This is a genomic window from Ectobacillus funiculus, assembly GCF_004138295.1.
Classification (GTDB): Bacteria; Bacillota; Bacilli; order Bacillales; family Bacillaceae_G; genus Ectobacillus; species Ectobacillus funiculus.
In genome coordinates, this window is the sequence record NZ_SCFM01000027.1 from 1 (window position 1) to 56,485 (window position 56,485).

General features: G+C 42.5%; 64 protein-coding genes, 1 tRNA gene, 2 riboswitches and 1 other annotated feature. Of the genes, 15 read left to right on the forward strand and 50 right to left on the reverse strand.

Annotation, left to right across the window (positions count from 1 at the left end):
• Window positions 1-82 precede the first annotated feature (82 nt).
• Window positions 83-289: a hypothetical protein gene (locus EP737_RS16690; protein WP_129729105.1), complete on the forward strand. Its 207-nt coding sequence runs from the start codon at window positions 83-85 to the stop codon at window positions 287-289.
• Between the two features lie 259 nt (window positions 290-548).
• Here the strand turns inward: EP737_RS16690 and EP737_RS16695 are convergent, their stop codons facing one another.
• The 7 genes from EP737_RS16695 to EP737_RS16725 form a co-directional block, all read right to left on the reverse strand.
• Window positions 549-758, reverse strand: a complete 210-nt coding sequence (locus tag EP737_RS16695) for a hypothetical protein (protein WP_129729106.1) — start codon at window positions 756-758, stop codon at window positions 549-551.
• A gap of 297 nt (window positions 759-1,055) precedes the next feature.
• A complete protein-coding gene (locus tag EP737_RS16700; protein WP_129729107.1) occupies window positions 1,056-1,532 on the reverse strand; it encodes a hypothetical protein in 477 nt (158 codons plus the stop codon).
• A 115-nt stretch (window positions 1,533-1,647) separates the two neighbouring features.
• On the reverse strand, window positions 1,648-2,280 hold the full coding sequence (locus tag EP737_RS16705; protein WP_129729108.1) for a LuxR C-terminal-related transcriptional regulator: 633 nt from the start codon (window positions 2,278-2,280) through the stop codon (window positions 1,648-1,650).
• A 3-nt stretch (window positions 2,281-2,283) separates the two neighbouring features.
• Window positions 2,284-3,333: a sensor histidine kinase gene (locus tag EP737_RS16710; protein WP_425455923.1), complete on the reverse strand. Its 1,050-nt coding sequence runs from the start codon at window positions 3,331-3,333 to the stop codon at window positions 2,284-2,286.
• Window positions 3,333-4,067, reverse strand: a complete 735-nt coding sequence (liaF, locus tag EP737_RS16715) for a cell wall-active antibiotics response protein LiaF (protein ID WP_129729110.1) — start codon at window positions 4,065-4,067, stop codon at window positions 3,333-3,335. The genes EP737_RS16710 and liaF overlap by 1 nt, the downstream gene beginning before the upstream one ends.
• 220 nt (window positions 4,068-4,287) lie before the next feature.
• A complete protein-coding gene (locus EP737_RS16720; RefSeq protein ID WP_129729111.1) occupies window positions 4,288-4,926 on the reverse strand; it encodes a PspA/IM30 family protein in 639 nt (212 codons plus the stop codon).
• Window positions 4,927-4,945: 19 nt separating this feature from the next.
• Window positions 4,946-5,299, reverse strand: coding sequence for a lmo0954 family membrane protein (locus EP737_RS16725; protein ID WP_129729112.1), 354 nt, complete (start codon window positions 5,297-5,299; stop codon window positions 4,946-4,948).
• Window positions 5,300-5,778: 479 nt separating this feature from the next.
• On the opposite strand from EP737_RS16725, the gene EP737_RS16730 reads away from it, so the two are divergent.
• A complete protein-coding gene (locus tag EP737_RS16730; protein ID WP_129729113.1) occupies window positions 5,779-7,077 on the forward strand; it encodes a murein hydrolase activator EnvC family protein in 1,299 nt (432 codons plus the stop codon).
• Window positions 7,078-7,537: 460 nt separating this feature from the next.
• Here EP737_RS16730 and EP737_RS16735 read toward each other — a convergent pair whose 3' ends face one another.
• The 9 genes from EP737_RS16735 to EP737_RS16775 all read right to left on the reverse strand — a co-directional run bounded on the left by EP737_RS16735 (window position 7,538) and on the right by EP737_RS16775 (window position 16,199).
• Window positions 7,538-8,134: an NAD(P)-binding protein gene (locus EP737_RS16735; RefSeq protein WP_129729114.1), complete on the reverse strand. Its 597-nt coding sequence runs from the start codon at window positions 8,132-8,134 to the stop codon at window positions 7,538-7,540.
• Window positions 8,103-8,861, reverse strand: a complete 759-nt coding sequence (locus tag EP737_RS16740) for a sirohydrochlorin chelatase (RefSeq protein WP_129729115.1) — start codon at window positions 8,859-8,861, stop codon at window positions 8,103-8,105. The genes EP737_RS16735 and EP737_RS16740 overlap by 32 nt, the downstream gene beginning before the upstream one ends.
• Entirely contained in the window at window positions 8,862-9,638 is a 777-nt protein-coding gene (cobA, locus tag EP737_RS16745) for a uroporphyrinogen-III C-methyltransferase (RefSeq protein ID WP_129729116.1), read from the reverse strand.
• Window positions 9,639-9,677: 39 nt separating this feature from the next.
• Entirely contained in the window at window positions 9,678-10,271 is a 594-nt protein-coding gene (cysC, locus tag EP737_RS16750; RefSeq protein WP_129729117.1) for an adenylyl-sulfate kinase, read from the reverse strand.
• A gap of 12 nt (window positions 10,272-10,283) precedes the next feature.
• The gene (gene sat, locus EP737_RS16755; protein ID WP_129729118.1) at window positions 10,284-11,432 is read right to left on the reverse strand and encodes a sulfate adenylyltransferase; all 1,149 of its coding nucleotides are present in this window, start codon (window positions 11,430-11,432) and stop codon (window positions 10,284-10,286) included.
• A complete protein-coding gene (locus EP737_RS16760; protein WP_246040287.1) occupies window positions 11,429-12,487 on the reverse strand; it encodes a sulfate permease in 1,059 nt (352 codons plus the stop codon). Before EP737_RS16760 ends, sat begins: the two co-directional genes overlap by 4 nt.
• Window positions 12,488-12,509: 22 nt before the next feature.
• On the reverse strand, window positions 12,510-13,211 hold the full coding sequence (locus EP737_RS16765) for a phosphoadenylyl-sulfate reductase (protein ID WP_129729119.1): 702 nt from the start codon (window positions 13,209-13,211) through the stop codon (window positions 12,510-12,512).
• A gap of 153 nt (window positions 13,212-13,364) precedes the next feature.
• Window positions 13,365-13,470: riboswitch (SAM riboswitch) on the reverse strand.
• 474 nt (window positions 13,471-13,944) lie between these two features.
• The gene (gene lysA / locus EP737_RS16770) at window positions 13,945-15,261 is read right to left on the reverse strand and encodes a diaminopimelate decarboxylase (RefSeq protein WP_129729120.1); all 1,317 of its coding nucleotides are present in this window, start codon (window positions 15,259-15,261) and stop codon (window positions 13,945-13,947) included.
• A 204-nt stretch (window positions 15,262-15,465) separates the two neighbouring features.
• Window positions 15,466-15,646: riboswitch (Lysine riboswitch) on the reverse strand.
• Between the two features lie 157 nt (window positions 15,647-15,803).
• Complete coding sequence (locus EP737_RS16775; protein ID WP_129729121.1) at window positions 15,804-16,199, reverse strand: DUF3888 domain-containing protein; 396 nt, start codon at window positions 16,197-16,199, stop codon at window positions 15,804-15,806.
• A 221-nt stretch (window positions 16,200-16,420) separates the two neighbouring features.
• Between EP737_RS16775 and EP737_RS16780 the strand changes: the two genes are divergently transcribed.
• Both EP737_RS16780 and pssA read left to right on the forward strand, forming a co-directional pair.
• Window positions 16,421-18,307: an LTA synthase family protein gene (locus tag EP737_RS16780; protein ID WP_129729176.1), complete on the forward strand. Its 1,887-nt coding sequence runs from the start codon at window positions 16,421-16,423 to the stop codon at window positions 18,305-18,307.
• 227 nt (window positions 18,308-18,534) lie between these two features.
• A complete protein-coding gene (pssA, locus tag EP737_RS16785) occupies window positions 18,535-19,236 on the forward strand; it encodes a CDP-diacylglycerol--serine O-phosphatidyltransferase (protein ID WP_129729122.1) in 702 nt (233 codons plus the stop codon).
• A 5-nt stretch (window positions 19,237-19,241) separates the two neighbouring features.
• Here pssA and EP737_RS26595 read toward each other — a convergent pair whose 3' ends face one another.
• From EP737_RS26595 to ilvE, 18 genes are all read right to left on the reverse strand, one after another.
• Window positions 19,242-19,376: a hypothetical protein gene (locus tag EP737_RS26595; protein ID WP_281278903.1), complete on the reverse strand. Its 135-nt coding sequence runs from the start codon at window positions 19,374-19,376 to the stop codon at window positions 19,242-19,244.
• Window positions 19,377-19,631: 255 nt separating this feature from the next.
• On the reverse strand, window positions 19,632-19,955 hold the full coding sequence (locus EP737_RS26305; RefSeq protein ID WP_246040288.1) for a phosphoribosyl-ATP diphosphatase: 324 nt from the start codon (window positions 19,953-19,955) through the stop codon (window positions 19,632-19,634).
• 12 nt (window positions 19,956-19,967) lie between these two features.
• Window positions 19,968-20,273, reverse strand: coding sequence for a phosphoribosyl-AMP cyclohydrolase (hisI, locus tag EP737_RS26310; RefSeq protein WP_246040289.1), 306 nt, complete (start codon window positions 20,271-20,273; stop codon window positions 19,968-19,970).
• A complete protein-coding gene (hisF, locus tag EP737_RS16795; RefSeq protein WP_129729123.1) occupies window positions 20,270-21,028 on the reverse strand; it encodes an imidazole glycerol phosphate synthase subunit HisF in 759 nt (252 codons plus the stop codon). Before hisF ends, hisI begins: the two co-directional genes overlap by 4 nt.
• Window positions 21,022-21,741, reverse strand: coding sequence for a 1-(5-phosphoribosyl)-5-[(5-phosphoribosylamino)methylideneamino]imidazole-4-carboxamide isomerase (gene hisA / locus EP737_RS16800; RefSeq protein ID WP_129729124.1), 720 nt, complete (start codon window positions 21,739-21,741; stop codon window positions 21,022-21,024). The genes hisF and hisA overlap by 7 nt, the downstream gene beginning before the upstream one ends.
• Window positions 21,714-22,343: an imidazole glycerol phosphate synthase subunit HisH gene (hisH, locus tag EP737_RS16805; protein ID WP_129729125.1), complete on the reverse strand. Its 630-nt coding sequence runs from the start codon at window positions 22,341-22,343 to the stop codon at window positions 21,714-21,716. Before hisH ends, hisA begins: the two co-directional genes overlap by 28 nt.
• A gap of 1 nt (window position 22,344) precedes the next feature.
• Window positions 22,345-22,932 (reverse strand): imidazoleglycerol-phosphate dehydratase HisB, encoded by a 588-nt coding sequence (gene hisB, locus EP737_RS16810; protein WP_129729126.1) that lies wholly within the window; start codon window positions 22,930-22,932, stop codon window positions 22,345-22,347.
• Window positions 22,929-24,230, reverse strand: coding sequence for a histidinol dehydrogenase (hisD, locus tag EP737_RS16815; RefSeq protein ID WP_129729127.1), 1,302 nt, complete (start codon window positions 24,228-24,230; stop codon window positions 22,929-22,931). Before hisD ends, hisB begins: the two co-directional genes overlap by 4 nt.
• A gap of 12 nt (window positions 24,231-24,242) precedes the next feature.
• Complete coding sequence (gene hisG, locus EP737_RS16820; RefSeq protein ID WP_129729128.1) at window positions 24,243-24,878, reverse strand: ATP phosphoribosyltransferase; 636 nt, start codon at window positions 24,876-24,878, stop codon at window positions 24,243-24,245.
• Window positions 24,854-26,116 (reverse strand): ATP phosphoribosyltransferase regulatory subunit, encoded by a 1,263-nt coding sequence (locus EP737_RS16825; RefSeq protein WP_129729129.1) that lies wholly within the window; start codon window positions 26,114-26,116, stop codon window positions 24,854-24,856. Before EP737_RS16825 ends, hisG begins: the two co-directional genes overlap by 25 nt.
• A gap of 687 nt (window positions 26,117-26,803) precedes the next feature.
• Window positions 26,804-27,370 (reverse strand): 3-isopropylmalate dehydratase small subunit, encoded by a 567-nt coding sequence (gene leuD / locus EP737_RS16830; RefSeq protein ID WP_129729130.1) that lies wholly within the window; start codon window positions 27,368-27,370, stop codon window positions 26,804-26,806.
• Window positions 27,348-28,742 (reverse strand): 3-isopropylmalate dehydratase large subunit, encoded by a 1,395-nt coding sequence (leuC, locus tag EP737_RS16835; protein WP_129729131.1) that lies wholly within the window; start codon window positions 28,740-28,742, stop codon window positions 27,348-27,350. Before leuC ends, leuD begins: the two co-directional genes overlap by 23 nt.
• On the reverse strand, window positions 28,742-29,812 hold the full coding sequence (leuB, locus tag EP737_RS16840; RefSeq protein WP_129729132.1) for a 3-isopropylmalate dehydrogenase: 1,071 nt from the start codon (window positions 29,810-29,812) through the stop codon (window positions 28,742-28,744). The genes leuC and leuB overlap by 1 nt, the downstream gene beginning before the upstream one ends.
• A 317-nt stretch (window positions 29,813-30,129) precedes the next feature.
• A complete protein-coding gene (gene ilvC / locus EP737_RS16845; RefSeq protein WP_129729133.1) occupies window positions 30,130-31,137 on the reverse strand; it encodes a ketol-acid reductoisomerase in 1,008 nt (335 codons plus the stop codon).
• A 20-nt stretch (window positions 31,138-31,157) separates the two neighbouring features.
• On the reverse strand, window positions 31,158-31,673 hold the full coding sequence (gene ilvN / locus EP737_RS16850; protein ID WP_129729134.1) for an acetolactate synthase small subunit: 516 nt from the start codon (window positions 31,671-31,673) through the stop codon (window positions 31,158-31,160).
• Window positions 31,670-33,367 carry an acetolactate synthase large subunit gene (ilvB, locus tag EP737_RS16855; RefSeq protein ID WP_129729135.1) on the reverse strand — a complete coding sequence of 566 codons (1,698 nt, stop codon included), beginning with the start codon at window positions 33,365-33,367 and terminating at the stop codon, window positions 31,670-31,672. Before ilvB ends, ilvN begins: the two co-directional genes overlap by 4 nt.
• A gap of 67 nt (window positions 33,368-33,434) precedes the next feature.
• Window positions 33,435-33,662, reverse strand: a binding site (T-box leader).
• Window positions 33,658-35,325 (reverse strand): dihydroxy-acid dehydratase, encoded by a 1,668-nt coding sequence (gene ilvD, locus EP737_RS16860; RefSeq protein ID WP_129729136.1) that lies wholly within the window; start codon window positions 35,323-35,325, stop codon window positions 33,658-33,660. Its footprint overlaps the feature before it by 5 nt.
• Before the next feature lie 14 nt (window positions 35,326-35,339).
• Complete coding sequence (gene ilvE, locus EP737_RS16865; protein ID WP_129729137.1) at window positions 35,340-36,236, reverse strand: branched-chain-amino-acid transaminase; 897 nt, start codon at window positions 36,234-36,236, stop codon at window positions 35,340-35,342.
• A 415-nt stretch (window positions 36,237-36,651) separates the two neighbouring features.
• On the opposite strand from ilvE, the gene EP737_RS16870 reads away from it, so the two are divergent.
• On the forward strand, window positions 36,652-36,897 hold the full coding sequence (locus EP737_RS16870; RefSeq protein ID WP_129729138.1) for a DUF3911 family protein: 246 nt from the start codon (window positions 36,652-36,654) through the stop codon (window positions 36,895-36,897).
• A gap of 102 nt (window positions 36,898-36,999) precedes the next feature.
• Window positions 37,000-37,242 (forward strand): YkuS family protein, encoded by a 243-nt coding sequence (locus EP737_RS16875; RefSeq protein ID WP_129729139.1) that lies wholly within the window; start codon window positions 37,000-37,002, stop codon window positions 37,240-37,242.
• Window positions 37,243-37,749: 507 nt separating this feature from the next.
• Here EP737_RS16875 and EP737_RS16880 read toward each other — a convergent pair.
• Together EP737_RS16880 and ytfJ are read right to left on the reverse strand one after the other, a co-directional pair.
• Entirely contained in the window at window positions 37,750-37,863 is a 114-nt protein-coding gene (locus tag EP737_RS16880; RefSeq protein ID WP_129729140.1) for a phosphoribosyl-ATP pyrophosphatase, read from the reverse strand.
• 155 nt (window positions 37,864-38,018) lie between these two features.
• Window positions 38,019-38,447, reverse strand: coding sequence for a GerW family sporulation protein (gene ytfJ / locus EP737_RS16885; protein ID WP_129729141.1), 429 nt, complete (start codon window positions 38,445-38,447; stop codon window positions 38,019-38,021).
• Between the two features lie 165 nt (window positions 38,448-38,612).
• Between ytfJ and EP737_RS16890 the strand changes: the two genes are divergently transcribed.
• Window positions 38,613-38,960, forward strand: coding sequence for an imidazole glycerol phosphate synthase (locus EP737_RS16890; protein WP_129729142.1), 348 nt, complete (start codon window positions 38,613-38,615; stop codon window positions 38,958-38,960).
• Window positions 38,961-39,156: 196 nt separating this feature from the next.
• Here EP737_RS16890 and fabL read toward each other — a convergent pair whose 3' ends face one another.
• The 4 genes from fabL to EP737_RS26600 form a co-directional block, all read right to left on the reverse strand.
• Window positions 39,157-39,909, reverse strand: coding sequence for an enoyl-[acyl-carrier-protein] reductase FabL (gene fabL, locus EP737_RS16895; RefSeq protein WP_129729143.1), 753 nt, complete (start codon window positions 39,907-39,909; stop codon window positions 39,157-39,159).
• 140 nt (window positions 39,910-40,049) lie between these two features.
• Window positions 40,050-40,220 carry an imidazoleglycerol-phosphate dehydratase gene (locus EP737_RS16900; RefSeq protein ID WP_129729144.1) on the reverse strand — a complete coding sequence of 57 codons (171 nt, stop codon included), beginning with the start codon at window positions 40,218-40,220 and terminating at the stop codon, window positions 40,050-40,052.
• A gap of 142 nt (window positions 40,221-40,362) precedes the next feature.
• Entirely contained in the window at window positions 40,363-40,758 is a 396-nt protein-coding gene (locus tag EP737_RS16905; protein WP_129729177.1) for a MarR family winged helix-turn-helix transcriptional regulator, read from the reverse strand.
• A 381-nt stretch (window positions 40,759-41,139) separates the two neighbouring features.
• Complete coding sequence (locus EP737_RS26600; protein WP_281278904.1) at window positions 41,140-41,787, reverse strand: L,D-transpeptidase; 648 nt, start codon at window positions 41,785-41,787, stop codon at window positions 41,140-41,142.
• A gap of 380 nt (window positions 41,788-42,167) precedes the next feature.
• Here EP737_RS26600 and EP737_RS16915 point away from each other — a divergent pair, with 380 nt between their 5' ends.
• Complete coding sequence (locus EP737_RS16915) at window positions 42,168-43,529, forward strand: MATE family efflux transporter (RefSeq protein WP_129729145.1); 1,362 nt, start codon at window positions 42,168-42,170, stop codon at window positions 43,527-43,529.
• A gap of 82 nt (window positions 43,530-43,611) precedes the next feature.
• Window positions 43,612-44,445, forward strand: a complete 834-nt coding sequence (gene ku, locus EP737_RS16920) for a non-homologous end joining protein Ku (RefSeq protein WP_129729179.1) — start codon at window positions 43,612-43,614, stop codon at window positions 44,443-44,445.
• 117 nt (window positions 44,446-44,562) lie between these two features.
• Here ku and EP737_RS16925 read toward each other — a convergent pair whose 3' ends face one another.
• Window positions 44,563-44,841: a hypothetical protein gene (locus tag EP737_RS16925; protein WP_205650961.1), complete on the reverse strand. Its 279-nt coding sequence runs from the start codon at window positions 44,839-44,841 to the stop codon at window positions 44,563-44,565.
• Window positions 44,842-45,272: 431 nt separating this feature from the next.
• On the opposite strand from EP737_RS16925, the gene EP737_RS16930 reads away from it, so the two are divergent.
• Window positions 45,273-45,343, forward strand: a tRNA-Ala gene (locus EP737_RS16930).
• A gap of 336 nt (window positions 45,344-45,679) precedes the next feature.
• Here EP737_RS16930 and EP737_RS16935 read toward each other — a convergent pair.
• The 3 genes from EP737_RS16935 to EP737_RS16945 form a co-directional block, all read right to left on the reverse strand.
• On the reverse strand, window positions 45,680-46,648 hold the full coding sequence (locus EP737_RS16935) for a sugar phosphate isomerase/epimerase family protein (protein ID WP_129729147.1): 969 nt from the start codon (window positions 46,646-46,648) through the stop codon (window positions 45,680-45,682).
• Window positions 46,645-47,691 (reverse strand): Gfo/Idh/MocA family protein, encoded by a 1,047-nt coding sequence (locus tag EP737_RS16940; protein WP_129729148.1) that lies wholly within the window; start codon window positions 47,689-47,691, stop codon window positions 46,645-46,647. The genes EP737_RS16935 and EP737_RS16940 overlap by 4 nt, the downstream gene beginning before the upstream one ends.
• Window positions 47,692-47,773: 82 nt before the next feature.
• Window positions 47,774-48,544, reverse strand: coding sequence for a sugar phosphate isomerase/epimerase family protein (locus tag EP737_RS16945; protein WP_129729149.1), 771 nt, complete (start codon window positions 48,542-48,544; stop codon window positions 47,774-47,776).
• Between the two features lie 352 nt (window positions 48,545-48,896).
• Here EP737_RS16945 and EP737_RS16950 point away from each other — a divergent pair, with 352 nt between their 5' ends.
• Together EP737_RS16950 and EP737_RS16955 are read left to right on the forward strand one after the other, a co-directional pair.
• Complete coding sequence (locus EP737_RS16950) at window positions 48,897-49,676, forward strand: AraC family transcriptional regulator (protein ID WP_129729150.1); 780 nt, start codon at window positions 48,897-48,899, stop codon at window positions 49,674-49,676.
• A 209-nt stretch (window positions 49,677-49,885) separates the two neighbouring features.
• Window positions 49,886-50,488: a YczE/YyaS/YitT family protein gene (locus EP737_RS16955; protein WP_129729151.1), complete on the forward strand. Its 603-nt coding sequence runs from the start codon at window positions 49,886-49,888 to the stop codon at window positions 50,486-50,488.
• Window positions 50,489-50,896: 408 nt separating this feature from the next.
• Here EP737_RS16955 and EP737_RS16960 read toward each other — a convergent pair whose 3' ends face one another.
• Window positions 50,897-51,931 (reverse strand): phosphotransferase, encoded by a 1,035-nt coding sequence (locus EP737_RS16960; protein ID WP_165350838.1) that lies wholly within the window; start codon window positions 51,929-51,931, stop codon window positions 50,897-50,899.
• Between the two features lie 174 nt (window positions 51,932-52,105).
• Here EP737_RS16960 and EP737_RS16965 point away from each other — a divergent pair, with 174 nt between their 5' ends.
• On the forward strand, window positions 52,106-53,284 hold the full coding sequence (locus tag EP737_RS16965; protein ID WP_129729153.1) for a GNAT family N-acetyltransferase: 1,179 nt from the start codon (window positions 52,106-52,108) through the stop codon (window positions 53,282-53,284).
• Between the two features lie 155 nt (window positions 53,285-53,439).
• Here the strand turns inward: EP737_RS16965 and EP737_RS25695 are convergent, their stop codons facing one another.
• From EP737_RS25695 to EP737_RS16980, 5 genes are all read right to left on the reverse strand, one after another.
• Entirely contained in the window at window positions 53,440-53,589 is a 150-nt protein-coding gene (locus EP737_RS25695) for a hypothetical protein (protein WP_165350839.1), read from the reverse strand.
• Between the two features lie 101 nt (window positions 53,590-53,690).
• Entirely contained in the window at window positions 53,691-53,945 is a 255-nt protein-coding gene (locus EP737_RS16970) for a DUF1292 domain-containing protein (RefSeq protein ID WP_342772915.1), read from the reverse strand.
• A 121-nt stretch (window positions 53,946-54,066) separates the two neighbouring features.
• Complete coding sequence (locus EP737_RS25700; protein WP_205650962.1) at window positions 54,067-54,330, reverse strand: hypothetical protein; 264 nt, start codon at window positions 54,328-54,330, stop codon at window positions 54,067-54,069.
• Window positions 54,308-54,556, reverse strand: coding sequence for a phospholipase D-like domain-containing protein (locus EP737_RS26045; protein ID WP_205650963.1), 249 nt, complete (start codon window positions 54,554-54,556; stop codon window positions 54,308-54,310). The genes EP737_RS25700 and EP737_RS26045 overlap by 23 nt, the downstream gene beginning before the upstream one ends.
• The gene (locus EP737_RS16980) at window positions 54,549-54,875 is read right to left on the reverse strand and encodes a nucleoside triphosphate pyrophosphohydrolase (RefSeq protein WP_129729154.1); all 327 of its coding nucleotides are present in this window, start codon (window positions 54,873-54,875) and stop codon (window positions 54,549-54,551) included. The genes EP737_RS26045 and EP737_RS16980 overlap by 8 nt, the downstream gene beginning before the upstream one ends.
• A 302-nt stretch (window positions 54,876-55,177) precedes the next feature.
• Here EP737_RS16980 and EP737_RS16985 point away from each other — a divergent pair, with 302 nt between their 5' ends.
• The gene (locus EP737_RS16985) at window positions 55,178-55,948 is read left to right on the forward strand and encodes a hypothetical protein (RefSeq protein ID WP_129729155.1); all 771 of its coding nucleotides are present in this window, start codon (window positions 55,178-55,180) and stop codon (window positions 55,946-55,948) included.
• Between the two features lie 260 nt (window positions 55,949-56,208).
• Window positions 56,209-56,400: a hypothetical protein gene (locus tag EP737_RS26315; protein ID WP_246040290.1), complete on the forward strand. Its 192-nt coding sequence runs from the start codon at window positions 56,209-56,211 to the stop codon at window positions 56,398-56,400.
• Window positions 56,401-56,485 lie beyond the last annotated feature (85 nt).

Sequence of the window (56,485 nt, forward strand, 5' to 3'; positions counted from 1 at the left end):
ACGTTTCCGAAAGGAGATGCAAAGCTTGTAAGTTCAATGTTGAATTGTAACTTTTAGTAAGTTTTGTGAACCAGGGATTAGCTTGAGGTTGCATTTAATTGTCATCGGACTTCTTTCATTTTTCGCTTCCATTCTCATTTTCTATGTATTCGGAAGCTTTTTATCGATTGAATGGCTGCAGTACGACATGACTCATCCGCTGCTCTCAGCCGGATTCTGGACGCCGCTTCTATTTGCACTCATCATTGGATTTTTAATAGCTCGAAAGTACAGATCTAGACTACAATAATAAAGAAAACTCGCCGATTGGCGAAGACAGAGGTGCAGTTGCACTTACACTGTATTCTAAAATTCCCGACTATGTCGAACAATTCACAGTTGGAAATTTTAATTCATACAAATTTTTCTGATTTTCTTCTCATCAAATTTTTGCCTATACACTGGGAAAGATTATTTTGCGGAAGAAAGCAGAGCAGCACCCTAAATGTTAAATATTATGTTTTTCGTTCCAAAAAGAAACCTTACCTGTGAGGTAAGGTTTCTTTTTTCTATAATCTGGTTCGGCAACATTCCTGATAGCCGCCATTGGCCATCTGTGCCCTTCCGCATTTGACACAAACTACAAAACGAGAGTGCTTTCCAAATATATTTCCTTTGTTGAACAGCAATGCTTCTGATTGCTTTAAAGAACGTGCGTATGTAGCATATAAAAATAACGTGACTGTACTCGCGACAAGCAACAAAACTGGCACTAGCATTTCCGTCACCTCTTTAGATTTGGTCTAATCCCCTTTTTGGATTACATACTATATTCTGTAAAGCCACTATATATTCCTTCTATTTATTTTTTAGATATTATTACATGATTAGCCAAAAACATTAAAAATTTGGATATGTACAGTTAGAGCTCTTGCCCGTAGCCAGGTCTAATTTAACGCTGCCTCCACAGAACATAAAAAGAAGCAAATTCTCTGCACATCGCAGGGAATCGGCTTCTTTTTCTCTTCAAATGAAATTTCTCAGTGCCTTCATTTAAGCGGGAGCCCCTTACTTATCTACCCACACTGATAATAATCAATGTTATTTAAATCAATTCCTGTATAGAGCCATCTATATTGATTTCGGCTCCATCGATAACCAGCGACAGAGGTACGTCCAACAAATACCGGATAAAACCAAAAGCCTTTGCCATTTTGCAGCCAAATATACGTATAGCGATACAAGCAACCTCTTATGCCGCCCGGATCAACAGCATATGCCATATGTTGCGGCTTTTGTGGTGTATACGAAGGAGGAGCACTTTGTGGAGGTCCTTGGTGGGTTCCTTGTCCCTGCCCCGGCGGATATGATGGGTAGCCTCCGCCTCCCTGTCCTGGCGGATATGGCGGATAACCTCCCCCCCCATGCCCTGGCGGATACATTCCTGGAGAAAATGGCGGATAGGAACCAGAAGGAGTCAATGGTGTCATCTGCGACTGTGGTTGCGGCTGCATTGGTCTGTCTCCGTAAGGAAAATACGGATTATCATACATACGTCTTCACCTCGTTTAGAATCGGCAATCTCTACCTTTTGTAAATGTATGTAAGCGGAACTTGCCTGTTTCTAGTTTCCCATATAAAAGGGCTTAATCCATTGTTTCCGCTTCTCTACTTTGTAAGCTGGTGACGAAATGCATAAATTACCGCTTGCGTACGGTCACTGACGTTCAATTTATTTAGAATGTTACTCACATGCGTTTTCACTGTTTTTAACGCAATAAACAGCTCATCAGCAATTTCTTGATTTGATTTTCCCTCGGCAATGAGCAGCAAAATTTCTCGCTCACGCTCCGTAAGCTCCTCATGTGGCTTGTACTCCTGCTTTTGACGCATTTTGGACATCATTTTTCCCGTTACCTTCGGTTCGAGCACAGTTTCTCCTCTGTGCGTTGCCCGCAGTGCATCAGCAATATCGCTCGCTCGCGATGTTTTCAGCATATAGCTTGCTGCCCCTGCCTCAATAACAGGATACAGCTTTTCATCGTCTAAAAAGCTCGTCACGACAACAATTTTAGCATCAGACCACTCTTGTATAATACATTCTGTTGCCTCTACACCATCCATTTCGTCCATCACTAAGTCCATTAAGATAATATCAGGACGAAGCGCTAGCGCCAGCTCAACTCCTCGCTTGCCGTTTTCTGCCTCCCCTACAACCTCAATATCGGGCTGCGTAGACAAATAAGCAGCGACTCCCATCCGAACCATCTCATGATCATCAACAAGTAATACCCGAATCATCGTCTATCCCTCCTCCCGAGCAATGATAGGAATTTTCACTTCTAATTGTGTTCCTTTGTTTGGAAAGCTAAGAATTTTAAACGTACCTCCGATTTCCTGCGAACGCTCCTGCATGGACTCTAAGCCGTATGAACCAGCTTTACGCTGCGAAACATCGAATCCGATGCCATCATCCATCATCTTTAAAATCGCATACTTCCCGAAGCGCCGGAAGCGAAGCTCCATTTTATTCGCTTTGCTATGGCGAAGCATATTCGATAGCGCCTCCTGTACAATCCGAAATAAATGGTCCTCGACCCCTTTTTCTAAATCAATTTGTTCAATATGCCAGGATAGATGAATATGCTGCTTACGCGAAAGCTCTGTTAACAACTCTTCTATTCCATCCTTTAGCTTTTTTCCCTCAAGCTGTATTGGCCGTAAATGTAACAAAAGGGCGCGCATTTCCGTCTGTGCATTTATGACCATATGCTCTACCAGTTGCAATTGCTTGCTCACCGTTTCCGAATTTCTATCGTTTTGCGCTATCACCGCAGACATCATCATAGACATAGCAAACAGTTGCTGACTGACAGAATCATGCAGATCGCGCGCCAATCGCTGCCTCTCCTCAGAAATCGTCGCCTGCCTCATTTCCTCGCTCCATTCAGCCCTTTCATTTGTTAGCTTCTGAAATAATCCAGCCTGCTCTTCTAAACGGTAAGAGAGAGCTACAATCCGCTTACCAATAGAGCTTAACTCATCTTCTGCAGTAAAGAGATCCTCCTTCGGATAACTTCCGCGCTCAACTTCCAATAGAACGGAAGAAATTTCGTTTAGACGGCGCTTTGTATATTGTCCGATCGAGTAACCGATCACAGCACCGAACAAGCCGCTGCCGCCAATTACAAATAAAACCATTGGAACAGATGCAATCTCCCTCCCCACTAAAAATTCGTATACTGGCTGCTTACTTTTCCAAGCATATACAATCGTTGCAAAAAGCGAGACGCCGAGACAAGACAAAATCGAATAGTTAAAATATGTCCATGGAAAACTGGATTGTTTCCCTATCATACATATCTCACCTCCGTATCACCAACAAGAAGCGAGGAGATGATTTTTACTCGTCTCGAAGCCTCCCTGTACTGCTCTGTTTGAAAAATGAGATTTCGATTCCACCCCTTCTCCTCATGTCCGCACGCAGAAACGCGTCCAAGCAGCATAGAATGATTCAAAGATAGCTCAATATCGTATGGTACATACAAACGGATATTACCGACAAGACCATGAATCACAATGACAGTTTCTCCCTCAGCGATCATTGCTGTCGTTAAATCAATGTGAACATCACCCACTCCATACCGAATATTAATGTCCTGCAGCTCATAGACACAATCCATCACCCGGTAATTTCCGACAAACATATTTTTTAAAAACGGTTCAGAACGCAGCACTGCAGAGCCTGAGTCCGCTGCTTCCTTTGTTTCAATCTGCAGCATAATTGGGCGCCTTCTGCTTTGAAGCAATTCATATCCTATATACATAATTGCGCTTGCAAGCAACAGCTGAAATGCAGCAGAAGAGAACACATGTACAATAAAGATAAGAGCACCGATAGATAGAAGAACGGTTCCTCTTTTTTTCTTTCCTTTACTGCGGTAATGCTGACCGACCACAATCATCACAATTGAAAAAACAAGGGCAACCGGTTCAAAGTTATGCGTAATAATATCAATGAGGAGTCCAATCCCAAACAAAATGGCGGCAATCGCGACAATTTCCGTTTTTAGCAGCTGCCGTTTCATACCTCTCTCCTCCTTTCCCAGTTGTAATAAAGAAAACTCGCCGATTGGCGAAGACAAAGGTGTAATTGCCCTTACACTATATTCCTAAAATTTCCAGATACATCAAATGACTTGCCAGCTAGGAAATTTATGCTTTCTTAAAGTATGAAACAGAAGAAAAGGAATTGTTATGCAATTCCTTTTCTTCTCTACTATATCATAAGCTGCTAGACAATGGATGTTATGAATGTGCAGATTCTTTCAATTCTTTTTCAAGTTTAGCAATTCTGTAATCAAACGTGTCACGCTCATATGCCTCGTGTACTCGAATCTCCAGATCACGCATGTGCTCTTCAATCTCTTCAAAACGTATAAATGGATTATCTTTAGACATTTTTCCAAGTGTGTCATGAATACGGCGGTTGGCGTGCGCCATATTTTCTCGTGCCATGAGCTCCATCCGCTTTGTCTGCATTTCCTTGAGCTTGTTTTTCATCTCAGTCAGCTGGCGTTGTAATTCTTCGACCTGCTCCGCTGTTTTTGCATGAGCATCCGCTAAACGTGATGCTTGCCCTTCATAATATTCCGCTTCCTTCCATGCTCTCGCCTCTAAATCAGCAGCACCTGCTTGACGCGCAATATCAGCCTGCTGCTTCCGTTTTTCTGCCATATATGCTGCCTGCTCTTTCTCACGAAGAAAGTTCGTCTTCAGCATGCCGTGACGCTCAATGAGCTGTTCAATTTTTTTTGTCTCTTGTTCACCATCACGTAAGTATTGATTCAGGAGGGCAATCGGATTTTGACGCTCCTTCTCATCAAGTGCATTATGGAGATCCGCCATTACAATATTACGAATTCGTTGGAATAAGGATTGTCTCATACATATCTCTTCCCTTCTCTTAATAATGTTTCATTACATGGTCCCATTCATCTTCAAAACTACGAAACGATTTGTATGCATCTTCCTGTTTTCTGCCGCCGCATTTAGTCTTGTAATTGCGATACCCGTAATACAGTAGTGCAATTGCCCCGACTCCAATAATAGCTGGGAAATTCCCCAAAACAATGGACAGGCCAATCAAACCGATAATACCCCAGAAAAACTTTCCTAGCAGCGCATCGGCTTTCAGAAATGACCTGAAACTCCAATACGCAATCGCTGCTCCAATCAATAAGCCCACAATATGACCAAGCGTGGCGAGCGCAATGATAACGAGTACTCCCGCTGCTAAAAAGGTGAGAAACTTTTTCATACCTTTTTGCCTCCCTTCATTTTGATACTCTTATCTTATCTGAAACGAAGCACCCTCATAACGAACCAGGGAACGGTTTTCACTAGGACTTTAGACCGACTTCACCCTCGGACTCGCAAAGTTTTCTATTGCACCGCTCCCCAAACAACTTCCTCTTTCAGGCTTTCACTTCCCAATTATTTTTCTATTTCAGCAGCCACTTTAAAAAATCGTTTTTTTAATATTATTAAATATCGTTCAATAACGATATTTAATCAGAGCCAACTTCTCATTCATTCCTTAAGGTTATAAGCCCTAAAACAACCTAATCACACTATATGCAAATAAATATGTAAAAAACGAACTATATTTCAGATAACTTCAGTACATTTGCATAAAAATCTAACATTCTATTAAATTTCTTTACATTATGGTAAAAATAATAGATTCTTCTTTCATTCTATGGTATAAAAATACGGTAGAGAAAGGGGAACGCAACAATGAAGAAACATACTGTTTTGAGTATGCTAGCGACAGGAGCCTTTTTACTTGCTCCAACAGCTTCCATATATGCAGAAACAAACCAGGATAAATTAAACAGCATTGAATCGCAATTGAATGGAACATCTCAACAACTAGATAACCATAAGCAGGAGAAACTGCAAATCGAACAGGATATTGCACTTCTTCAGCAGAAACTAGATGAACTGAATACAGCAATTGCTAACACAGAACAGGAACTAGCAACAATTGAACAACAAATTAAAGAAACAGAAGCTGTAATTGAAGAAAAAAATCGTCGTATCGGGTACTTACAAGTACAAATTGAAAAACGACAGGTTCTCATCGATCAGCGTCTGCGTACACTGCAGGAGCAGCCTCGCAGCACCTTAGTCACAGAGTTGATTATCAACTCTAAAAACATAACCGATTTATTGGAAAAAATGTATTCTGTGTCGCTTATCTTAAATTCTGATAATGATATTTTACAAGAGCAGGCACGAGACAAAGATGCTGTCGAAACTGAACAGAAAGCAGTAAAAGAACAGGAAGCGGCATTGCAGCAACAAAAAGAAATGCAGGTACAAAAGCAGCAGCAGCAAGCGGCAGACAAGCAGCAGCAGGAAGTTCTTATGAATGACATGCATGCAAAGCTATCGCAAACGATGGAGGAAATCGAAAGCACTGAAGAAACAAAAGCGCTTTTAGAAGCACAAAGACAAGCGACTCAGCAACTTGTGGAAGCGGATAAACGTGCAGCAGCTCAAGCAGCGGCTCAGGCAGCTCAAGCAGCGGCTCAGGCAGCTCAAGCAGCAGCGGCTCAAGCACAGGCTGCGGAGGATGCAAAAAAGGCAGCTGCGCCTTCCGCTGGAGCATCCAGTCAACCTAGCGTAGCAGCTGTCAATCAAGGCGGATTCATCAAACCTGCAGCTGGCGCTTTCACATCAGGCTTCGGAGGAAGATGGGGGAAACTGCATGCAGGTGTAGATATTGCGGCATCAGGAACAGTGCCGGTTGTAGCGGCGGCAGATGGTGTTGTCATACGCGCCTATGCTTCAAGCAGCTACGGAAATGTTGTATTTATTTCGCATCGCATCAACGGACAAACCTACACAACTGTATATGCACACTTAAGCAGCTATTCTGTTGGAACAGGACAAACTGTAAAGCAAGGTCAGCAAATTGGAATCATGGGTAATACAGGGGATTCACAAGGGCAGCATCTTCACTTTGAATTGCATGTAGGAGAATGGAATCTAGCAAAGAGTAACGCAGTAAACCCAATGCCATACTTATAAAAGCAAAATCGTTATTTTGCTGCTGTTTCTTCCAAACATAAAATGTTATTCACCTTGTTGGTTTAGGGTTACCTTACAGCCAGCAGATGAATAAACCGGAAAATACCGAAAAAGGATCTCAGTTAAATATTCAGCTAGGATCCTTTTTTCCATTCATATCCCTTACTTGGACCTTTGTTTGCTTATTAGGCGGGATTTTTCTTAATGTTAAGTACGCAAAGCGAACATGCGGTTTAGGCGGAGAATATTTATGAAAACCTCCTACCTGCCCTTGGGTGAAAACAGAGGCGTAGTTGCCCTTATACTGTATTTCTAAAATTTCCGACTACGTCGAATTGGCTCTTAGATGGAAATTTATACATTCTGAAAATGCAAAGAAAGCACTACCGTAACGATAGTGCCTTTTCTGTAAAAGTCCCTTTTTACACTGAGGATGTGGCAACCACGCCATATCAGTGTCTTATAAGTTCTCTAAAAACTGCTGTTGTTTTTCCAGCGAGCCTATATACTCCGATTTAAGTACCTCCTGCAGCAATACATTCCGCACTGCTTTGTTGTGAGCAGAAGCTTTCACTCTAATCCGACATTCATATAAAAAATCCAAATACTGCTCATACTCTTCGCCATATGTATCCGACAGATCATCCCGAATTTTCTTTGCAAGCTTCGGACTAGCACCGCCAGTGGAAACAGCAATCATTAATCGGCCGCGCTCAAATGCTGCTGGAAGATGAACATTTCCTGCAGTCGGATCTGTAATGACATTCACGAGCTGGTTCTCGCCCGCCTCTGCTGCAATTCGGGTGTTAAGCTCCGCGTCATCTGTCGCGGCAATAATGAGGAGCGCTCCGACAAGGTCTGATTCTTCATATGTCTTCGCAAGCCACGTAATGTGCCCCTCTTCAGCAAGTTTTTGTACCTTTCCATCAGCTTCAGGACTAATAACAGTCACATCGGCTCCTTCTCTGACAAGCGGCCCAATTTTAAAAAGAGCCACCTTGCCGCCGCCAACAACAACAACGCGCTTATTTTGTATGTGTAGCGTAAGTGGGTACATACTCTTCTCCTTCCATTGCTTCCTGTACGCGCGTGGCAAGAACCTTGCGCAAATTTGGATGGTAGCCTAAGTAATCACAGAGTATAAGCTCTTCCCGTCCTAACTTCTTAATCGTTCGTTCCATCTTTTTCATTAGAATACCGGTAAACAATAAGTACGGCACAACAAACACCTGTTTATGACCCGATGCAAGCGCCATCTCTAACCCTTGCTCAAAGCTTGGTTCCGCTGCTGCCAAAAAGCAAATATCAACCTTCTGGAACGGGTATGTATGTTGTAATCGCGAAGCGATATTCCCCATATCACGTTTTACGTCCGGATCACTGCTGCCGCGTCCAACAAGCAATACCATCGCATCTTCAGCAATACGCTCCTTACCGATTCTCTCCAGCAAAATCGACACAATTTCATCATGCACACCAAACGGCTCACCATACGTTAAAGTTACGTCTGGATAATTCTGCTTTACTTCTGCTAATTCATTCGGAATATCTTCTTTAGCATGTGCAGCAGTGAGCAATAAAATTGGCACGGCCGCAACACGCGTTGCTCCTCTTTCCACACACACTCGTAAGCCTGCTTCAATGGATGGTTCTGCTAATTCCAAAAAACATACCTCTTGAATTGGTACATCTATGTCAGCCATTGCTTGAGAGACAAAGAAGCGCGCTTGTTCGCACGCTTCTTTCACTCTGCTGCCGTGGCAAATGTATAATACTGCTTGCATTTACAACGCCCCGCTTGCATAGTAATTTTTGGATGTTTGTTGTTCAAACCATTGGATCTTGTCCCGGTAGCGAACAACTTCGCCAACCACAATCATACTTGGGTTTTGTACTTCTTCCTTTTGTGCGATAGTGACAATTGTTCCTAATGTGCCCGTTACTGTACGCTGTGATACAGTTGTGCCCCATTCAACAAGCGCAACCGGTGTTTGCTCGCTTTTTCCATGCTGCAATAACTTGCCGCAAATGTACGGAAGATTCCCTACACCCATGTAAATCGCCAGCGTATCAATTCCCTTTGCCAGGCTCTCCCATTTCGTATCCTCTTCCTGACCCTCGCGGCGGTGACCTGTAATGATGGCAAAGCTGGCACCAGCATCACGATGTGTCACCGGAATGCCAGCGTAAGCAGGAGCAGCAATGCCAGATGTAATGCCAGGAACGATTTCAAACGGAATATTGTTGTCAGCTAGCGTTTCCGCTTCCTCAGCGCCGCGTCCAAATACAAAAGGATCTCCGCCCTTAAGTCTTGTTACCGTTTTTCCTTCCTTCGCAAGCTTTACAAGATGAGCATTTATCGTTTCCTGCTGCATAAAGTGGCAATCAGGGAGCTTTCCGCAAAAAATCAAATCTGCATCCTGCTTCGCATGGGACAGTAATTCCTCATTCACCAGCCTATCATACAAAATGACATCCGCCTGCTGAATACACTTAAGTCCCTTCACAGAAATCAAATCAGGATCACCTGGTCCTGCTCCCACAAGGTAGACCTTTCCCATTTTGCCACCTCCCATCACAGTGCATTCTTCTGTCTATACTTAAATGAATTGCTTCTCTTTTAAATATTGGATAACTTGGTCCGCACATTCCTCAATAGAATGTAAGTGTGTAGAAACAACGATTTCAGGATTTTCTGGCTCTTCATAAGGAGAGTCAATACCTGTAAATTGTTTAATCTCACCGTTGCGCGCTTTTTTATACAAGCCTTTTGGATCGCGCTTCTCACATTCTTCAATCGGGCAGCTCACAAATACTTCAACGAACTCGTCCGCTTCTAAAATATCGCGTACTTGTGTACGATCTGCACGGAATGGAGAAATAAACGCAGTTAATACAATTGTACCACTGTCCACAAATAGCTTTGCCACTTCACCGATGCGGCGAATATTTTCTGTGCGTGCTTCCTCAGAAAATCCTAAGTCTTTGTTTAAACCATGACGGATATTATCCCCATCTAATACATAGTTACCAACTTTTTCTTGGAATAGCTTACGAGCTACCGCATTGGCAAGCGTAGACTTGCCAGATGCGGATAAACCTGTGAACCAAAGAACAAAGCTATGATTTCCTTTTTGTTCGCGACGCTCTTGCTTGGAAACTGATGCCTCATGCCATACAATGTTCGTGCTCATTGTTTCTCCCCCTTAAGCGTTCACTGGCTGCTCTTGCATGCCGCGAATTAATACTTCTACTACTTCTTTACGGCTGAATGTGCTTGGCGGAAGCTGACCGCTGCGAAGCAATTCACGCACCTTTGTTCCAGATAAAATCACACGGTCTTCAGCACCATGCGGACATGTTTTCGAAGAAGCCATACCTTCGCATTTTGTGCAGTAGAAGCTATGCTCGAAGAATAACGGCTGAATGCCAAGCTCTTCTGCTGTAAAGTTGGAGAAGATGTGCTGTGCATCATATGTGCCGTAATAGTTACCAACACCTGCGTGGTCGCGGCCAACGATAAAGTGTGTGCAACCAAAGTTTTTGCGAACCATTGCATGGAAAATCGCTTCACGCGGTCCTGCATAGCGCATTGCTGCAGGGAACACAGCCAAAAATACACGATCCTGTGGATAATAGTTCTTTAAAAGTACTTGATAGCTTTCCATACGTACGTCAGCTGGAATGTCATCAGATTTTGTTTCACCTACAAGCGGATTTAAGAATAAGCCGTCTACGATTTCAAGCGCAGCTTTTTGAATATATTCATGCGCGCGGTGAACTGGATTACGCGTTTGGAACCCAACTACCGTTTTCCAGCCAAGGTCTTGGAACTTTTGACGTGTTTCAGCCGGATCTAAGCGGAATTCAGCAAATTGATCCTTCTCTGTACGTTTTACTAACGTAATCGCTCCACCTACATATACAGACGGGCGCTCTAGCATTTTCTTTACGCCTGGATGCGCAAGGTCTGTTGTGCGGTATACATTTTCCGCTTCCTTTTGTTTGTCTGGCACATAGATGTCACCAACTGTAAGTACACCGTATGTTACGCCGCCTTGTACTAAGCGTACCTCTTCACCTGCTGTAAGCTCGTTTGCTTTTTCTTCTGTTACAGGAAGTGCAATTGGAATACTCCAAACTGTTCCGTCAGCAAGACGCATACGTTCTACAACAGAATTGTAGTCTTCTTGGTTTAAAAAACCTGTTAATGGGCTGTATGCACCGACTGCAATTAACTCTAGGTCGCTAAGTGCAGTATTGTCTAACTCAATTTCCTTTTGGATATGCGCTGTGCTGTACGTTTCGTCTACGCGATTAATAAGAACACCGCCATGTGCTGTAATACTTGTCATCTTGAAATTCCTCCTACTTCCTGTTTCGTATGTTTTAATAAGCTAATGACTCCAAGTGTTGCGATAATTCCCGCCCCAACAATAAAGATAGAATACAAATCACTTTCTAGCAATAGTTTAACGCATGTATAAGATACTAAAAGCGATAAAAACGGGGCAACAAACCACACCTTGAGCATTTGCGAAACAACGCGTTTTTGAAAGACCTTCTTGCCTTGCTGCGCGGAGCCCATGCCGATAATAGAAGATGATGTAATTTGTGCAATCGGCAATGGAATCCCAAATAAAGCTGCTGTAATCACGAGAAATGAGCTGGTAGCAGAAACAGAAATTCCTTCAATCAAAGAAACAGATGTAATTTTCTTCCCATTTGTTTCAAGAACTCGACTTCCTAAGAGAAAAGCTCCCAAGGCAACAAAAATACCACCTAAAAGCAACCCTGTTTCCACTGAAAGCAAATGAGCCCCAACTAACGGAGCAACTGCATTTGCTACGTTTTTCATTCCAGCTGAGTAGGCCTCGAAGAAACCTGTCACAATAACAAGAATTGTAAAAATTGGCTTCCATTTTCCTTTTTCTAAATCAGGATACTTGGAATTAAGCCTATGAATAAGCTTTCCAGCAACATAAGTAATACTGAAAGCTACTACAGGGGTGATAATCCAAAAAGCAACGATAAACAAAAGTTTCTCCACATACAATACTTGATATGCAATCCCCACCCCTGCAACAGCACCTATCGTAATCTCACTAGTAGAAAGCGGAATACCGAGAATATTTGCCGTAAATAAGGCAATTGTTGCTGCAAGTAATGTAATAATAACAATTTTTACTGTAAAGATATCCTCAGGAATAATGCCTGAGCTAATCGTTTTTGTAACCTTTTGGCCCCCAAATACAGAACCAGCAATGATAGCAGCGCCACATATGAGCAGCGCTACCCATTTCTTCTTAATGGCTCCTGAAGCATATGCGACCCCCATTGAGGCAGCTGCTCCACTCGCCCCTATATTCATCGCAAACAATAACGCTGCACAAAATGCGAGAGCTACCATATTTTCTTTTCCCCTTTACTTCTTACTGATGAAGCCCGCATTCTGTTTTACCTGTACCTGACCAACGTCCAGAGCGATCACTGCTGCCACCCTCTGAAGGACGTGTGCATACCTCACAGCCAATGCTCGGATAGCCGATATCATGAAGCGGATTGTACGGAAGGTCATGCTTGTATACATAACGCCATACTTCCTTCCATGTCCAATGAATCAGCGGACATACTTTGATAGAATGGAAACGGTGATCATGATTTAAAAACTGTACATTTTGGCGCGTCGGCGACTGCTCGCGGCGCAATCCAGAAATCCACGCCTTCCCTTGTGCAAGAGCCTTTTCAAGCGGAACAATCTTCCGAATATTGCAGCATGCGTTCGGGTTAGACTTCCATAATTCCGCACCATGCTCTGCCGCCTGCTCTTCTAGCGTAAGCTCTGGCTTTTGTAACACAATTTGAAGTCTTGGGAACCGTTCTTTCACTCTTTCAATTAATTCATACGTTTCTTTAAAATGAAGATCTGTATCTAAAAATACAACCTTTGCATCAGGCTTCACTTGATCAATTAAGTGCAGAAGAATCATCCCCTCTACACCAAAGCTGCATGCATAGACAACATCGTCTCCATAATGATCATACGCCCATCGTAAAACCGAAAGCGCACCTTTTGTTTCATCGTCCTCATTAAAATCAATGGCTGGTGCATCCCATGTTTCATATGTTAACATGTCATTTCCCCCTCTTTTGGTAACATCTATATTCTACTGCTATGTAGGAAGGAGCTGTCTTGTTCCGACGCTGCAGTAACCTTCCTAAAATACTCCCTATCCGTTTGCACTAAAAAAATCTTTCCATTTCGAAAAGACTTTCGAGGCGTCTTAACCTTATCTCTCAAAATGAGATTCCATTTTGACGGATTAGCACCTTGCATACATGCAGGTTGCCGGGTTTCATCGGGCCGTGTCCCTTCACCTCTCTGGATAAGTAATTAATTTGTATTGTATCACAATTACAGCTAATTGCAATCCTAGTTTTCTGATATGAATTATATTTTAAAAGAATTTTTGAAAATATGAAAATATATTGCAGTACACTTCTGATAAAGTTTATATATTACTATTGCTCTGAAAACGCAGTAAGCCACCGTTTCTTCTCTATTGTAGGCGCCTTCTGCTATTACTTTTCCCTGTTTTTCCAAAACTACACTTTCTCTTTCAATAAACATACAATTCCGAGTAAGTGAATAGGGAATTCATGTATTTCTGCCCGAAGCAACGGTTGCTCTGTAGGTTTGCACAGCTTGCTTTACCTCGGGAACAAAGCAAATGATAAGCACTTTTTCCGCGAAGGTCCCCTTGTGCGCAAGACTTGCGGCGATACAATTATGTTAATTTCTTACAAAAATAGGCGAACAACGTACTGTTGTCCGCCTATTTTTTAATTTTTTTCATCCTCTTGCTTTCATACGAGCTCACTTGCTCGAATACGATCCTTTTGTACAAGGTCTTCTAATGTTTCCCGCTCCACAACAACTTGCGCTTTTCCGTCCTTTGCAAATACAACTGCAGGGCGCGCGATACGGTTATAGTTATTTGCCATTGAATATCCGTATGCCCCTGTGCAAGAAATCGCAAGTAAATCCCGTGACGCCGCTTCTGGAAGCTCTATATCCCAAAGCAGCATATCGCCGCTTTCGCAGCACTTGCCGGCAATCGATACAACTTCCTTCGACTCTTCATTTGCTCGATTCGCCAAAATTGCCTCATACTTTGCACCGTACAACGCAGGGCGGATATTATCTGTCATTCCGCCATCCACGGCCACGTATTTACGAATACCTGGGATGTCTTTAATAGAACCGATTGTATACAACGTTGTGCCAGCATCACCGACGATGCTGCGGCCTGGCTCAATCCAAATTTCCGGCAGAGGATAATTACGCTGTGTAAACTGCTCGCGCACCGCATCAGTCATCTCTTTAATATATTGTACGGCTGGGAGCGGCGTATCGCCTTCTGTATAGCGAATGCCAAAACCGCCTCCGAGATTTAAAATCGGCATTGTATGTCCTGTTTCGGAGCGAACAGTATCTACAAATGTTGCTAATACTTCGACTGCACGAACAAATCCATCCGTTTCAAAAATTTGGGAACCGATATGAGAATGGATGCCAAGCACATTGTAGTACGGCTTCGTTACAGCATGCTTCACCGCCTGCAACGCCTGTCCGCTAGAAACGCCAAAACCAAACTTTGAATCATCCTGGCCTGTTGTAATATACTCGTGTGTATGCGCCTCAACACCCGGTGTTACACGCAGCAAAATATTCACCTTTTGCTCACGCTCTTGCGCTAAATCATGAAGAACCTCTAACTCAAAGAAGTTATCCACAACAAAGCAGCCAATATTTGCTTCAAGTGCCATTACTAATTCTTCTTCTGTTTTATTATTGCCGTGAAAATGAATGCGCCCTGCTGGGAAACCGGCTTGCAGCGCCGTATACAATTCTCCACCAGACACAACATCTAAAGACATGTTTTCCTCTGCAGCTAAACGGCTCATTTCCATGCACAAAAATGCCTTACTTGCGTATGCGACTTGGTAGGAGAATCCGCTCTCCTGAAACGCACGGTTATACGCACGGCATTTTTCTCGAATTAAAGCTTCATCATATACATAAAGCGGTGTACCATATGTTTTTGCTAATTCCGTCGTGTCACAGCCCCCGATTTCTAAATGTCCCTTTTCATTAATTCTGCTTGTACCGTGCAAATACACCTAAATTTCCCCCTTATTTATACGTTCTGCACACCTACATCCATTTCTCAAAAGAAAAGGAAACAGTGAAGCTAAGAACACAATCCATTTTATTTGTATAAACAAAAAACGCGCCGAACTGCTATGTTCACACGCGTTTCTTACAGAAAATGACTACTTCAAACTATGCGCCCTACATATTTTCATATAAGAAACCGCATCAGCATCTCTAATAGCTCCTCACAAGACGTACTTGTGACAGTTCCACACTTATTCAGTGCAGACCCAGCAACAAAACATGGCAGCTGTTTTGCCGCTTCGGCAGTTACCCCTTTCGCGCTGCGCTCTTTAATCCTACCCGACTTCACACAGCCTACTCTTGACTCCTGCAGCCTCTATTCGCGAGAACAGATGAGGCCGTTGTATTTATTTTTGCTGATATTAAAGATAGCAGAGAAAAATGTACATTGTCAAATACTTTTTCAGCAACTCATTCACATTTATGTAGAAAAGTGAAATATTATGCAGTCCTTCAAGAAGCAGGCACAAAGGTCCTCTCATTCCTACACTGGCTTTCGGCATGCCAAATTTGTGCTATCAGGCAATCGCGTTAGCTTCGTGCTTTTCACCTCCCATTCCCCCTGTTCATTATCAAACGTAATCCTTACCTTCTCAAAGGGAGGCTCCGGCTTTCCCTGCGGCTTCTGATGATATGTAATCACCTCAATGGAGGATTGAAACAGATACGTACCACTGTAAAGCTTCTTCATCTCTACAATTTTCGGACAATCATACTTCTTTTGCTCTCCATAAGACTTTCGAATTGCCTCATTGATTTGCGGAAATAACACAGAAAAAAAAGCATCCTCCAGCATAGGAAATGATGGCGCACTCGCCAATGCGGCCGAACTGCTGTATAGGAAAAAGCATGTGACTGCAGCACACATTCGTTTGTTCATCTTCTCCCTCCAAACTGTCGTATCCGTAAATATTGTACCCAATCTATATTTTTTCATAGAAGTGTCCAAAATCATCCACAACACCTGTTTGTTTTTATATAATAATTAACGTAATAAAGACAATATAAAGCAAGGCATTATGAATAGAGCATGTCCCTGCTTACATATATATGTATACAAATAAAGAATATATTTGCTAGCCTTCATCGGAGAGGAGCTTGATCATGAATACATTATTTAGGAAGGTGCGCTTTACCCTTTTGGCAGCCACTCTTCTTTGGCTAAAGACGTATGTAGTATATAAGCTTGCGTTTGATATAAACATTGAGAACGCATTTGAGGAAGCCATTCTCTTTCTTAATTCGATTAGTACACTTCTACTGTTTTTGGGGATTGCTCTATTAACTGATACATACCGAAACGTCTATGTTATACTCATTAGCTTTCTTTTATCTGTATTATTGTTTTCAAATGCAATATTTTATGGCTTCTTTAATGATTTTGTAACATTACCTGTTGTATTTCAAACAAATAATATGGCTGACCTTGGCACAAGTATCCGTGAGTTGATGACATACAAAACATTATTTATGTTTGTTGACCTCTTCATTTTGCTATTTGTTTCTCGAAGGTTCCCACGCTTTGCCGATGTCTCTCCTCTTACAAAAAAAGAAAAATCTATTTATTTTCTGGGGGCGGCTTCGTTGTTTTTATTCCATGTAACGGTGGCTGAAGTCTATAGGCCTCAGTTATTTGCGCGTTCATTTGATAGAAAAATGATTGTCAAAAATCTCGGTCTTTACACATATCATCTCTATGATATTGTTCTGCAATCCAGATCATCCGCACAGCGAGTGTTTGCAAGCAGCAATACGTTTGCAGAAATTGAAAACTACGTAAAAGTAAAGGACAAGGGAAGCAATCCAGCTATGTTTGGTGTTGCCAAAGGGAAAAATGTGATTTTAATTTCCATGGAATCCACGCAAAGCTTTGTCATTAATCGAAAAATAAACGGTGAGGAAATTACGCCATTTCTAAATAGCTTTATAGAAGAAAGCTACTATTTTGATCAGTTTTATCATCAAACAGGACAAGGTAAAACATCGGATGCTGAGTTTACTATCGAAAACTCGCTTTATCCACTTGATCGTGGCTCCGTATTTTTTACACATTTTAACAATGAATATACAGCAACACCTGAAATACTAAAAGATTACGGTTACTTTTCAGCTGTGTTCCACTCTAATGATAAAACATTTTGGAATCGCGATCTCATGTATCCATCACTTGGATACGACCGCTATTACCATCAACAGGATTTCGTTGGTACGCAGCAAAATTCCGTCGGCTGGGGACTGAAAGACAAAGACTTCTTTACACAATCCATCTCGTATTTAAAGGAGCTGCCACAGCCATTTTATACAAAGTTTATTACGCTAACCAATCATTTTCCATTTACCATTGACCCGAAGGACCGTCTCATTGAGGAGTATAATTCAGAGAGTGAGATTGTCAATCGATATTTCCCGACCGTACGGTATACAGATGAAGCAATAAAATATTTTGTCCAGCGTCTGAAAGAGGAAGGACTGTATGACAATACAATCATTGTCATTTATGGAGATCATTACGGTATTTCTGAAAACCATAATGCAGCTATGGCACAGTTTCTTGGCAAAAACGAAATCACACCTGTTGATTCGATGCAGCTGCAGCGTGTTCCGCTGATCATCCATATTCCAAAGCAGTCCGGGCAAACTATTTCCAAGGTATCTGGACAAATCGATGTAAAGCCGACTCTCCTTCATCTGCTTGGAGTTTCAACAACGAACAGCACGGAATTTGGAACAGACCTGTTTATTAAAGAGAAAGATCCGCTTGTTGTTATGCGCGATGGCAGTTTCATCACAAATGATTACGTATATACAAAAAATATTTGCTACGCGAAACAGACAGGTGTGCCGATTGAAGAACAACTATGCGAACCATATAAACAAAAAACCAAAATTGAGCTGAGGAATTCAGATAAGCTTATTTACGGAGATTTACTTCGTTTCGATCCTAGCAACAAACGAAATACAGGAACGATGACAACAATATTAGAGTAATTATGACGATCTGCTTGCTGTGGGGCAAAAAAGAAGGGACGTAACATCCCTTCTTTTTTGTCCTATATACAACCTTTATCTTCATATTTTACTATAAACAATAAATTGAATCCTTTTTTCCATTAAGGGAATTTTATGGTATGAGATTCTAAAAGTGTGTTATGATAAGTTGAACAAACTGTTGTACACCAAAGAAAAAAATTAAAAAGAAAGCAAGGGATCACACATTGTACAGAGCAGCCATTCCGAATTTATTTACACTCGGAAATTTATACAGCGGTTTTCTATCTATCGGCTACGCATCTATTGGGCATTACAGGTCAGCTGCCATTCTCGTCTTAATTGGCATGATGCTCGATAGTCTCGACGGACGGATTGCCCGCTTGCTGCGAGTTGATTCCCCTCTTGGAAAAGAATTGGATTCTCTCGCAGATGTAGTGACATTTGGAGCAGCACCTGCCCTCTTAATGTACTATACCTCTTTTTCACAATACGGTGTTGCCGGATTGTACATAGCCGGACTGTTTCCGTTATTTGGTGCGTACCGCTTAGCTCGTTTTAATGTAACAGCAACTGCAACATCCTTAAAGTATTTCACAGGTGTTCCAATTACAGCGGCAGGGGGAATTGTAGCATTTCTCACATTATTTTCTCGCGTGATTCCAAACATTGTACTCATTCTCATTTTTATCATCTTTGCTATCTTGATGGTAAGCCGCATTCAAATTCCAAGCTTAAAGGATATACCAATTCCAAAATATAGCATCATTGTCACACTATTTTTGATTGCAATTATTTTCACCTTGTATAAACGAGAGATAAACCGCATGCCAGAATTTTTGTTCATTGCTATTCCTCTCTACATTCTTTACATGCTATCGCAGTTTTTACGACGCAGACATTTTGAAAAGAGTAGCAATAAAAAATAATCCCCTCACGCGAGGGGATTATTTTTATTGCTATCTTGCGTATTGCTTTTATTGTTCTTTTTCGTAGTTGTATCTTTTTCTGTACCGTAATGATAGTTAGTCAATTTACCCGTATCTCTGTACTGCTCATTTTCGCTCATACATAATTGCCTCCTTCGTGATACTGCGCTCTTAGTTTAAACCAAAACCGCTAGTTCACGAATGGCATTATTTCCCTATCGCTGCAATACAGATTGCTCAGGCGGCTTCATAATCCGTTTGCGTTTTTCAAACGTTGCAATCTCCGTAAAGCCATGACGAAGCAATGTTTCCACATTTTGTGCCACATAGCTGCCGGTATCATCTGGGTAGTGTGAATCAGAGGAAACTGTAATCGGAACCTGGTGCTTCGCCGCCTACAGGCTCTCGATTTCTTTTCGATCTGCTGTCTTAGACAGCTTTCCTTGCCTGCGCTCTAGCTCCTTCTTTACGTCCTCAAGCGCAATCCCCTTCTCAGCAAGGAGAACAAGGCAATGAAAAGTTAAATCGGCAATTTCATACACGAGCTCTTCCTTATCATTATTTTTTGCTGCAATTAGAACCTCGGTAGCTTCTTCGCCTACTTTTTTTAAGATTTTATCTTCGCCTTTTGTAAACAAGTAATTTGTGTACGACTCCGCTACTGGATTGTTTTTCCGGTCTACAATAGTTTCGTACAATGCACGCAGTATATCTGTCATTTTCTTTTCCTCCTATAGCACCTTCGTAAAGAAACAAGTGCGGCTTCCCGTATGGCATGCCGGTCCAATTTGATTTACACGCACAAGCAGTGTATCTTGGTCACAATCCAAGTACATTTCTTTTACATGCTGAAAATGCCCAGACGTTTCTCCTTTATTCCACAATTTATTGCGGGAACGGGAAAAAAACCATGTTGTTTTTGTTTCTAATGTTTTAGCATAGGATTCTTCATTCATATAGCCGAGCATGAGCACATCATTCGTTGTATCATCAATAATAACAGCAGGCAATAGTCCTTTAGAGAAATCCGGCTTCATCGTCTCACCTCAATGCGCGCCTTGGCAAGTTCTTCCTTTGTTTCTGCAATCGTCGTTTCTCCATAATGATAAATCGACGCTGCTAATGCTGCATCCACTGATGTTTCCTGGAATACTTCTACAATATGACCATTATTGCCGCAGCCGCCCGATGCAATGACTGGGATTGTAACCGCCTGGCAAACAGCCTCCGTTAATTCTAAATCATAGCCTTGCTTTGTACCATCTGCATCCATGCTTGTCAGCAAGATCTCACCCGCACCAAGCTCTTCCGCCTTTTTTGCCCACTCTAGTACGTCAAGGCCCGTATCGATACGACCGCCGCTTACAAACACATTCCACTTACCGTCAGAAACGCGCTTTGCATCAATCGCTACGACGATACATTGTGCTCCAAAATGCTCAGCACCCTCTGCAATCAGCTGTGGATTACGAACCGCTGCAGAGTTTAGGGAAATTTTGTCCGCACCGGCGCGCAAGAGATTATACATCTCTTCAACTGAGCCAATGCCGCCGCCAACTGTTAATGGAATAAATACTTCAGCTGCAGTGCGCTCTACAACGTCAATCATCGTTTTGCGTCCTTCATGCGTTGCTGTAATATCTAAAAATACAAGTTCGTCCGCTCCAGCCCGGTTGTAAATTTCCGCAATCTCCACTGGATCCCCAACGTCTGCTAGCCCGACGAAATTTACACCCTTTACCACGCGTCCATTTTTCACATCTAAACAAGGGATAATGCGCTTCGTTAACATACTGCCACCGCCTGCAGTGCTTCTTCTAGCGCGAATTTCCCTTCGTATAAAGCTTTACCAGTAATCACACCATACAGGTTCATTTCATGTAAGTTTTTAATATCCTCTAGGGAGCTTACACCGCCAGATGCAACGATATCAACATTCACTGCATCCTGCAAAGCCTTAAGCTGCTCAAGATTTGGGCCTGTAAGTGTTCCATCTCGGGAAATATCAGTAAAAATAATTGTTTTTACTCCCATTTCCTCCATTTGCTTTGCAAGTGTGATGTAATGAACATCTGATACATCAAGCCAGCCTCTTGTCGCAACTAATTCATCCTTTGCATCAATGCCAACAACAATACGCTCCCCGTACTTGTCAAGAGCCTCCTGCAAAAATGCTGGATTTAAAAGCGCAGCTGTGCCGATAATAACACGTGATACACCAACTGATAATAATGCTTCAATTGTTTCCATCGAGCGAATGCCGCCGCCCACTTGAACAGGAATCTTTAATGTACGTGCAATACTTTCAATTACAGGTAAATTCGTTGGTGTACCATCTAACGCACCATCTAAGTCGACAAGGTGAAGGAATGGAGCACCTAATTTTTCAAATACAATCGCTTGCTCAAGCGGATTTTCGTTTACAACGGTTTCCTGTTGAAATTGTCCTTGATATAAGCGAACACAACGTCCATTTTTTAAGTCAATTGCTGGGAAGATGAGCATGTTTCGACCAACTCCTTAAAGTTTTGTAACATTTTTAATCCAACGTCGCTGCTTTTTTCCGGATGGAATTGTGCACCGTAAATATTTCCCTTTGAAACAACACCTGGTACAAACACACCATAGTCGCTTCCTGACACTATCACATCATTTGCTGTATCTGCATAAAAGGAGTGGACATAATATACATATGGATTTCCTGTAAGACCTTGCAATAATGGTGACTCTTGCTTCGTCTCTAACGCGTTCCAGCCCATATGCGGAATTTTGCGGCCTGCAGGCAGTTTACGTACTGTCCCCGGAAGTAAGCCAAGGCCCTCTGTAAATTCAATTTCCTCACTTGCCTCAAATAATAGCTGCATCCCTAGACAAATGCCTAACACCGGCTTGCCAGAGGCTGCTTGCTCTTTAATAAGAGAAATTAATCCGCGCTCCTCTAGCTCCTTCATTGCTTTCGGAAACGCACCAACGCCTGGCAAAACGATTCCGTCGCTTTGACGGATTGTTTCCGGGTTATCGGTAATTTCACATGTTACGCCAATATGCTCCAGTGCCTTTGAAACGCTGCGCAAGTTCCCCATTCCATAATCAATAATGGCGATCATATTACAACATTCCCTTCGTTGAATTGATGCCGGTAATCTTTTCATTAATCGCTACCGCTTCCGATAAAGCACGGCCGAATGCCTTAAACAACGCCTCAATTTTATGATGCGTGTTTGTTCCATACAGCACGCGCGCATGAAGTGTGATACCTGCATTAAAGCTAACAGCACGGAAAAATTCCTCTGTTAACTCAGTATCATATGTTCCAAGGCGGTGATTTGTAAGCTCTGCATCAAATACTAAAAACGGACGTGCGCTAATATCTAATGAAACAAAGCCCAATGCTTCATCCATTGGAACGTAGGACGTGCCATATCGATTAATTTGCTTTTTGTCACCAAGTGCTTCCTTGATGCACATCCCGATAACAATACCTACATCCTCTACTGTATGGTGAGAATCGATGTGTAAGTCTCCATTTGCCCGTACCTTTAGTCCAATACGTCCGTGTCTAGCAAAAGCTGTAAGCATATGGTCAAAAAAGCCGACCCCTGTCTCAATGCTCACTTCTGCTGGATTGTCTAAATCAATTGATACGGTAATATCTGTTTCTGATGTTACCCGTGAAAACTCTGCTGTCCGTGTCATTCATCTGCTCCCCCTTTTTCCTCAAAGCGAATCGAAATCGCACGCGCATGAGCCTGCAGACCTTCTTTTTCCGCTAAGATAACAATTTGATCCTTTACTTGCTCTAACGCCTCTCTTGTATACGATAAAAAGCTTGATTTTTTCACAAAATCATCAACGGATAGCGCGGAGAAAAAGCGCGCAGTTCCGCTCGTTGGCAGCACATGATTCGGTCCGGCGAAATAATCACCAAGCGGTTCTGGTGCGTACGGTCCAATAAAGATGGAGCCAGCATGCTGGATATCCGCAAGAGCCGTCATCGGCTCATGAATATGAAGTTCTAAATGCTCAGGAGCAATTTCATTGGATACCGCAAATGCTTCCTGCAGTGAATCCACGACAACAATTGCGCCGTTCGCCTCAATAGAGGCTCTAGCAATATCCGCACGCGGCAACTCCTGCAATTGTCGCTCTACTTCCTGCTTTACCTGCTGCGCAAGCTCCTTATGTGTTGTAATCAGAATCGCTGTCGCATTCGTATCATGCTCTGCCTGCGACAATAAATCCGCTGCAATAAACGATGCGTTTCCTGTTTCGTCGGCAATGACGACAATTTCAGACGGTCCCGCAATCATATCAATGTTAACAGCACCAAATACAGCACGCTTTGCTAGCGCTACATACATATTGCCTGGTCCAACAATTTTGTCAACGCGCGGAATCGATTCGGTTCCATACGCGAGCGCTGCGACTGCCTGTGCGCCGCCGATGCTGTAAATCTCATCTACACCTGCAATATGGGCAGCAGCTAAAATATGAGGGTTCACACCATCCTTTCCTGGCGGTGTCACCATCACAATCCGCTTCACTCCTGCAATTTTGGCAGGAAGCACATTCATTAATACAGAAGAAGGGTATGCAGCCGTACCACCTGGCACATACACGCCTACCGTATGAAGCGGTCGAATTAATTGTCCTCGTATAATACCCTTTGTATCTGCATCCACAAAGCCTTGTCGCTTTTGCTTCTCATGGTATGATACGATATTACGCTTTGCACCCTCTAAAGCTTCTAAAAAGGAGGAATCAACAGATTCTACTGCGCGTGCTATTGCTTCTGTTGAGACGCGAAATGATGCTAGCTCTACTCCATCGAATCGACTCGTATATTCACGCAGCGCTTCATCCTTACGCGTCTTGATATCTGTGATAATGCGCTCTACCGCTTCCGCTGCAGTTTTTTCCACTCGTCCCGCTTCTTCCCGAAGCACAGTCATATCATTTAGAATACTGGAAATATCTCCGTATAAAATTTTCAAGCTGCGTCCTCCTTACACCCGTGCTGACAGATGCTCTTCAATTTGCGTAATAATTGAAAACATCTCATCTTTTTTCATTTTTAAGGAAGCTTTATTTGCAATGAGACGTGCTGAAATATCGCAAATATCTTCAAAGACAATTAAACCATTTTCCCGTAATGTTGCCCCTGTTTCGACAATATCAACAATCGCATCTGCAAGGCCAAGAAGGGGGGCAATTTCTACAGAGCCTTCTATCTTGATAATTTCTACATCCTCGCCTTTGCGGCGGAAATACGCAGACGCAACATTTGGATATTTCGTTGCAATTGTTTTCTTTTTATAACTATCAGGGTTATAAGAAGGAATCGATGCCACGCTAAACTTACAACGGCCAATTCCTAAGTCTACCATTTCGTATAATTCCTTTTCATTCTCCATTATCACATCTTTTCCGACGATACCAATATCAGCAACACCATGCTCAACATACGTAAGCACATCGACTGCCTTTACGAGAATAAAGGAGACATTTGCGTTATGACTGTGAAAAACAAGCTTTCTTCCTTTATCCTTTAATTCCGAGCAATCAATACCGATTTTCTCGAGAAGTGGAACAATCTGCTTTTCCAGTCTCCCTTTTGTCAACGCGATTTGAATGTGACGCATGAGGTTTCTCCCTCCTTTTCCAGCTCCCATTTTTCTTTCCAAGCGTACTCCTTAAGCTTACCACCTGATGTATCAACGACAGCGGCAACCTTATTTGCTCTTGCAAAGCTAAATGTCTCCTCGAGCGAAGACATCATAGATAACTCGGTCTTTACACCTTCTTTAATGTATAAAGCGCGAAGCCTTTCTGCTTCTTCAATTGTTTCCAATGAATAATGGATCAGCACCTCTGTTGGTTCTTCTTTTGAAGGCGGATTCTGCTCCTTAAGCACCCGTACAATTTGATCTACCTCAAGGGCAAGTCCAGTCGCTGGAAGGGACTCTCCAAAGTGCTCCATTAATTCATCATAACGACCACCGCTTAAAATTTCATCTCCAACCTCATGGGCGTAACCACGGAAAATGACCCCAGTATAGTAATCAAGGTTTTGAATCATGCCTAAGTCTACGGATATGTAATGACCGTATCCTAGCCGTTCCACCGTTTCATATATATCACGAACGCGCTGAATCGCTTCCTTCATTTCTGCATTGGCAGCCAAACTCTCAGCTTCGTCAATCACGTCTAAACCGCCAAATAAGCGGGGCAAACGCTGAAGCAGCTGAACGGTTTCATCGTTTTGGTCAAATTTCTTCTCCTCTAAAAATTGAGAGAGTCCTGTATAGCTCTTGTTTTCGATATATTCACGTAAAATCGCCTCATCTTCCTCTGTTAAGGAAAGCTTTTTGACGATAGACTTGTAGAGTTTCACCTGACCAATCTCGATTTTGAATTGTGTGAGGCCTACATCCTGCAATGCTGTAATTGCGCTCACAATGCATTCAATCTCCGCACGCAAATTATCAACGCCAATAATTTCAATCCCAGTTTGCGTTAATTCATTGTACTTTCCTGTCATGCTTTTGTTCGCACGAAAAATATTTCCACTATATGTGAGCTTGAGCGGCGGCTTCATCATCGTAGAGCCTACTACCCGGGCAATTGGAATCGTCATGTCAGGACGAAGCACTAAAATACGACCGTGATGATCAAAAAATTTGTACATTTTTTCTTCATCTATTGGGCGATTACGGAAGGAAAACACATCATAAAACTCAATTGTTGGCGTACGCACCTCTTCATAACCACGCGATATAAACACACGGCGCAGGCGCTGTTCAATTTCTTCCTTTAATGTGCACTCTTCAAATAAAACGTCCCTCGTTCCGCTTGGATTTGCTCGTTTCCACTTTGTCATCAAAACACCCCTTATCTTTCGAAACGAAAGTTGCTACCTAAAAGATACAGAGGAACGAAAGGTATGTCAAATAGTTTCGAGCCGAAAGAAAGGAAAGAATGTCGGAATCTGTCCTGTAAAGAAAACTCGCCGACTGGCAAGCCCCGCTCCCCTGGTGAAGACAGAGGCGTAGTTGCGCCCTTATACTCCATTCCTAAAATTTATCGCTACGTCTAATTGGCATCTAGCTAGAAATTTATACTTTCCTAAAGTGTAAAAAAGTGGGCTTGACACATTCAGTCTCATCAAGGAAAAACGGACATGGTCCGCCCTTGCCCCTGCGGGAGAATATTCTTTGACACACAAGGCATTGTTTCCTTTTTATGACAAAAGTTATTCTACAGCTCAGAACAGGTCCGCATCCAAAAAGCTTTCTTATCTTTTAAAATATCCAGCACACAAAACGTGCAGTTCTACGAAGCCCACTCATAAAAAGTTCCCTTATGTTCCTCACGATCCAAGGTGCTCTTCTTCTTTGCATAGCCAAGAATCCTTTGCCGGATGGATCTAGGTTTATCAAAACAACCAGCTGATTGACAAGCCATTAGGCGAAGGCAGAAGTGTAATTGCACTTTGCTCCTAAAATTCCCTACAAGTGTAAAGAAAAACCTTCAATTGGCCTATGCCGCATTGAAGGTTTTCTACACTTTATACGCGTTGTTCGTACAGAGCGATTTCTTTCTCGTATTGAAGAGTAACAGCAATATCATCTAAGCCTTTTAACAGCTTTTCACGCCAAACCGGTTCAATAGAGAAAGAGAAAGTTTCATCTCCTGCTGTAACAGTTTGTTCTTCAAGGTTTACCTCAATCTCAACATCAGCAGCAAGAGAAGCAAGCTTCTTACGTGCAGATTCATCAAGAACAACCGGAAGAATTCTATTTTTTGTACAGTTCATATAAAAAATATCAGCAAAGCTTCCAGCAATAACCACTGAAAAACCATAGTCGGCTAACGCCCATGGCGCGTGCTCACGGGAAGAACCGCACCCGAAGTTTTCTCCAGAGACAAGAATCGTAGCGCCTTTTCGTTGGTTTAACGGAAATTCTGGATTATCGCTGCGATCATCCAGATAACGCCATTCATCAAATAAAAACTCACCAAAACCTGTACGCTCAATGCGTTTTAAATATTGCTTCGGGATAATTTGATCCGTATCAATATTATCATTCATTAATGCTACTACTGTTCCCTTATGCGTAAGAAACGGCTGCATGGTGCTCCTCCTTTCGAATGTCAACGAAACGTCCGTGTACAGCTGCTGCCGCAGCCATTGCTGGGCTGACTAGATGTGTACGTGCGCCTTTTCCTTGACGTCCTTCAAAGTTACGGTTAGAAGTAGATGCACAATGCTCACCTGCTGGCACTTGGTCTGGGTTCATTCCAAGACACATAGAGCAGCCTGCTTCACGCCATTCAAAACCTGCTTCAATAAATACCTCATGAAGCCCTTTTTTCATCGCTTCATTACGCACCTGCTTTGAACCAGGAACAACAAGAGCCCGCACTCCTTCTTTTACCTTTTTCCCTTTGATAAAGGAAGCTGCTTCCTCCAGGTCAGAAAGGCGAGAGTTTGTACAGGAGCCGATAAATACGTGCTGCACTTCAATATCCTCAACCTTTTGTCCTGGTGTAAGACCCATATATTCGTAAGCACGCTCATCATTCACATCAGCAGCTGGTGGAAGCACTGCATCTATACTTACACCCATGCCAGGATTTGTTCCCCAAGTCACGTACGGAGCAAGGTTAGATACATCCACAGTTACGTGGCGATCGTAGACAGCATCCTCATCTGTAAAAAGTGTTTTCCAGTCTTCTACAGCTTTTTCGAAATTCTCTGGAGCGAAAGGACGGCCTTTTACGTAACCGAATGTCGTTTCGTCAGGTGCAATCAATCCCGCTTTTGCCCCGCCTTCAATCGCCATGTTACAAAGCGTCATTCGCTCTTCCATCGTCATATTTTCAATTGCTTCTCCGTAGAACTCAATCACGTGCCCTGTTCCCATGGAAACGCCGTACATCGCAAGCAAATGTAAAATAATATCTTTAGAGTACACACCTTTTGCAAGCTTGCCTTTCAGTTCCACACCCATTGACTTTGGCTTCTTTTGCCAAAGCGCTTGTGTAGCTAATACATGCTCAACCTCGCTTGTCCCAATACCAAACGCCAGAGCGCCAAACGCACCGTGTGTAGAAGTGTGACTGTCACCGCAAACAATTGTTTTGCCCGGCTGAGTTAATCCAAGCTCAGGACCGATTACGTGAACAATCCCTTGGCGCTCGTCATCCATACCGGCAAGAGTCACACCAAATTCCTTACAGTTTGCGCTTAGCGTATCCATTTGCTTCTTCGCAATCTCATCTGTAATATTCCAAACATCCTTTGTCGGAACATTATGATCCATCGTAGCAAAAGTCAAATCAGGTCTTCTTACCTTACGGCCTGCAAGACGAAGCCCTTCAAACGCTTGTGGAGACGTTACTTCGTGGACAAGGTGAAGATCGATATAGATGAGTTCAGACCCGCCTTCAGTTTCCGCTACAACGTGACGTTCCCACAATTTATCGAACAATGTTTTTGCCATTATCTTCCCCTCCCAACTGGTGCTTGCTCCTCCATTGCCTCTAATACAGCATCAGTAAATGACACAGTTGTCTCTGTTCCACCTAAATCACCTGTACGACGGCCTGATCTTAATACAGAGGAGATTGCATTTTCAATCGCCTGTGCTTCTTCTCGTAAACCGAACGATTGCTCAAGCATCATCGCCACCGAGCGAAGCATCGCAATTGGATTTGCTTTACTTTGTCCTGCAATATCAGGAGCTGAACCGTGAATCGGCTCATATAACGATAAACCTGTTTCCGAATGGCTGGCAGACGGCAGCATGCCTAGTGAACCAGCTAATACTGAGGCCTCATCGCTTAAAATATCACCAAATAAATTTTCAGTTACAATTACATCAAAACGACCTGGATGAACGATCAGCTCCATAGCCGCTGCATCTACAAGAAGATGCTCAAGCTGTACATCAGGGTAACGCCCTGACACTTCCTCTGCAACTTCTCTCCACAGCTTACTGGACTCTAACACATTCGCTTTATCAATGGAAGTAACCTTTTTACGGCGTGTTTGAGCAAGCTGGAATGCATATTCTACAATTCTCTCAATTTCTTTTCTTGTGTACGTCAGCGTGTCCGTAGCTTGATCCGCTGTGCGCTCCTTCGGCTGAGAAAAATAAATGCCGCCCGTTAATTCTCGCACGACGACAAAGTGTACATCCTTCGCTGATTCTTCCTTGAGTGGAGATAAATACGCTACCGCTTCATCAACCTCTACAGGACGGACATTTGCATATAATCCAAGTGCCGAACGTAAAGCGAGAAGGCCTTTTTCCGGGCGCTCCGTTGCATTGTCCCATTTCGGACCACCAATTGCTCCTAATAACACTGCATCGCTAGCTAAACAAGCTTCTAACGTTTTAGCAGGAAACGGTTGACCACACTGGTCGATTGCCGCTCCGCCAAATGCTTCGTCTTGCAAATGAAAGCGATGCTCATAGAGACGTTCTGTTAATGTAAGTACCTTTTTGGCACTTTCCATAATTTCCGGGCCAATCCCGTCCCCAGCTAAACAAACGATTGTTTTTTCCATACATGCTCACTCCCTTACGATTTGACGACAGCTGCCAATCTGTTCAGTTTGCCCGCCGCATAAAGTACGCTCGCTTGGAAGCTTCCAGCATGTCCTGCGCTACTCCGAATCCAGAAAGACGTTTTTTCGTTTTATTCCAATTCAACGTGAATAGGCGCAAATGCGTTCGTACCGCAGCGAATTACTGCTTTAACCGCCTATGCCAAGAACAGATTATCCGTTCTTGGCACATGTTGGGCGGAAATTTGAACGTTCGGAAACAGCTACTATAACAATGCAGCTGCTTCACGAAGCGTGTGTATTACTTTTTTGTAGGATTAAACTCCCATTTTCACCTTTGGTTTTACGAATGGCATCATCGCACGAAGCTCGCGGCCTACTACTTCGATTTGGTGTTTGTTGTCCGCTTCGTTAATTGCATTGAAGTTTGGACGACCAGATTTATGCTCTTCGATCCATCCTTTTGCGAATGTTCCATCTTGAATGTCTTTTAAAACGTCTTTCATTGCAGCTTTTGTTGCATCTGTTACAACGCGGTGACCTGTTACGAAGTCGCCCCATTGAGCTGTATCAGAGATAGAGTAGCGCATGTTTTCTAATCCGCCCTCATACATAAGGTCTACGATTAATTTTAATTCATGTAAGCACTCAAAGTACGCAACCTCTGGTTGGTAGCCAGCTTCTACAAGCGTTTCAAATCCTGCTTTTACAAGCGCTGTTGTGCCGCCGCAAAGTACTGCCTGCTCACCGAAAAGATCTGTTTCTGTTTCTTCTTTGAATGTCGTTTCAAGTACACCAGCGCGAGTAGATCCGATTCCATCAGCATAAGATAATGCTTTTTCGCGTGCTGTGCCAGTTGCATCTTGGTATACAGCGAACAATGCAGGAACTGCTCCGCCTTCTACGAACGTACGGCGTACAAGATGTCCTGGACCTTTTGGAGCTACTAGGAATACATCTACATCTGCAGGAGGCTTGATTTCGCCGAAGTGAACGTTAAAGCCGTGCGCGAATACAAGCGCGTTGCCTGCTTCTAGGTTAGGTGCGATTTCTTGGTTGTATACGTCTCCTTGAAGCTCATCTGGAAGCAAGATCATGATTACTTCTGCTGCTTTTGCAGCTTCAGCTACTGTTTTCACTTCGAATCCGTCTTGCACTGCGATATTCCAAGATCTTCCTTGACGAAGACCGATGATTACATCAAAGCCATTGTCACGAAGGTTTTGCGCATGTGCGTGACCTTGGGAACCGTATCCTACGATTGCGATTGTTTTTCCTTTTAATACGTTAGTTTGTACTGCGTCTTGATAATAAACCTTTGCCATGTTAGTGGGCCTCCTAATAATTAGTTAATGAGCATTGCTTGTTGTTTTTCTTGCTTTTTCATGCTGCGAGTAAAAGCTGTAACGCCTGTACGGGCGATTTCTTTTAAGCCATATGGGCGCAGCAATTCAATTAAAGCTTCTACTTTGTCTTGTGTCCCCGTTACCTGTACAACGACAGAATCCTTGCCTACGTCAATAATGGACGCACGGAACGGTTCAACTAAGCTATATATTTCGGAGCGTGTCGCAACCGTAGTCGCTACCTTAATTAAGGCAAGCTCACGGGCGATCATCGATTCATCCGTAATATCTGTTACTTTGAGTACATCAATTTGTTTATTCAGCTGCTTTGTCAGCTGCTCCATTTGCTGTAGATCATCTACATGCACAACAATCGTCATGCGCGATACATCAGGAAATTCGGTATGACCTACGGAGATGCTTTCAATGTTAAATTGTCTTCTTGACATAACACCAGTGATGCGGTTTAGCACTCCGCTTTGGTTGCGGACTGTAGCTGTTACAATGCGCTTCATCCTTCTATTCCCTCCATTTCATGAACACCTTTACCCGGCGCAACCATCGGCATAACCTTCTCCGACTGGATAACACGGCAATCGATAAGCACCGGACCTGGATAGTCCATCGCTTCCTGCAACTGTTGCTTTAGGAGCGTAGGATCTTCGATGCGCACACCGTGAATGCCGTATGCAGCCGCAAGCGCAATGAAGTCAGGCTGGCTTTGAGGCAGGGAATGTGAATAGCGCTTTTGGTAGAATGACTCTTGCCATTGACGTACCATGCCGAGAGCTTCGTTATTAATAATCAAAATTTTAACAGGAAGATCATGATCTTTCAAAACACTTAGCTCCTGAAGCGTCATTTGGAAACCAGCGTCTCCAACAATCGCAACAACAAGCTCATCCGGTTTTCCAAATTGCGCTCCAATAGCGGCAGGGAAGCCAAAGCCCATCGTTCCTAAACCGCCGGATGTTACCCATTTGTCAGGGTTTTTGAACGGATAATATTGTGCAGACCACATTTGGTGCTGACCTACATCCGTTGTGATAATCGCATTTCCTCCTGTTATTTCATGAAGAGCTGCAATCGCTGCCTGCGGTTTAATTGCTTCATCAGTTTCTTTATAAGCAAACGGATATTTTTCTTTTCGATTTTGCTGTAAAACAAGCCATTCCATATGATTTGTCTTAGAGCCGCTCTTCTCAAGTAGTGCCTCTAGCGCAAGCTTCGCTGTTCCAACAATCGGAATTTGTGTTGGAACATTCTTGCTGATTTCAGCTGGATCGATATCAATATGAGCAACCACAGCATTTTGAGCAAAGTGTGCTAAATTTCCAGTTAAGCGATCATCGAAGCGTGCACCAATATTAATCAGTAAGTCACACTCATATAGTGCCATGTTTGCTGCATATGATCCGTGCATGCCGCCCATTCCAAGGAAGAGCGGATCTTCCGGCGGGAATCCGCCTAGGCCAAGCAATGTATGCACAACTGGAATTTGGTACATACGAGCAAAGCGTGTTAATTCTTCAGAAGCTTTTGCATGCAAGACACCCGCTCCTGCCAAAATAACAGGCTTTTCCGCTGTTTGTAATGCTTTAAGCAATTTAGCAATTTGCATGCGATTTGGCTCATAATTTGGCTGATATCCCGGCAAATTAATAGGAGCCTTCTCAAGCACTTCTCCAGCATCTGTTACCATATTTTTTGGCAAGTCAATCACAACAGGACCTGGACGCCCTGTAGATGCGATATGAAACGCCTCTTTGATAATACGCGGTAAGTCTGATACCTTACGCACTTGATAGTTGTGCTTTGTAATCGGTGTTGTTAAACCGATGATATCCGCTTCCTGGAATGCATCTGTTCCGATTACTGTTGACGCTACCTGTCCAGTAAAAACAACGAGTGGTAAAGAATCCATCATCGCATCCGTTAAACCAGTCAATACGTTCGTAGCACCAGGGCCGCTTGTCACAACAACTACCCCTGGCTTTCCTGTAACACGAGCGTATCCTTCAGCAGCGTGGATTGCTCCTTGTTCATGACGCGTTAAAATATGTGGAATTTCAAAGTCATATAAAGCATCGTAAAGAGGAAGAACCGCTCCTCCCGGATACCCAAAAATTACTTCTACGTTCTCCTCTTTCAGCGCCTCAAGCAGAAGCGCTGCCCCTGTAGCCATTTTTTCTTGAGTTTGTTGGGACATCGTTCTCAGGCCTCCTAACACCAAATTTTTCCAGCAAAAAAATCTCTCGCCCATACTTCAGCTATGCTGAAGGGACGAAAGATTTTCGTGGTACCACCCTTCTTCACAGGAATATAATCCTGCCTCAATGACTCCTATTGGAATCAAGCTTATAACGCAGCTACCGTCCAAGCCTACATAAGTTCAGCTTGGCGCTCAGGGGCGATGTTCATTGAGACGAACCGTCGGTTTTCACCAGCCACCGACTCTCTGTGAGGCTTCGCCTTCAACTACTCCTCCCCGTCAACGCTTTATACTTTTAAGATGCCGCCTGTATTCGCTGATGTAACGAGCTTCGCATAACGTGCTAAGTACCCGCTCTTCACCTTTGGCTCAGGAGCAACGAATTGAGTTTTACGTGCTTCTAATTCTTCATCTGAAATATCTAAATTAAGGTTTCTTTCCACTAAGTCAATAGTAATTGTATCACCATTGTTGATGTAAGCAATAGGACCGCCTTCTGCCGCTTCTGGCGATACGTGACCAATTGCAATTCCGCGCGTTGCCCCAGAAAAACGTCCATCTGTAAGCAATGCTACCTTTTTGCCTAATCCTTTTCCAACAATAGCGGACGTAGGAGCAAGCATTTCTGGCATACCAGGACCGCCTTTTGGTCCTTCGTAGCGAATAACAACAACGTGACCTTCTTTTACAGTTCCATTATGAATTGCTTCTACAGCTTCATCGTGAGACTCGAAGCAGATCGCTTCCCCAACAAATTTTGTAATCGATGGGTCAACAGCACCTACTTTGATTACACTGCCGTTTGGCGCGATGTTTCCGAACAGTAAGGATAGTCCCCCTGTGGCGCTGTAAGGATTTTCTTTCGAACGAATTACCTCGTTGTTGAGAATGGAAGCATGCTCCACATTTTCATACAATGATTTTCCTGTAATTGTAATGCGTTCTGAGTTAATTGCACCTGGAATGGAAGCAAGTTCTTTAATAATTGCAGATACGCCTCCAGCCAAATGTACATCATGCATGGAATAATCAGAAGCTGGGCTGATTTTTGCCAAGTATGGTACGCGCTTTGCTACTTCATTGATACGATTTAAATCATAATCGATACCCGCTTCATTAGCAATAGCCAATAAATGCAATACTGTATTTGTAGAGCCGCCCATTGCCATATCAAGAGCAAATGCATCATCAATAGCTTTCTCTGTAATAATATCGCGAGGCTTAATATCATTTTTAACTAAGTCCATAAGATGGAATGCAGCTTTATAAATTAATTCATGTCTTTCTTTGCTTGTTGCAACGAGCGTTCCGTTACCAGGAAGTGCAACTCCAAGCATTTCCATAATTGTGTTCATAGAGTTTGCTGTGAACATTCCTGAGCAGGAGCCGCATGTAGGACAGGCTGCCTGTTCCATAGCAATCAGATCATCTACACTCATTTTTCCTGACTTTACTGCTCCTACACCTTCAAACATGGATACAAGGTTGAGCGGCTTTCCATCTTTGGATACGCCTGCTTCCATCGGTCCACCTGATACAAAAACAGCCGGCACGTTTGTACGAACGGATGCCATTAACATACCTGGCGTGATTTTATCACAGTTAGGCATATAAAATACACCATCAAACCAGTGGGCATTAATAACCGTTTCAGCCGCATCCGCAATGATTTCACGGCTTGGCAAGGAATAGCGCATACCGATGTGTCCCATCGCAATGCCGTCATCTACCCCGATTGTATTAAATTCAAATGGCACGCCGCCTGCTTCGCGAATCGCTGCCTTCACCACATCTGCCAATTCTCTTAAATGAATATGTCCTGGAACAATATCGATATAGGAGTTACAAATAGCGATAAATGGTTTATCGAAATCTTCCTCCTTTACACCCGCCGCATAAAGTAAACTGCGGTGCGGAGCACGATCGATTCCTTTTTTAATCATATTACTGCGCAAAGGTATCTCCTCCATTAACCAACTTGATCTGCTGTATAAATTTTTTCTCCATCTTCTACTACAAGCTTTCGGAATTCCTCAAGGAGACGGTTTGTATGGGCACCTGGTTTTCCATCGCCAATCGTGCGGCCGTCCACCTTTGTCACAGCAATTACTTCTGCTGCCGTTCCTGTTAAAAATACTTCGTCTGCTACGTACACATCATGGCGTGTGAACAATTCCTCACGCACATCATAGCCAAGCTTTTTACCGATTTCCATAATTGCATTGCGCGTAATGCCTTCTAACGCACCAGCGGAGCTTGGAGGAGTAATAAGCTTGTTTCCCTTAACAAGAAATACGTTGTCGCCTGATCCCTCTGCAACATATCCTTGTTCGTTGAGCATAAGGGCTTCTAATACACCTGCCAATTTCGCTTCTATCTTCACAAGAATGTTGTTCAAGTAGTTTAAAGACTTCACTTGCGGACTTAATACATCCGGACGGTTGCGTCTCGTTGCCACCGTGATGATTGGAATACCTGTTTCATAAAACTCAGCTGGGAAAAGCGCCAATTGTTCCGCAATGATGACAACGGTAGCAACTGGGCAAGAAGCTGGATCCAATCCGAGGTTTCCTGTTCCACGAGATACAACTAAACGGATATAGCCATCTGATAATTGGTTTTTTCGAATTGTTTCAGCTACAAGCTCTGTCAGTTCTTCTAATGTATATGGAATCTCCAGCAAAATGGACTTTGCGGATTCAAATAATCGCACAAGATGCTCTTTTAGGCGAAAGACGTTGCCGCTGTAAACACGGATTCCTTCAAAAACGCCATCGCCGTATAAGTACCCATGATCATAAACTGATACTTTTGCTTCATGCTTAGGAACGAATTCTCCGTTTAAAAAAATCAACTGTTCGTTCACTTGAAATCCCCCTGTATGCTTTCAATTTATCTTTGTATGTTACTTAGTTTACGACTCCTTCGCCAAGAAATCAAAATAATTTTTAGAATTTTTTAATAATGGATATTCAAAACAAGCTAAAAACATTGTTATATCAAATGTGTTAACGTTTTCAAAAAAAGAAAATTTTTTTTTCGACAAATTCTGCATTTTAAAAATACTTTTGTGCTAGCAGGAACTTTTTTACATATTTTTACAGTATTTTAAGCTGTAAAATCATTCACTTTTCGTTAGTATGCCATATATAACAAGACATGCACCTTCCATATAGCGGAAAAAAAGACAAATCAACATAACAGTCATATTTCAGTAAAATGACTCATATTTCTATTTTCAAAAAGTTCTATTAGCCAAATCGACAAGGAGGGCTCGAAAAATGACGATTTTGCAGATTAAAGGTACAAAACAGGAAATTCAAAAAATACTGGATTTGTTTAACTTTATAGAGAAGACTAATCTTTTCCCACTTGAACATTGTGTAGAACTTCGTCTTCAGAGAGACAATGGAACACATAAAGCTGACATACTGGTTGTTTCCTCAAATATAGAGTTAAACGACCATGAAGCCAACGAAGCCGACAGCTTTGTTATCAAAATGCTTACTGGTGTCTATAATGATTAAGTCCTTCTTTCCTTATATAGCAATTGAAATTGAACTCCTTGCATAATTCTGTAGAAAATGAAACATATTACAGATTGTATAACATAGCAGGGGGTGAACAACATGGCAAAAATCGGAGTAGAGCATTCATTAACAAACGTACAGCAAGCATTGCAACAGAAGGGTCATCAAATTATTCAACTTCATTCTGAGCAGGACGCACAAGGATGTGACTGCTGCATCATTACTGGAATAGACTCGAATGTAATGGGGATGAGCGATCGTTCAATCGATGGACCTGTTATTGAAGCAAGCGGTTTAACCGCTGAGGAAATTTGTCAGCAGGTAGAAAGCAGAATTCAGTAGTCATAGTTCTCTTTAATGGCTGCGTTTCTCTTCAGCAAAAAAACCTCCTTGTTCACATAGAACAAGGAGGTTTTTATATAAACGGGAAAGCAGCAATCACTTAGTACTCTTATGAAAGCCCTGCCTCTCTTTCATTGTGCGGTTCCAATGACCGCTCCCTTTGAAAGCCAGCATACAAAAAATTCATAGAGTGCGCTGTCCGGCTCACGAACACAAGGCCGAATGGCAAAAAAGCTGCTAAAGTTGTTGGCTCTTTATACAAAGCCCGATCTTTATACAGTTTCTTATCAAGTGCAGACAAGCATTGCTTTTTTCTTTTTTTATACTAGCTAATGAATACTACCACTTACAACTGAGACACAGGATAACATTGTATATCATAAATCACCAAAAAGCAATATGTAAATGTTTTACATACAAAAATACTGCAGCAGGACAAGCTGATAAACTCCAGCATAAATGCACCAAGTCAGGAATAAGGTATTCTTGACTTGGCGCCTCCACAACTTATATATACGTCTTCTCATCAAACAGCTTTCGTATACGCTCCTTGAGGAAATAAATGAGAATGGCACTGATTAATAAAATTAACCCAACCGCAAATTGCTTTACATTAATCATTTGCTTACCTCCTCGTCTACATCATTCCACATAACGTATCAATTTCATACACGTTTTCCGCTTGATGAGAGGAAGTAACCAGTGCTGAAACACGGAAGATCACTTACATGGGCTAAAGCCCTTCAAAATCAATAAAAGATGGCTCTCGCCATCTTTTATTGATTTTGACTCTGATTTTGATTTTGATTCATCATACTTTGAACTGATTTCAGTGCTTGCGGTGCCGCGTCCATTGCTTTTTCAATAAGATGTGTACCGCTATGCAAGTGCATAACTTGAACTCCCTTAGCACCAACGACTAAAAACGCAACCGGCGACATTGATACGCCAGCCCCGCTTCCGCCGCCAAACGCGAACTGAACATCAGTTGCAGGTTTTTCTCCCGCTGCAGTACGCGTTTTTTTCACACCGTCTCCAAAGTCGCTTCCTCCCGCCCCAAAACCGAATGCCACTTTCGAAACAGTTAACACTACACTTCCATCATGCGTAGAAACGGGCTTACCCATAATTGTATTTACATCGACCATTTGCTTTAAATTTTCCATAGCAGTTCTCATTAAGTCTTCAATTGGATGGTTTGTCATGAAAATCCTCCTGCCTTCTTTCGGTGTCTCTCATATGTTTTCCAAAAACCACATAACCATACCAAAATTTTTAGGGTTGGTTTTCGTAAATGAAAGTCGGTCATTGGGGTCATAATAAGAGAGCCTTCTTATTCAGGAAGGCAATGGACTCAAGGAGGAATCGCTATGGCAGATTATGAACGCAACAATCGCAGATTGCTTCGCGATTTTCAAACCGAAGATGAAGAGTATGCTGCAGAAGTAGCTCCCGCCCGCATCCGTAATGACAGACGGGAGGACGATGCAACAGCAGGAGGAACCATCGTCGGCTTTATCTCTCTAGCACTTGCTGTTCTCTCCTTCTTCACATATCCGGTTATTTTCGGAATCGGAGCCGTATTGCTCGGTATGTACGCGCGAGCACGCGGCGCGCACAAAACAGGAACATTCGCGATCATTTTAGGAGCCATCGCCGCAGTACTCGCATTAGTATTCCGGGTTGCGTTAGCTGCGTTTTTCTTATCATTATTCTAAAAAACGCGTCGACTGGCGAAAGCCAGCGGCGCAGTTGCCCTTACACTGTACGCATAAATTTTCCCAACTACACCGAATGGACTTCTAGCAGGAAATTGATACGTCTACAGTGTAATTAAAAGATCAGGAAGAACCATATCTTCCTGGTCTTTTTATTCTGCAAACCAGGCTGATTGACTTCCGATAATTTACAAAACTAACAAAGGAGCGACAATCCTCCGTCTACAATGATTGTTTGCCCGCGAATCATGCTTGCAGCCGGCGTACATAAAAAATACACTGTCTCTGCCAAATCGTTAGGCTCAACAATGCGCCCTGCTGGATTTCGATTTGCCGCCTCCTCAAGCAGCTGCTCTCGATTTGGAAAATGCTTCAGCGCGTCCGTATCAACAGCACCTCCAGAAACAGCATTTACGACAATCCCTTTCGGTGCCAATTCCACCGCTAAGTAACGCGTTAATGCTTCCACCGCTGCTTTTGACACACCTACTGCTACATAGTTCGGCAGCGCCCGGATCGAACCGAGACTTGACATCGCCACAATAGAGCCTCCGCCACTTTTCTCCATCAGCTTTGCCGCCTCCTGCGCCGCAAATAAATATGCTTTACTATTAATTTCCTGCGTCCAATCCCAATGGCTCTCTTCAATCTCCATCAGGGGCCGTATCACACCAGAAGCTGCGTTATTAATAAACACATCCAATCTTCCAAAGTACTGCTCTGTTTCCTGAAATAAACTGCGAATTTGCTCCATTTCCTTTACATTCGCTTTTACAAGATGAACCGCCACGCGATACTCTTGTTCAATCTCCAACTTTGTTTGCTCAGCATCACTTTTCTTGCGCATATAATTCAGCACTAAATCGTATCCTTCGCGCGCAAAGCGCTTTGCAATTGCTTTCCCGATTCCTCTCGTTCCCCCTGTGATTAGTGCTACTTTTTTTGTCATACGTGACTCCTCCTAATCGAACTCATAATGTCCAAATTTTACCGCCCTCTTCAGATTCGGTCAATGCTTAAAATTCGTTTTGCTTTCACATTGGCTGCACTATACTTTCTAAAAAATATAAAAGAAAGGGATGAGCACGCTCACCCCTTTTGATCATGTATCTCTTTTGACTTGCTTCCTTTGCGGGAACGATATTCCTTTCCTTTGTTATCGTCTCCCGTAACAAGATGGGACCCTAGCTGCATTTGATTATGTCCAGCTTCTGGAGAACCTTGATTTTTACTTCCTTTACTTCCATTTCTGCTTGTCATTATGATCCCTCCCTTTTTTCATCCGTAGAATTATTGTGCCTCGATCTATAGCGAATTACTCACTATTGCCTCTGCCTTTTCTGCAAAAATAGACAAATGATGCTCTATGTATATTCCTCACCTTTACCCCCTACACTACCTTTTACACAAGCCGCTGCAAAACCAAAATCATCATTTCCATCTCTTCTTCTGTTAAAGAAGAAAATTTCTTTTGAAAATAGCCCTCCCGCTTTTGCTCCATCTCTTCAATAAGCTGCCTTCCCTTTTCAGTAATCTCTAAATACACAATCCGCCGATCGAGCTCAGATCGAAAACGAGTGAGCAGCCCTTTTGTGATAAGCTTTTCAGATACAGCTGTAATGTGACTATTAGACACGTTCAGTTCACTGGCCACACGTGACACCATTTCTCTATTCTGATGCTTTAGAATACGTAATACAACAAACTCATTCCATGGAATATAAGGCTCGAACATCTTTCCTATGTCGCTGCGAAACGAACGAAATGTTGCAAGCATTTGTACAGATAAATCATTCATAAGCCGTTCACGTTTTTCCACTCTATCCTCTCCCGTTTTTAATGATGTATGTATATAAGTAACATATAATATTCTCTTGTACATGTCATTTCTTTTTGTTACAGATAGTATCAGTTCATGTAAACTTGGCAATACATGATAACAGTTGCTTTCATTACAAGCTTTACCTTTGAAGGGCAGAAGTACCATGCCCTTCTTTTTTATGTTTTAAGAATAAAGAAAACTCGTCGATTGACGAGCTGTGCTCTTCGGCGAAGACAGAGACGTAGTTGCACTTATACTGTATTCCTAAAATTTCTCGCTACGTCGAATTGGCTTCCAGCTAGGAATGTATACTTTCTTACAGTGCAAGTGTAACTGCAATTACATCTCTATCCTCGCCTAACTGTACAGCTTATAGCCGTGCTCCATAGCAACAGCATCCCAAGGGCCCGTAAAATCTTGAATAATAACCATTGTTCCAATATGTACTCGTTCAAATAACTCCTGCACATCACTGTTGTACATCCTAATGCATCCGTTTGATACATAACGTCCGATTGTAGATGCATTACTATTTCCATGAATAGCATACGTTGTACCGTTCGTACCGTCTATATCCAGACCAATCCATCGATCACCAAGCGGGTTACGAGGATCACCGCCTGGAATGTTTAATTTGTAAAATGGCCGATTTTTAATTTTATTTACAATCGGAAACTTTCCTGTCGGTGTTGGTGTTGAGCTTTTACCTGTGGCAACTATAAACTTCTTTACAAGATGTCCGTTCTCAAATAGTGCCAGCTCATTGGTCGCACGATTGATAATAATTAACTGCTCCGGAACAGGTGTCATATACCGCCTCAGCACCTCTTCATCAGATGGCAGAGAATACGTACGAGATGGCAGCTCTACAGCAGTTTGATACAAAGATACGGCTTGCGGCTTGATTACCCCGCTATAAGCCATAACACCCGCAAACAAAACGAGACACATCATCCAATAAAACAGCCAAGGACACTGTTGTATTTTATTAGAAAGCCATTCCACCTTCACATCCCCCTTTGAAACGAGATACTTTTATTCTATATCCCTGCATTCTAAAGGAGTGATGGGAATGTACCAAAAATTCTCCTGTTTTTCTTGATCATCCTTTGTTTTTTTACATTTTTTAACATACTTATATACAACGACCTGTTGTTACTGTAGCAGCTTATAGTATACAAATCTCCAGCAGCTACGCTCCTTAAGAAAGCCTCTCTGTTTGAACGACATCAAAACATAAAAGGGAAATTCCCTATTTTGTAAAATGGGATTGGAGTACGTATTACTCCTGATGCAGAATATAATGGTTCTACTATGTTTTTTATTCTGACATCAGAATGAGGATATGCTATAATGATCTGTATTTTGCACAAGGAAGGACAGTTATGGAACATACAACAACGATTCGACAAAAGCTCAAACAGTTTCTTATGCTATTTCTGCCCGTATTTGTTACACAACTCTCATTGTTTATGATGAGCTTTTTTGACACAACGATGTCGGGGCATGCCAGCTCCTCAGATTTAGCAGGCGTCGCCATTGGTACAAGCATTTGGATTCCCGTCAGTACCGGTATCGGCGGCATTTTATTATCAGTTACACCAATTGTCGCGCAGCTAACAGGCGCCAAAAAGAAGGAAGAAGTCGCACCGCTTGTCATACAAGCAATTTACCTCGCTATCGCCGCAAGCGTTATAATCATTATTGTCGGTTTTTTCACCGTCCCGCTTGTTTTACAAGAGATGAAACTCGAACCGGAAGTGCGCCGCATTGCTAAAGGATTTTTAACGATGCTTGCATTCGGTATCCCCTCGATGCTCGTCTATAACGTGCTTCGTTCCTTTATAGATGCGCTCGGCCAAACACGTGTATCAATGCTGATTACATTATTATCACTTCCTATTAACATAGCGCTGAACTATGTATTTATATTCGGAACATTTGGTGCGCCGCGATTGGGCGGTGTTGGAGCCGGCATTGCATCAACTGTAACATATTGGTGCATTCTCGCCATCGCTATTTTCATCATCCATACAAAGAGATCTTTTTCTACGTATGAGATTTTTAAAAAATTGTATCGCATCTCGTTAGCAACGTGGAAAGAATTGCTCAAGCTCGGTGTGCCAATTGGGTTTGCAATTTTCTTTGAAACGAGCATTTTCGCCGCCGTTACACTGCTAATGAGTACCTTTGATACCGCAACGATTGCAGCGCATCAGGCAGCCATTAATTTTGCCTCTATGCTCTATATGACGCCGCTTAGCCTCTCTATGACAATTACAATCGCGGTCGGCTTCGAGGTCGGCGCAACAAGATATCGAGACGCACGGCAGTATAGCATTATCGGCATTGGTCTCGCTCTCTGCTTCGCTGCTGTCTACTCAATCATTATCTTCTTATTCAGCGAACAAGTGGCGTCACTGTATACAAAGGATGCACATGTCTTACAATTGGCACAGCACTTCCTATTTTTCGCTATTCTGTTCCAAGTATCGGATGCCATTGCTACCCCTGTGCAAGGCGCACTACGCGGATATAAGGACGTAAATACCGCTCTTATTATGACACTCGTGGCCTACTGGGTTATCGGCTTACCGTCCGGGTATATCCTTGCGACCTATACCTCTCTTGGCGCGACAGGTTATTGGATCGGTTTAATTTCCGGGCTTGCGTGCGGGGCAGTATTTTTATCGGTACGACTTGTACATGTACAACGGATAAAACAAAAGGAAAAGAAAGCTGCATGAAGAAAGCTCGCTGCCTTGGCGAGCTATTTTCATGAATTCTTCCTTCTTGGAACAAACTAAGACAAAAAGTGAAGGTGATATGATGCATACGGTATGGAAAGGGAACCTCTCATTTGGTCTTGTCAATATCGGTGTAAAGTTGCACAGCGCCATCGAAGAAAAAGACGTGAAATTGATTAGTCTCCACAAAGATTGTCTCGTCCCGATTCAACATGAAAAAATCGCTCCAGGCTGTGATGATGACCGTATTGAGGCAAATGATATTATTAAAGCGTACGAATACCGTCCCAATGAATATGTACTCATTAGCAATGAGGAGCTAGAAGCCCTGAAGAAGGCTTACGAGGTCAAGTCTGTTACGATTATTTCCTTTGTTCAATTAGAAGAAATTGATCCTGTCTATTTCGACCGTTCTTATTTCCTTTCGCCTACCGGCGGCTCAGAAAAGGCGTACGTCTTACTCAGACAAGCACTTGAGCGAACCGGAAAAATAGGCATTGTCAGCATCTCACTCCGCAGCCGCCAGCATCTCGCTGTCATTCGTGCTCATGAGCGCTGCCTCATCCTAGAAACCATTCACTATCCGGATGAAGTGCGTACTGTCGATATGGTGCCAAACATCCCAGCGGACGACCAAATTACCATCCAAACGAAGGAGCTTATTGCCGCAACTACACTTATCAACCAATTAACCGTTCCATTTGTACCAGCAGATTACACAGATCAATATCGCACCGCTCTTTTAGACCTTATTGAATCCAAAATTGAACAGCACGACGTCCAAAGTAAACCGATTTTAAGTCCCACAAGTGAACGCATCGCAACCATTATTGAAGCGCTCAATGCAAGTATCGAGCAAACAAAATCGACCGCCAAACCTAAACCCGTTCACAAACCAACACAAGTCACCAGTTAAAAGCGACTCTACAATAGAGCCGCTTTTTTCGTAAACATAAAGAAAACTCGCTGATTGGTGATCCCTGCTCCTGAGTGAAGACAAAGGCGTAAAAAGAGACTGTATATACCATACAGTCTACATCAAATCAGATGAATCATCATAATCATATCGAAAGCCATCCTTATACTTATCCATATCTAAATCGTCTGTATTCATACTGCGTTGCGAACCATTTTTCCAGCTCAGCTTGTGCAGCAAGCCTTCATACAGCGTGATTTCTTCATAATCTGTGCTGTTCAAAACTGCTACTCGTAAAGCCTGTGCAATAATTGCCTTATCGTTTTCATCGAGCACCATCGGCATAACCTCCAGCCCTATACTTTTTACCCTTTTACCTTTTGTAAATTTCTTCATTTTTATGCAGCATTCAGAACGGCACAATTGTCCTGCTTTGCTCGGGAAGGGAAAACAATTTTCCAGACAATGCAGCGCTTTTTCCTCATTGATCCGAGGGTTCTCCCGCAACGAGCAGGCCACTGAAGCTAGACACTGCTCCCAAAATGTATGCGTTCTCAGTTCTTACTCCTGGAAAAAGAGCTGCCCAAATACAAATAGCCAGCTCCTCTTATCGTTTGACTGGACTGGAATAGAGATACTCACTAAACAAACTCATTTTTTCAGTACACTCAGGATGTGTGAAGGATGCTTTTGTCCCTTTTTTCTTTTTGATGTTGGAAATATTTGAAGTTTATCTTGACGCCTAGTAGGATGATGAGTAGAATATAAAACAAATAGTGATTATGAAAACCGTTACATAGTATAACTGGTCTTGATCACAAATTTATGGGGCTGTAGTTTAATGGGAGAATAGCGCAATGGCATTGCGTTGGTGAGGGTTCGATTCCCTTCGGCTCCATCCCTTATATCTGACAAAAATCTACGTTGTATAACGTTCATATTTTAACTACGGCACCCCCGTTTATTCTGTAAGCCAGATCAACGGGGGTGCCGTAGTTATATTCTTCAAGTTTTTGGAAGTAACTAGAAGAATGGAAAACGTAAACGGAAATAGCGTTCATCGTAGGTTCTTTATACTTAATATATGGAACCTGTTTTTTCCAATGCCTATTAACAAGTTTGTTTTTCAGAAATCAGAAGGCTCCTTCTACCAAAGTACACCCAGGAGGGACAATATAAGGCGCAAAGGATCTTTCACTCCCTCAAACATCCTTTGCACCATTCTTTTCACACCTCACGCCCACCACATATCACCTGCAGACTCACGAATCAAAACAGCATTTAAGTTTTTGACAGCGCGCGCAAAGCCTTCGTCGATTGACATGATTGCATCCTCATGCTCAATGCTTACAACGTGGTCATAGTTGTACATACGAAGCGCGCTCATCATATCTGACCATTCCTGCATACTGTGTCCACAGCCGACACTTCGGAACGTCCATGCGCGTGATTGCACATTTCCGTATGGCTGCATGTCCGTCAATCCGTACATATTCACATTATCCTGATCAATATACGTATCTTTTGCATGGAAGTGATGAATGGCTCCGGCTTTACCGAGAATTTTAATTGCTGCAACCGGATCAATTCCTTGCCACCACATATGGCTTGGGTCAAGATTTGCACCAATCGCATCACATGTCGCCTCACGCAGCTTCAGCAATGTATATGGCGTATGAACAAGGAATCCGCCATGCAGCTCAAGACCGATTTTGACATTATGCTGCTCAGCAAGTTCCCCGATTTCTTTCCAGTAGGGGATTAATTTATTTTCCCATTGCCATGTTAATATATCACCGTATTCCAGCGGCCATGGCACAACCGGCCAGTTCGGCTGCTTCGCTTCCTCACCGTCTCCTGCAGTACCTGAAAAAGCGTTAACAACCGGCACACCAAGAAGGGATGCCAATCTAATCGTTTTGCGCAACACGGAATCCGATTCTTCTGCAAAGGATTTGTCTGGTGTAAGCGGATTACCGTGGCAGCTAAAAGCGCTAATCGTCAAACCACGTGAAGTAACAGCTTCTAAGTAAGCATTTCGTTTTTGTTCGTCTTCTAAAAGTTCATCAAGAGGACAATGCGCGTTCCCCGGATAGCATCCTGTACCAATTTCAACCGCATCAAGTCCGGCAGCCTTTACATGATCGAGCATCTCTTCAAAAGATTTATTGGCAAATAAAACAGTAAAGACACCTAACTTCATTTCACTGACACTCCTTCTTTTTGCAATGAAACGATTTGTTTCGTTTCCTGTGATTCAAGCGCAGCCAAAATAATTTGCAATGATTTCATACCTTCCTCACCATTAATGAGCGGTTCTTTATTTTCAATAATGCTTTCAACAAAATGGTCAATCACATGCGAGGTTGTCTGACCACCTTCCTCGTTCGTTTGGATTTTCGCAAGCTTATGGTTTACTACATTACCGTTGCGATATTCTTCAATCAATGAGTATTCTGGATCATCTTCTAAACGAAGAACTCCATTTTCTCCATAAATAACTGTTGAGTTGTCGCCGCCAGCCACATATGCCCAGCTTGCTGTGAGTGTTCCGATAGTACCGCTGTCTGTACGTAAAATACAAACTGCATTATCATCTACTTCTGTATTTTGCTTCGCATTCGTCTCAATGAATGCGCCGACTTCTGTAAATTCTCCGAGTAAATACCGCATGAGATCTGCCTTATGGACACCAAGATCACCCATGGCACCGATAAAAGCCTGCTCTTTATTGAAAAACCAGCTCGTTGCGCCATCTACGCTCCACGCTTCTGGGCCTGGATGACCAAATGTTGTTTTGAAGCTATAAATTTTCCCTAGCTTACCGCTGTCAAGAATCTCTTTTGCCGCTTGATGTGAAGAAACAAAACGCTGGTTATGTGCAATCATCAGCTTTTTACCGCTTACTTTTGCAGCTTCAATCATCGCCTCTGCCTCTTCTTTTGATGTTGCCATCGGCTTTTCGCAAAGAACGTGTTTTCCCGCATTGAGCGCGGCAATTGATACTGGTGCATGCAAATAGTTTGGCAAGCAGACGCTGATTGCATCAATGTCATCAAGCTCTAATACTTCCTTATAATCGGTAAACGCTTTAGCACCGTACTGTGCAGCCATGTTCTCAGCACGCTCAGTGACAATATCACAAACCGCAACGATCTCTACTTCTTTATTTGCATAATACTCTGGTAAATGACGATATTTTGCGATACTTCCGCATCCGATAACTCCGACCTTTAATGTACTCATTTTTGTTCCTCCTCATTTTTCTTCTTCATTGTGGGATCTATTTCTTACTCAAGCATTAAACTCCCATGCATGTCCCATTCTTTTATTTATTTAAAAGATGCGGCAGCTTTGTTTTCAAGTAATTGATGCTGATTTCAATGCTTTCAAACGGCGTACGGCGGCTTACGTCCTGCTCCACTACCCACCACTGAACACCGGCTTCTTCTCCTAAGTTAAGCACCGCTTCTACATCAACCCCGCCTGTTCCAAGCTCCGCAAAGAATTTCTCTTCATCTGTTGTCATATCCTTCAAATGAACGAGCGGCGTTCTATTTGTATAACGGTTAATCCACTGAACCGGCTGTTCTCCTGCCTTTGTCAACCAATATATATCGAGCTCCGTTTTCACATTTTCTGCATTCGTATCATCAAAAATAGTCTCTAATGCCGTTCTGCCATCAGACAGACGCCCCAATTCAAAATCGTGATTATGATAGCAAAGAGTAATGCCTTCACGTTGGCATCTTTCACCTGCTTCATCTAATATTGCAATAAGTGCCTTGTAATCTTCTTCGCTCCGGCGCTCTGGCATGAGATAAGGACATACAACATACTTACTTTCTAATATTTTCTGATCTTCAATGACTTGATCCAGATTGTTTTCTAATTGTTCAAGCGGCACATGACTTGCTGCAGCTCGAAGACCTAAATCGTCCAGCAATGCTTTTACTTCCTTCGCAGTTAATCCGCCATATCCAGCAAATTCAACACCATCAAAGCCGAGGTCGGCAACCTTCTGTAATGTACCTGCAAAATCTTGCCCGCTTTCCTCACGTAATGTAAACATTTGTACAGCTACTGGAATTCTTTTCATCTTACATCCCCATTTCTACTATTTAGTATGAAACACGTATAGCTATTGTTTTCTCCTATTCTTCTCTTAACAACATCCTGTACTATAGATTTTTGAAAGAAATCGCTATACCCCTATTAGAAAGCGTTCTCAAAAAGCCGTAAAAAAAATTTAAATGTATAATCCTTTTTATAGCGTCTTGTTTCACAAGTGTGTACAGTCATTCGTACGATTTCTCAAAAATCTCATATTTCTTGATGCAGCTAATATATTACTTATTTGATTCCATCATACACAATGTTCCTTTAAATGAACATAAACGATATAATTAAAACATCTACTATTTTGCTATTTTATAAAAAAGGAGAAGCCTATGACGACAAATATTTTCTTTTGCGGCTATTCATATCATACACAGCAATTTCACTCCCAACATAAGTCCGGATTCCCAGTCTATCTGTTCCGCCTGCAAACGGAAGGGATTTGTGAAGTAGTTGTTAAAGGAAGACGAATGGAACTTAAGAAAGGAGACCTTCTGCTTATTCAACCAGGGGATCACTATGAATTATTCGTTAAAGAACGCCAAAACAGCGGAGACTACCACTTAGCCTGTGAAGGGGCTTGGGTCGAAGAATGGTGGAATCGTTCCGCTAAACCAACAGTCTCCCGGATTGATCTTGACGAAAAGCTTCTCTCCCTCTGGCGCTATATCATTGTCGAAAAACGCAGGCCGCCGTCCCAGGAAAACGAAGAGCTTACGGAATACTTGCTTCGGTCGCTCTGTTTGTCTCTAGAGCGCACCATCAACGAAACAGCTCCCTCCTTCAGTTATCCGTATACAGTAACACGAATGATGCGATATATTGAAGAACACGCTACGGCAGTATTTAAAGTTGAAGAAGTAGCGCAGCATGCCGGTCTCAGCGTCTCTCGATCCGTTCACCTATTTAAGAAAAGTGTTGGGAAGACAATGATGGAATATGCGCAAGAAGTCCGGCTATCAGCTGCAATGGAACGGATGAAATATACAACCATGACGCTTGAGCAGATAGCTGAAAGTTGCGGCTTTGGTGCCTATCCTTATTTTCACAAGGTATTTAAGAAAAAATATGGCGTAGCCCCTGGAGCTTATAGACGTCTCAACTTAGACTGAGTATTGTCCAAGTTACTATTTCATGCTCTTTAGCAAGGCTGATTCAGAAACGTAATCGTCGTACGCTTTATACCAGCCTTCCCCACCGATCAGAAATCATTTGTAATTCTGTTAAATTTTGTTTACCTTTTCCCCATTTTCTTTATATAATATATAGTCAAAATCGAGTTGCAACAGAAAAACGGTTTCAGAGCCATGGGGGATTTAAAATGCTAAAAAGAAGTATCTTTTATATAGCCGGAATGATAATTGCCTGTACGGGTGTAGATTTGGTCATCAAAGTAAATATTGGCGCAGGTCCGTGGGATGCCTTTTATGCGGGAACTTCCGAAAAAATAGGACTCTCTATCGGAACATGCGTGATTATCGGACAAATTGTATTTTTACTGATTAACAGTTTGCTATTAAGAAAGCGGCCAGCCTTTGAATCCGCTATCACTATTATTTTATGGGGACTTATTCTTGATTTTTGCATGAAATTTCTACTCAAAAATGTCTATCTTGCCAATTTACCTTTATTATCAAGATGGCTAGTTTTCTTGGCGGGAGTGATCTTCATCGGGATCGGAATCGGGGTTTATCTAACCTCTAGGTTCCCCTCCATGCCATATGATGGAACGATGTTAGCTATTGTGGAACGTTTCCGTTTAAACATGAACTTTTCAAGAACAATCCTTGAGGGAGCAGGATTGCTTGCTGCTTACTTCATAGGCGGACCTGTTGGACTGGGCAGCGTTGTGTTTGTGTTCTTCCTAGGTGCCTTTATTCAAATTTGTAGTCGAGGAGCCGAAAAGCTGCTGCTAAAATCATAAGTTTGCAAAAACTTATCCATTTGGGCTATACGAAGACTCATTGCAAAGTGAAGTTAACTCTTTTCTACAATGAATCAAGGGGTCTATATAAAATATCTCTCCTAAAGAAACATAGGAGAGATATTTTTGTAAAGAAAACTCGTTGATTGGCAAGCCCTGCCCTTGGGCGAAGACAGAGGCGTAGTTGCACTTACACTGTGTTCCTAAAATTTCTGACTACGTCGAATCACTTCTGGCTAGAAATTTATACTTTCCTATAGTGTAAAGAAAACTCGTCGATTGGCAAGCCCTGCCTTTGGGCGAAGACAGAGGCGTAGTTGCACTTACACTGTGTTCCTAAAATTTCCGGCTACATCAAACTCACTTCTAGCTGGAAATTGATACGTTTCTGCAGTACGCAGAAATCTATCAGCTTCGTTGTTTATCTAACACATCATCCATACACATCAAAATCAGCTTGTCTTGATTCACATCCAGCCAATCGGCTCTTCTGACAGCTTCATACACATATTTTTGGACAGTCTCAACCGGGTCAATCCCATCCCAATGGCGACCGAGAAAGTGGAGAAACACATCGAGTCTCCGAAGCTGGATGAGAAGCGGTATCATCGCTATTTCCGCTGCAGTCAGCTTCATAACACTGCCATATCCTGATAAAAGAGCATCAATTTTTGTCCAGATTATCGCCTCATCCTGACCTGGGCGAATACAATCAGCTAAACAAACCGCCAGTTCCATCACCCGCAAATCATTTGTGACAAATTCAAAATCTAAAACTGCCGAGACTTCGCCCGCTTCATTCACTAGAATGTTAGAGCCGTTCAAGTCACCGTGAACAAGTTGGTGCGGCAGTTGCTTAAGCATAGGAATACTCTCCTGAAACACCGTAAGCTGCTTAGAAATATAGAGCAGTTCAGCAGCCTGCGCTGTAAATTCAGCTGGAGGATTCATACAAAAACGTATTACCTCTTGCAGGGAACAGCGGGGATGGGTGTTCTCAATTTCATAATATGGTCTATAAACCGGAGCTTGATTTACTCCTACCTTTGCTAAAAACCGGGTTAATTGACCGGTTGTCCATCCAAAGGAACGGAGCTGAGCCGGGTCATCGAGCGTTGGATTGACACCATCTAAGAAACGGAATAATCCAGCAATCTTGCCGTCCTTCGTTCTCACAACCGTATCTCCTTCTGGCGTCATGATTGGCTCAGGTATACCAAACAAAAGCGGCAATTCCTTTAAGGCGAGTAGTACACTATGTTCATACCACACCTTATCCTCATCCTGGTGAGTTTCGTAAATACGCAGCACATACCGCTCATCCTGCACCTCTACAAATCGGGTCGTATTGTTTGCACCAGTCCCCCCTTCCCATGTTCTCCAGCTGCCCTTAGGGAAAAACCTGACAAGAATCTCGTCTATATATGCTTGCTCTTGTTTCAATCCTTCCGCTTCCTTTCCATGTTTCCACAATCTATATTTGAAGCAAGTCTAGCATTTTACAGAAGAAAATACTATCCATACATATATTTTCATATATCGGAGGAAACAAGGCGGCAAGCATGGAATATGTACGTGCTTACCGATTTTAATTCCTTCAAATGAGGTGACCTTAAGATGCAAATTCGCCAGTTAACGGATCAGGAATTTGATGAACGTGTGGAATTATCAATGTATGCTTTTCAATATGAGCTAACGGCTGAGGAAATGACTGAAGCAAGATCCCGCTTTAAGCCAGAAGAAACATGGGGAGTATTCATCCAAAATCGATTAGCAGCCCAGTTAACATTAATCCCGCTGCAAATCTATCTACATGGAAAAACATTCTCTATGGGAGGCATTGCCAGTGTTTCCACCTGGCCAGAATTTCGCCGGCAAGGTTTGGTTGCGCGCTTGCTTACGCATGCAATGGAACTGATGAAAGAAAATGGGCAGACCATTTCCTTTCTCACACCGTTTGCATTTGATTTTTACCGCAAATACGGCTGGGAAACATATATTGATTATAAAAGATATGAAATAGAAACGGCGTTGTTTCCAAAAAGAAAGGAAACAGGAGGCCATGTCGAGCAGCATACAGGGAATATTGAGCTACTTAGCGGAATATATGAAGAGTACGCTTCCCGTTATAACGGTACATTGCGGCGTACGAAGGAATGGTGGGAAACCTCGGTACTTCGCCGAAAAAAAGGTCATGCAGCTGCTTATTTTCAAGAAAATGGAACTCCTAGCGGATACGTGCTTTATCAGGTGAAGCAGCGAGAGCTGACCATTCATGAATTCGTTTTTCTCAATGAAGAAGCGCGACAAGGGCTTTGGACGTTCTTAGCTAACCATGATTCTATGGTAGATAAGGCAATAGTAACTGCACCTATGGATGATGCGCTTCCTTTCTTGCTGCCGAATCCACGCATCAAACAGGAAATTGTTCCTTATTTTATGGCACGAATTGTAGATGTAAAGTCATTTTTAGAGCAATATCCATTCCAATCATCTCACACTGCCTCAAAATGGATAATGGACATAAAGGATGAACATGCACCTTGGAATAATGGTCATTGGCACATAACAATGAATGAAAATGGGCAGGCTGCGGTGAATAGATGGGAACATCAACCAAAGGAAAACTTACCTATTTTAAGCTGTGATATCCAGACACTCACAGCTATAATGACCGGCTACCAAAGACCAAAAGATTTGCATCGCTACGGCAGACTCGGCGGAAAGGAAGAACAAATTGCACAGCTAGAATCTATCATTCCTGTTACAACGACTTATTTGCTCGACTTTTTTTAATGCTGCACAACAGGCGAATGACGAAAATGAGGAATTAAGATGAATTTGGGTCCGATGCAAAGCAACCGGACCCAAGCTACGGAATCTTCCCTTTAGGCAGGGAAAGGATAGCACTAAAAAGGCAGGAAACAGAATCCCTGCCTTATCATACTGAGCTACTTTCCTTGCTTTACATTCCCTTGCTTTGTGGATGTTTTTTCTGAAGCAGCAGCCTTAGAAAATTCATTGCTCGTCATATTTTCAATAGCCTGCCCTGCTGTCGCTGTAAAGTTCAGTTTGTGCTCTGGAATTCGTTGTCTGTTCATAGTCATTGCCCCCTTTTCCCTCCTTATTTTTTTCTTATCCTATAGATACATACCTTACACTTTTTGTCTGAACATAATAGACAGATACCAGACTAACTCACTTATTCAGCAGGCGCATGTTCTACAGCAATTTGATATGCAGCCAAAAGCGCTTCACTTTCTGAAGGATCAGAAATACCTACTAGGTACTGATTTCCTTCCTCTCCCTCAATTTTCATCACGATTGTTTCATCCGCAGCCGTTAAAAGTGCATAAGATTCATCATTCATGTCAAACAATGCTTCTACAGCAAAATCCTTCCGATTACCCCGATCATCTTCAACTGTAATATAATCCCTAGGTTCATCATGCATCATAACCTCTCACCTCACTAAAAGTACTTATGTATACTGTTCCCTTTGCCTTCAAAGGTTATAAGGTAATGAGGCAATCAGCATGCGCAACATGGGATTTTAGCTTACAAGCTACCATAAAGAGTTATCTCCAAAAGAAATAGTACCGTAATCGATACGCACAAATCTCCTTTGTCCAATTCCATAAAATCCATTGATACTCCGGCAATACATCAAATCCGAGGCGAATCATATTATCCTCAAACAGGACTAAACCTTTAGAGCTACCACTTAGTTTTGCCATTGGCATATCCGCAATTAGTTTACTTACCTTTTCCTCATCATATTCCCACAGCCTTTTGGCCTTAGAGTCAGAGAAATCCTTATCACGTCGATATTTCTTTTCCATGTAATATTGATGAAAATACGGTGCGGTCTCGCGTGATGTACAGATAATCGCCTGTGCAAATTTTAATATCCGCACCACGTTCAGCAGCCTGTTGAAGTGCTGATTGCAATAAACGAACTCCTGACCTCATAATGAAGGCGGTTAGGATATAGATGGTAGAAGATCGCTCGATATATTGAACAACCGCTTCTCCCAATCGGCTTGTATAAAGCTCTATCTTACGCATCCTGTACCTCAACTAAAAAAATCCGCTCCCCAAATCCCCCACGCTCCTCAGCCTTCCGCTCCCGAATCCGCTCTACCTCTTCTATATCTGCGCCGTGACACTTTGCGAGCGCATGTATCACTTCCAGCAAATCCGCCAGTTCCTCCAGCGCACTCTCGTCATCGGATGCCTGCAAATACTCCGTCAGCTCCTCCTGACTTTTTTTCTTCAACTCCTGTATGTATTCACTTTTTTCTAATCTTCTTGTTGTACATGTTTTCCCTGCTCGCTCAATAACTGCTGGAATATGGTCTCGTACAAGTTTATTGTAAATTGGCATGATTTTTCCTCTCCCCTTCGTCGATTTTCTAATTCTATCATACCAAAATCCCTATTTCTTACATATCATCATACAACCTAAATATTTTCCCATCTCCCCTCATATTCTTATAGAGAGGTGATTCCCATGCTAAACAAACTCGTTATGATTGCAATTCTTTCCCTCCTCCTTGCTCTCACCTACAAGGCATGGAAGCAGGGCAACCCTTCCGCCGCCGGTGAAGGTGCGGCAGCTTGTGTTCCCTCTTTTATTTTTCATGCATAGGATATTACAGCAAGTTAATGGAGAGGGGAGAAAAGAGAATGGGAGTATTTATTAATCGAGATAATCATCCCAATATCTATAAAAATAACCAAACCATTTATACGTCCAATCAAGAAATTGTACGGCGCAATGCTTTAACAGAGCTTATGAACGAACAGCAAAAAGCCACTATGGCACTTATCCAAGCAATAGCTGAGCTTAATATACGTTATGAGCAGCTTGAAGAAAAGCAAAGCAATCAGTGGAATGATATTCAAAATCAAATGAACAGCCTTACCGCAAATAGCCGTCAGCGTGAAGCATTTGAAAGTCAGCTGATGCAGCAGTTACACAGATTAGAGGAAAAAAGTATTGGTCTACAATCGCTGTTGGAACATGAGGGTCAAGTCAAGCAATCACTCCTAGAGCAAGTGGATCTTCTACGTGAATCTAATCGCGAAATTGCAAGCCGCTTAGAGAAGAATGAGGCGACTAACGAGCAGCTCTCTTTGCAGTTAAACGAGCAGCTTGAGTTGCAAAAAGACGTCGTAGATACATTGACAAATCAGGAAGAAGTTCAAGCTGGAATGCTAAAGCGATTAGACAATCAAGAAGCATTAACGGAAAAAATCTCTCGTCAGCTCAATCATATCCGTTCTATTATTTTTGAAAGAACAAACTATTTAGCCACCAAACTTGAAGATGGCTATAAATTAACGTCTTCCTATGTTTATAAATTCATGACAGGCTCTGATCAGCCATTAACCTTCTCCTTGATGAATAATAAAAAGAAGGAAAAGGAAAAGGAAAAACAAAAACATTCCGACTAAAATCCTTAACACAACAGGGATTTAACTAAAACTATCGTCTATTATGAGAGAAAGGTAACAGTTTTTATAGCTGTTGCCTTTTTTAATGAAACTTATAAGAAAAGGCGTCCTATCTTGCTTATAAAAACATTCTTATTATTAGCGATAATATCATCCGACGGGGTGCAATCGGGACGTTATTAGTGGGACTCACTTACGGTTTTTTCACAAATTGGGGATTTTTCAAGCAGAGATGGGTGGGGGTGAAATTTGTTCTTTATATGATCCAAACCATTGTTGGCATCTTTGTTGTGGACAAGCTGATGGTAGCAAATATAGAATTACTGGAAACCCAAAAAGAATTGGCTTTAAGCAATCCCGTTTTTCTTCAAAATCACGAGATCAGACAATATACTGTATTGTTTCAAGTTGCCGTCACGATTTTCATTATTTCATTTTTAAAACCTTGGTGAAAGAGAAAACTTCCATTGCAATAAAAAATTTCATTTAGTTGTTGCGAATAAAAACACTAAAAGCGTGGTTATGTACAATCTCGCT

What these genes read in the sequence shown, in the direction of transcription:
- hisA (WP_129729124.1), bottom strand. Translation starts at nt 21,741, where the DNA reads ATGCTCATCTTCCCAGCAATTGACTTAAAAAATGGACGTTGTGTTCGC.
- EP737_RS16945 (WP_129729149.1), bottom strand. Translation starts at nt 48,544, where the DNA reads ATGAAAAGAATTCCAGTAGCTGTACAAATGTTTACATTACGTGAGGAA.
- EP737_RS16950 (WP_129729150.1), top strand. Translation starts at nt 48,897, where the DNA reads ATGACGACAAATATTTTCTTTTGCGGCTATTCATATCATACACAGCAA.
- ilvB (WP_129729135.1), bottom strand. Translation starts at nt 33,367, where the DNA reads ATGTCCCAACAAACTCAAGAAAAAATGGCTACAGGGGCAGCGCTTCTG.
- EP737_RS16725 (WP_129729112.1), bottom strand. Translation starts at nt 5,299, where the DNA reads ATGAAAAAGTTTCTCACCTTTTTAGCAGCGGGAGTACTCGTTATCATT.
- ku (WP_129729179.1), top strand. Translation starts at nt 43,612, where the DNA reads ATGCATACGGTATGGAAAGGGAACCTCTCATTTGGTCTTGTCAATATC.
- ilvC (WP_129729133.1), bottom strand. Translation starts at nt 31,137, where the DNA reads ATGGCAAAGGTTTATTATCAAGACGCAGTACAAACTAACGTATTAAAA.
- leuB (WP_129729132.1), bottom strand. Translation starts at nt 29,812, where the DNA reads ATGGAAAAAACAATCGTTTGTTTAGCTGGGGACGGGATTGGCCCGGAA.
- EP737_RS26595 (WP_281278903.1), bottom strand. Translation starts at nt 19,376, where the DNA reads ATGAGCGAAAATGAGCAGTACAGAGATACGGGTAAATTGACTAACTAT.
- ytfJ (WP_129729141.1), bottom strand. Translation starts at nt 38,447, where the DNA reads ATGACAAACCATCCAATTGAAGACTTAATGAGAACTGCTATGGAAAAT.
- EP737_RS16720 (WP_129729111.1), bottom strand. Translation starts at nt 4,926, where the DNA reads ATGAGACAATCCTTATTCCAACGAATTCGTAATATTGTAATGGCGGAT.
- EP737_RS16695 (WP_129729106.1), bottom strand. Translation starts at nt 758, where the DNA reads ATGCTAGTGCCAGTTTTGTTGCTTGTCGCGAGTACAGTCACGTTATTT.
- EP737_RS16875 (WP_129729139.1), top strand. Translation starts at nt 37,000, where the DNA reads ATGGCAAAAATCGGAGTAGAGCATTCATTAACAAACGTACAGCAAGCA.
- EP737_RS16730 (WP_129729113.1), top strand. Translation starts at nt 5,779, where the DNA reads ATGAAGAAACATACTGTTTTGAGTATGCTAGCGACAGGAGCCTTTTTA.
- EP737_RS16965 (WP_129729153.1), top strand. Translation starts at nt 52,106, where the DNA reads ATGCAAATTCGCCAGTTAACGGATCAGGAATTTGATGAACGTGTGGAA.
- EP737_RS16775 (WP_129729121.1), bottom strand. Translation starts at nt 16,199, where the DNA reads ATGAACAAACGAATGTGTGCTGCAGTCACATGCTTTTTCCTATACAGC.
- EP737_RS26315 (WP_246040290.1), top strand. Translation starts at nt 56,209, where the DNA reads ATGATCCAAACCATTGTTGGCATCTTTGTTGTGGACAAGCTGATGGTA.
- EP737_RS16760 (WP_246040287.1), bottom strand. Translation starts at nt 12,487, where the DNA reads ATGGTAGCTCTCGCATTTTGTGCAGCGTTATTGTTTGCGATGAATATA.
- cobA (WP_129729116.1), bottom strand. Translation starts at nt 9,638, where the DNA reads ATGGGAAAGGTCTACCTTGTGGGAGCAGGACCAGGTGATCCTGATTTG.
- EP737_RS16955 (WP_129729151.1), top strand. Translation starts at nt 49,886, where the DNA reads ATGCTAAAAAGAAGTATCTTTTATATAGCCGGAATGATAATTGCCTGT.
- EP737_RS16925 (WP_205650961.1), bottom strand. Translation starts at nt 44,841, where the DNA reads ATGAAGAAATTTACAAAAGGTAAAAGGGTAAAAAGTATAGGGCTGGAG.
- EP737_RS16700 (WP_129729107.1), bottom strand. Translation starts at nt 1,532, where the DNA reads ATGTATGATAATCCGTATTTTCCTTACGGAGACAGACCAATGCAGCCG.
- EP737_RS16935 (WP_129729147.1), bottom strand. Translation starts at nt 46,648, where the DNA reads ATGAAGTTAGGTGTCTTTACTGTTTTATTTGCCAATAAATCTTTTGAA.
- EP737_RS16740 (WP_129729115.1), bottom strand. Translation starts at nt 8,861, where the DNA reads ATGCAAGCAGTATTATACATTTGCCACGGCAGCAGAGTGAAAGAAGCG.
- fabL (WP_129729143.1), bottom strand. Translation starts at nt 39,909, where the DNA reads ATGACAAAAAAAGTAGCACTAATCACAGGGGGAACGAGAGGAATCGGG.
- EP737_RS16825 (WP_129729129.1), bottom strand. Translation starts at nt 26,116, where the DNA reads ATGACAAAGTGGAAACGAGCAAATCCAAGCGGAACGAGGGACGTTTTA.
- EP737_RS16705 (WP_129729108.1), bottom strand. Translation starts at nt 2,280, where the DNA reads ATGATTCGGGTATTACTTGTTGATGATCATGAGATGGTTCGGATGGGA.
- EP737_RS25695 (WP_165350839.1), bottom strand. Translation starts at nt 53,589, where the DNA reads ATGAACAGACAACGAATTCCAGAGCACAAACTGAACTTTACAGCGACA.
- liaF (WP_129729110.1), bottom strand. Translation starts at nt 4,067, where the DNA reads ATGAAACGGCAGCTGCTAAAAACGGAAATTGTCGCGATTGCCGCCATT.
- EP737_RS16970 (WP_342772915.1), bottom strand. Translation starts at nt 53,945, where the DNA reads ATGATGCATGATGAACCTAGGGATTATATTACAGTTGAAGATGATCGG.
- leuC (WP_129729131.1), bottom strand. Translation starts at nt 28,742, where the DNA reads ATGGCAAAAACATTGTTCGATAAATTGTGGGAACGTCACGTTGTAGCG.
- EP737_RS16870 (WP_129729138.1), top strand. Translation starts at nt 36,652, where the DNA reads ATGACGATTTTGCAGATTAAAGGTACAAAACAGGAAATTCAAAAAATA.
- EP737_RS16880 (WP_129729140.1), bottom strand. Translation starts at nt 37,863, where the DNA reads ATGATTAATGTAAAGCAATTTGCGGTTGGGTTAATTTTATTAATCAGT.
- EP737_RS16900 (WP_129729144.1), bottom strand. Translation starts at nt 40,220, where the DNA reads ATGACAAGCAGAAATGGAAGTAAAGGAAGTAAAAATCAAGGTTCTCCA.
- EP737_RS16735 (WP_129729114.1), bottom strand. Translation starts at nt 8,134, where the DNA reads ATGTACCCACTTACGCTACACATACAAAATAAGCGCGTTGTTGTTGTT.
- EP737_RS26045 (WP_205650963.1), bottom strand. Translation starts at nt 54,556, where the DNA reads ATGCGTAAGATAGAGCTTTATACAAGCCGATTGGGAGAAGCGGTTGTT.
- EP737_RS16915 (WP_129729145.1), top strand. Translation starts at nt 42,168, where the DNA reads ATGGAACATACAACAACGATTCGACAAAAGCTCAAACAGTTTCTTATG.
- EP737_RS16940 (WP_129729148.1), bottom strand. Translation starts at nt 47,691, where the DNA reads ATGAGTACATTAAAGGTCGGAGTTATCGGATGCGGAAGTATCGCAAAA.
- sat (WP_129729118.1), bottom strand. Translation starts at nt 11,432, where the DNA reads ATGACAAGTATTACAGCACATGGCGGTGTTCTTATTAATCGCGTAGAC.
- EP737_RS16980 (WP_129729154.1), bottom strand. Translation starts at nt 54,875, where the DNA reads ATGCCAATTTACAATAAACTTGTACGAGACCATATTCCAGCAGTTATT.
- hisG (WP_129729128.1), bottom strand. Translation starts at nt 24,878, where the DNA reads ATGCGTCACATTCAAATCGCGTTGACAAAAGGGAGACTGGAAAAGCAG.
- EP737_RS16890 (WP_129729142.1), top strand. Translation starts at nt 38,613, where the DNA reads ATGGCAGATTATGAACGCAACAATCGCAGATTGCTTCGCGATTTTCAA.
- EP737_RS16765 (WP_129729119.1), bottom strand. Translation starts at nt 13,211, where the DNA reads ATGTTAACATATGAAACATGGGATGCACCAGCCATTGATTTTAATGAG.
- hisF (WP_129729123.1), bottom strand. Translation starts at nt 21,028, where the DNA reads ATGTTAACGAAGCGCATTATCCCTTGTTTAGATGTGAAAAATGGACGC.
- EP737_RS16985 (WP_129729155.1), top strand. Translation starts at nt 55,178, where the DNA reads ATGGGAGTATTTATTAATCGAGATAATCATCCCAATATCTATAAAAAT.
- cysC (WP_129729117.1), bottom strand. Translation starts at nt 10,271, where the DNA reads ATGAGCACGAACATTGTATGGCATGAGGCATCAGTTTCCAAGCAAGAG.
- EP737_RS25700 (WP_205650962.1), bottom strand. Translation starts at nt 54,330, where the DNA reads ATGGAAAAGAAATATCGACGTGATAAGGATTTCTCTGACTCTAAGGCC.
- EP737_RS26305 (WP_246040288.1), bottom strand. Translation starts at nt 19,955, where the DNA reads ATGACAGATATACTGCGTGCATTGTACGAAACTATTGTAGACCGGAAA.
- ilvN (WP_129729134.1), bottom strand. Translation starts at nt 31,673, where the DNA reads ATGAAGCGCATTGTAACAGCTACAGTCCGCAACCAAAGCGGAGTGCTA.
- EP737_RS16905 (WP_129729177.1), bottom strand. Translation starts at nt 40,758, where the DNA reads ATGAATGATTTATCTGTACAAATGCTTGCAACATTTCGTTCGTTTCGC.
- hisB (WP_129729126.1), bottom strand. Translation starts at nt 22,932, where the DNA reads ATGACACGGACAGCAGAGTTTTCACGGGTAACATCAGAAACAGATATT.
- hisI (WP_246040289.1), bottom strand. Translation starts at nt 20,273, where the DNA reads ATGAAGCCGGATTTCTCTAAAGGACTATTGCCTGCTGTTATTATTGAT.
- leuD (WP_129729130.1), bottom strand. Translation starts at nt 27,370, where the DNA reads ATGCAGCCGTTTCTTACGCATAAGGGAACAGTAGTAGCATTAATGAAT.
- hisH (WP_129729125.1), bottom strand. Translation starts at nt 22,343, where the DNA reads ATGATCGCCATTATTGATTATGGAATGGGGAACTTGCGCAGCGTTTCA.